At 72.2% G+C, this 55,317-nt stretch carries 42 protein-coding genes; 16 read left to right on the top strand and 26 right to left on the bottom strand.

Going from position 1 to position 55,317, the window contains the following annotated elements:
* Positions 1–95: 95 nt before the first annotated feature.
* Positions 96–743 carry an NAD(P)H-binding protein gene (locus ACFWYW_RS53265; RefSeq protein ID WP_379616997.1) on the bottom strand — a complete coding sequence of 216 codons (648 nt, stop codon included), beginning with the start codon at positions 741–743 and terminating at the stop codon, positions 96–98.
* 79 nt (positions 744–822) lie between these two features.
* Here ACFWYW_RS53265 and gndA point away from each other — a divergent pair, with 79 nt between their 5' ends.
* Both gndA and ACFWYW_RS53255 read left to right on the top strand, forming a co-directional pair.
* On the top strand, positions 823–2,253 hold the full coding sequence (gndA, locus tag ACFWYW_RS53260) for an NADP-dependent phosphogluconate dehydrogenase (protein WP_379639611.1): 1,431 nt from the start codon (positions 823–825) through the stop codon (positions 2,251–2,253).
* Positions 2,254–2,339: 86 nt separating this feature from the next.
* Positions 2,340–4,061 carry an exo-alpha-sialidase gene (locus tag ACFWYW_RS53255; RefSeq protein ID WP_379641362.1) on the top strand — a complete coding sequence of 574 codons (1,722 nt, stop codon included), beginning with the start codon at positions 2,340–2,342 and terminating at the stop codon, positions 4,059–4,061.
* 1 nt (position 4,062) lies between these two features.
* On the opposite strand, the gene ACFWYW_RS53250 is transcribed toward ACFWYW_RS53255, so the two are convergent.
* From ACFWYW_RS53250 to ACFWYW_RS53240, 3 genes are read right to left on the bottom strand one after another with little or no spacing between them, the layout of a single operon-like run.
* Complete coding sequence (locus ACFWYW_RS53250; protein ID WP_379616991.1) at positions 4,063–4,830, bottom strand: acyl-CoA thioesterase domain-containing protein; 768 nt, start codon at positions 4,828–4,830, stop codon at positions 4,063–4,065.
* An 11-nt stretch (positions 4,831–4,841) separates the two neighbouring features.
* Complete coding sequence (locus ACFWYW_RS53245; protein ID WP_379616989.1) at positions 4,842–5,246, bottom strand: SRPBCC family protein; 405 nt, start codon at positions 5,244–5,246, stop codon at positions 4,842–4,844.
* A 3-nt stretch (positions 5,247–5,249) separates the two neighbouring features.
* Positions 5,250–5,597: a VOC family protein gene (locus ACFWYW_RS53240; RefSeq protein WP_379616987.1), complete on the bottom strand. Its 348-nt coding sequence runs from the start codon at positions 5,595–5,597 to the stop codon at positions 5,250–5,252.
* A gap of 83 nt (positions 5,598–5,680) precedes the next feature.
* Here ACFWYW_RS53240 and ACFWYW_RS53235 point away from each other — a divergent pair, with 83 nt between their 5' ends.
* The 3 genes from ACFWYW_RS53235 (at position 5,681) to ACFWYW_RS53225 (ending at position 7,891) form a co-directional block, all read left to right on the top strand.
* Complete coding sequence (locus ACFWYW_RS53235; protein ID WP_379616985.1) at positions 5,681–6,523, top strand: helix-turn-helix domain-containing protein; 843 nt, start codon at positions 5,681–5,683, stop codon at positions 6,521–6,523.
* Positions 6,520–6,927, top strand: a complete 408-nt coding sequence (locus ACFWYW_RS53230; RefSeq protein WP_379616983.1) for an SRPBCC domain-containing protein — start codon at positions 6,520–6,522, stop codon at positions 6,925–6,927. The genes ACFWYW_RS53235 and ACFWYW_RS53230 overlap by 4 nt, the downstream gene beginning before the upstream one ends.
* 532 nt (positions 6,928–7,459) lie before the next feature.
* The gene (locus tag ACFWYW_RS53225) at positions 7,460–7,891 is read left to right on the top strand and encodes a type II toxin-antitoxin system PemK/MazF family toxin (RefSeq protein ID WP_379616981.1); all 432 of its coding nucleotides are present in this window, start codon (positions 7,460–7,462) and stop codon (positions 7,889–7,891) included.
* Here ACFWYW_RS53225 and ACFWYW_RS53220 read toward each other — a convergent pair.
* From ACFWYW_RS53220 to ACFWYW_RS53210, 3 genes are read right to left on the bottom strand one after another with little or no spacing between them, the layout of a single operon-like run.
* Entirely contained in the window at positions 7,888–8,265 is a 378-nt protein-coding gene (locus tag ACFWYW_RS53220) for a cupin domain-containing protein (protein ID WP_379616979.1), read from the bottom strand. The two genes, ACFWYW_RS53225 and ACFWYW_RS53220, sit on opposite strands and share 4 nt — an antisense overlap.
* 29 nt (positions 8,266–8,294) lie before the next feature.
* Positions 8,295–9,116, bottom strand: a complete 822-nt coding sequence (locus ACFWYW_RS53215) for a phosphoenolpyruvate hydrolase family protein (RefSeq protein ID WP_379616977.1) — start codon at positions 9,114–9,116, stop codon at positions 8,295–8,297.
* On the bottom strand, positions 9,113–10,318 hold the full coding sequence (locus tag ACFWYW_RS53210) for a Tm-1-like ATP-binding domain-containing protein (protein ID WP_379616975.1): 1,206 nt from the start codon (positions 10,316–10,318) through the stop codon (positions 9,113–9,115). Before ACFWYW_RS53210 ends, ACFWYW_RS53215 begins: the two co-directional genes overlap by 4 nt.
* Positions 10,319–10,353: 35 nt before the next feature.
* On the opposite strand from ACFWYW_RS53210, the gene ACFWYW_RS53205 reads away from it, so the two are divergent.
* From ACFWYW_RS53205 to ACFWYW_RS53185, 5 genes are all read left to right on the top strand, one after another.
* The gene (locus ACFWYW_RS53205) at positions 10,354–11,427 is read left to right on the top strand and encodes an NAD(P)/FAD-dependent oxidoreductase (protein WP_379616973.1); all 1,074 of its coding nucleotides are present in this window, start codon (positions 10,354–10,356) and stop codon (positions 11,425–11,427) included.
* A gap of 39 nt (positions 11,428–11,466) precedes the next feature.
* A complete protein-coding gene (locus tag ACFWYW_RS53200) occupies positions 11,467–12,357 on the top strand; it encodes a DUF3152 domain-containing protein (RefSeq protein ID WP_379616971.1) in 891 nt (296 codons plus the stop codon).
* 96 nt (positions 12,358–12,453) lie between these two features.
* Complete coding sequence (locus ACFWYW_RS53195; protein WP_379641361.1) at positions 12,454–13,866, top strand: carboxylesterase/lipase family protein; 1,413 nt, start codon at positions 12,454–12,456, stop codon at positions 13,864–13,866.
* A 68-nt stretch (positions 13,867–13,934) separates the two neighbouring features.
* Positions 13,935–15,053, top strand: coding sequence for an MBL fold metallo-hydrolase (locus ACFWYW_RS53190; RefSeq protein WP_379616965.1), 1,119 nt, complete (start codon positions 13,935–13,937; stop codon positions 15,051–15,053).
* 74 nt (positions 15,054–15,127) lie between these two features.
* Positions 15,128–16,276 (top strand): MFS transporter, encoded by a 1,149-nt coding sequence (locus tag ACFWYW_RS53185; RefSeq protein WP_379616963.1) that lies wholly within the window; start codon positions 15,128–15,130, stop codon positions 16,274–16,276.
* Here the strand turns inward: ACFWYW_RS53185 and ACFWYW_RS53180 are convergent.
* On the bottom strand, positions 16,273–17,136 hold the full coding sequence (locus ACFWYW_RS53180; RefSeq protein WP_379641359.1) for an exodeoxyribonuclease III: 864 nt from the start codon (positions 17,134–17,136) through the stop codon (positions 16,273–16,275). The two genes, ACFWYW_RS53185 and ACFWYW_RS53180, sit on opposite strands and share 4 nt — an antisense overlap.
* Positions 17,137–17,224: 88 nt before the next feature.
* Between ACFWYW_RS53180 and ACFWYW_RS53175 the strand changes: the two genes are divergently transcribed.
* Together ACFWYW_RS53175 and ACFWYW_RS53170 are read left to right on the top strand one after the other, a co-directional pair.
* Positions 17,225–20,899, top strand: coding sequence for an ATP-binding protein (locus ACFWYW_RS53175; protein ID WP_379616957.1), 3,675 nt, complete (start codon positions 17,225–17,227; stop codon positions 20,897–20,899).
* Positions 20,900–20,997: 98 nt separating this feature from the next.
* The gene (locus tag ACFWYW_RS53170) at positions 20,998–21,891 is read left to right on the top strand and encodes a CHRD domain-containing protein (RefSeq protein WP_379616955.1); all 894 of its coding nucleotides are present in this window, start codon (positions 20,998–21,000) and stop codon (positions 21,889–21,891) included.
* Between the two features lie 6 nt (positions 21,892–21,897).
* On the opposite strand, the gene ACFWYW_RS53165 is transcribed toward ACFWYW_RS53170, so the two are convergent.
* The 7 genes from ACFWYW_RS53165 to ACFWYW_RS53135 form a co-directional block, all read right to left on the bottom strand.
* Positions 21,898–22,803, bottom strand: coding sequence for a pirin family protein (locus ACFWYW_RS53165; RefSeq protein ID WP_379641358.1), 906 nt, complete (start codon positions 22,801–22,803; stop codon positions 21,898–21,900).
* Positions 22,804–22,829: 26 nt separating this feature from the next.
* Entirely contained in the window at positions 22,830–23,828 is a 999-nt protein-coding gene (locus ACFWYW_RS53160) for a coiled-coil domain-containing protein (protein WP_379616953.1), read from the bottom strand.
* Positions 23,829–23,942: 114 nt separating this feature from the next.
* Complete coding sequence (locus ACFWYW_RS53155; RefSeq protein WP_379616951.1) at positions 23,943–25,574, bottom strand: protein kinase; 1,632 nt, start codon at positions 25,572–25,574, stop codon at positions 23,943–23,945.
* A 39-nt stretch (positions 25,575–25,613) separates the two neighbouring features.
* Positions 25,614–26,795: an MFS transporter gene (locus tag ACFWYW_RS53150; RefSeq protein WP_379616999.1), complete on the bottom strand. Its 1,182-nt coding sequence runs from the start codon at positions 26,793–26,795 to the stop codon at positions 25,614–25,616.
* On the bottom strand, positions 26,795–27,817 hold the full coding sequence (locus tag ACFWYW_RS53145; RefSeq protein ID WP_379616949.1) for a PLP-dependent cysteine synthase family protein: 1,023 nt from the start codon (positions 27,815–27,817) through the stop codon (positions 26,795–26,797). Before ACFWYW_RS53145 ends, ACFWYW_RS53150 begins: the two co-directional genes overlap by 1 nt.
* 65 nt (positions 27,818–27,882) lie before the next feature.
* A complete protein-coding gene (locus ACFWYW_RS53140) occupies positions 27,883–28,188 on the bottom strand; it encodes a hypothetical protein (protein ID WP_379616947.1) in 306 nt (101 codons plus the stop codon).
* 144 nt (positions 28,189–28,332) lie between these two features.
* Positions 28,333–28,488 carry a hypothetical protein gene (locus tag ACFWYW_RS53135; protein ID WP_379616945.1) on the bottom strand — a complete coding sequence of 52 codons (156 nt, stop codon included), beginning with the start codon at positions 28,486–28,488 and terminating at the stop codon, positions 28,333–28,335.
* 18 nt (positions 28,489–28,506) lie between these two features.
* Here ACFWYW_RS53135 and ACFWYW_RS53130 point away from each other — a divergent pair, with 18 nt between their 5' ends.
* On the top strand, positions 28,507–28,926 hold the full coding sequence (locus ACFWYW_RS53130; RefSeq protein WP_379616943.1) for a DUF4396 domain-containing protein: 420 nt from the start codon (positions 28,507–28,509) through the stop codon (positions 28,924–28,926).
* On the opposite strand, the gene ACFWYW_RS53125 is transcribed toward ACFWYW_RS53130, so the two are convergent.
* The 3 genes from ACFWYW_RS53125 to ACFWYW_RS53115 form a co-directional block, all read right to left on the bottom strand.
* Positions 28,923–30,080, bottom strand: a complete 1,158-nt coding sequence (locus tag ACFWYW_RS53125) for an alginate lyase family protein (protein WP_379616941.1) — start codon at positions 30,078–30,080, stop codon at positions 28,923–28,925. The two genes, ACFWYW_RS53130 and ACFWYW_RS53125, sit on opposite strands and share 4 nt — an antisense overlap.
* A 90-nt stretch (positions 30,081–30,170) precedes the next feature.
* Positions 30,171–31,232, bottom strand: coding sequence for an FAD-dependent oxidoreductase (locus ACFWYW_RS53120; RefSeq protein WP_379616939.1), 1,062 nt, complete (start codon positions 31,230–31,232; stop codon positions 30,171–30,173).
* 15 nt (positions 31,233–31,247) lie between these two features.
* Complete coding sequence (locus tag ACFWYW_RS53115) at positions 31,248–33,617, bottom strand: M20/M25/M40 family metallo-hydrolase (RefSeq protein ID WP_379616937.1); 2,370 nt, start codon at positions 33,615–33,617, stop codon at positions 31,248–31,250.
* Positions 33,618–33,732: 115 nt separating this feature from the next.
* Between ACFWYW_RS53115 and ACFWYW_RS53110 the strand changes: the two genes are divergently transcribed.
* Positions 33,733–34,293: an ArsR/SmtB family transcription factor gene (locus ACFWYW_RS53110; protein WP_379616935.1), complete on the top strand. Its 561-nt coding sequence runs from the start codon at positions 33,733–33,735 to the stop codon at positions 34,291–34,293.
* A gap of 153 nt (positions 34,294–34,446) precedes the next feature.
* Positions 34,447–35,730, top strand: coding sequence for an MFS transporter (locus ACFWYW_RS53105; RefSeq protein WP_379641356.1), 1,284 nt, complete (start codon positions 34,447–34,449; stop codon positions 35,728–35,730).
* Here the strand turns inward: ACFWYW_RS53105 and ACFWYW_RS53100 are convergent.
* The 8 genes from ACFWYW_RS53100 to ACFWYW_RS53065 all read right to left on the bottom strand — a co-directional run bounded on the left by ACFWYW_RS53100 (position 35,717) and on the right by ACFWYW_RS53065 (position 53,355).
* A complete protein-coding gene (locus tag ACFWYW_RS53100; RefSeq protein WP_379616931.1) occupies positions 35,717–37,834 on the bottom strand; it encodes a CBM35 domain-containing protein in 2,118 nt (705 codons plus the stop codon). The genes ACFWYW_RS53105 and ACFWYW_RS53100 overlap by 14 nt on opposite strands.
* Positions 37,835–37,845: 11 nt before the next feature.
* Positions 37,846–40,377, bottom strand: a complete 2,532-nt coding sequence (locus tag ACFWYW_RS53095; protein WP_379616929.1) for a carbohydrate-binding protein — start codon at positions 40,375–40,377, stop codon at positions 37,846–37,848.
* 10 nt (positions 40,378–40,387) lie between these two features.
* Positions 40,388–42,727, bottom strand: coding sequence for a glycosyl hydrolase family 28 protein (locus ACFWYW_RS53090; protein ID WP_379641355.1), 2,340 nt, complete (start codon positions 42,725–42,727; stop codon positions 40,388–40,390).
* An 11-nt stretch (positions 42,728–42,738) separates the two neighbouring features.
* Positions 42,739–44,628: a glycosyl hydrolase family 28 protein gene (locus ACFWYW_RS53085; RefSeq protein ID WP_379616925.1), complete on the bottom strand. Its 1,890-nt coding sequence runs from the start codon at positions 44,626–44,628 to the stop codon at positions 42,739–42,741.
* A complete protein-coding gene (locus tag ACFWYW_RS53080) occupies positions 44,625–45,821 on the bottom strand; it encodes a carbohydrate-binding protein (protein WP_379616923.1) in 1,197 nt (398 codons plus the stop codon). The genes ACFWYW_RS53085 and ACFWYW_RS53080 overlap by 4 nt, the downstream gene beginning before the upstream one ends.
* A gap of 6 nt (positions 45,822–45,827) precedes the next feature.
* Complete coding sequence (locus tag ACFWYW_RS53075) at positions 45,828–49,079, bottom strand: carbohydrate-binding protein (RefSeq protein ID WP_379616921.1); 3,252 nt, start codon at positions 49,077–49,079, stop codon at positions 45,828–45,830.
* Entirely contained in the window at positions 49,076–50,875 is a 1,800-nt protein-coding gene (locus ACFWYW_RS53070; RefSeq protein WP_379616919.1) for a glycosyl hydrolase family 28 protein, read from the bottom strand. The genes ACFWYW_RS53075 and ACFWYW_RS53070 overlap by 4 nt, the downstream gene beginning before the upstream one ends.
* 68 nt (positions 50,876–50,943) lie before the next feature.
* The gene (locus tag ACFWYW_RS53065) at positions 50,944–53,355 is read right to left on the bottom strand and encodes a PQQ-dependent sugar dehydrogenase (RefSeq protein ID WP_379616917.1); all 2,412 of its coding nucleotides are present in this window, start codon (positions 53,353–53,355) and stop codon (positions 50,944–50,946) included.
* A gap of 319 nt (positions 53,356–53,674) precedes the next feature.
* Between ACFWYW_RS53065 and ACFWYW_RS53060 the strand changes: the two genes are divergently transcribed.
* Complete coding sequence (locus ACFWYW_RS53060; RefSeq protein ID WP_379616915.1) at positions 53,675–55,201, top strand: glycoside hydrolase family 88 protein; 1,527 nt, start codon at positions 53,675–53,677, stop codon at positions 55,199–55,201.
* Positions 55,202–55,317: the final 116 nt, after the last annotated feature.

The raw sequence follows: 55,317 nt of genomic DNA, 5'->3' as shown, positions 1-55,317 counted from the left end.
AGATCACCCGTTCTACTGGATCTCCGTTCTCACGTCCCGGAGATCAACAAACCCCTGGACATCACCCCAAGATCCTTAACTTCCCGGCATTGGGGTTAGTGGGTGTAGCGGGCGCAGGCTTCCTGGATGGGGGTTGAACCGGAGGTCAATTCCAGCACGTCCCCCACCCCCGCCCCGGTACGCAGCAGTTCCGCCACCACCGCGGCCACGTCGGCACGCGGCACGGACCCGCCCGGTACCGACGGCTCCAGCAGGACCGCGCCCGTCCCGCCGGTGTCGGTCAGGCGGCCGGGGCGCAGGATGGTCCAGTCCAGGTCGCGGCCGCGCAGGTCGTTCTCGGCCGCCGTCTTGGCGGTGATGTAGGCGGCCCACACCTCGCCCCTCGACAGGTCGGGCGGCGAGCCGGCGCCCATCGAGGAGATCTGTACGATCCGCCGCACGCCCGCCCGCTCGCAGGCCTCGGCCAGCAGGACGGCGGCGCCCCGGTCAACGGTGTCCTTGCGGGCCGCTCCGCTGTTCGGCCCGGCGCCGGCGGCGAAGACGGCAGCCTGCGCACCGGCCAAGAGCGCGGTCACCTCCTCCACCGGCGCGTGCTCCAGGTCGCACACGACGGCGGAGCCGCCGGCGGCCTCCACGTCGGCGACATGGCCGGGGCTGCGGACCAGCCCGACCGCGTCCTTGCCCATCAGCGCCGCGAGCCGCAGCGCGATCTGACCGTGTCCACCCGCGATGATGGTTCGCATACGCCTCATGGTTGCATGGGGAATATCCCTCCGAACTCCCGGGCTTGATCGTGCGTATCACCGGCAAAGGAGCCTGAACATGGATTTGGCAGACATCGGCGTCACGGGCCTCGCGGTCATGGGCCGGAACCTGGCCCGCAACCTGGCCAGGAACGGGTACGCGGTGGCGGTGCACAACCGGACGGCCAGCCGTACCGACGACCTCGTGAACGAGTTCGGCGGCGAGGGGACGTTCCTTCCCGCGCACGACGTGGCGGGGTTCGTCGCGTCGCTGAAGCGGCCGCGGCGCGCGATCATCATGGTGAAGGCCGGTGCGGGCACCGACGCGGTGATCGAGGAGCTGGCCGGGCACATGGAGCCGGGCGACATGATCGTCGACGGCGGCAACGCGCACTTCGCCGACACCCGCCGTCGTGAGGCGGCGCTGCGCGAGCGCGGCATCCACTTCGTCGGCACCGGCATCTCCGGCGGCGAGGAGGGCGCGCTGAACGGCCCGTCGATCATGCCGGGCGGCTCCGTGGAGTCGTGGGAGGCGCTCGGGCCGATTCTGCAGGACATCTCGGCCAAGGTGGACGGCGTGCCGTGCGCGGTGCACGTGGGCCCCGACGGCGCCGGGCATTTCGTGAAGATGGTGCACAACGGCATCGAGTACTCGGACATGCAGCTCATCGCCGAGTCCTACGACCTGCTGCGCCAGGCCCTCGGCGCGAGCCCCGCCGAGCTGGCCGAGGTCTTCCGGGAGTGGAACAAGGGCGAGCTGGAGTCGTACCTCATCGAGATCACCGCCGACGTGCTCGACCAGGTGGACGAGGCGACCGGCAAGCCGTTCGTGGACGTGGTGGTGGACCAGGCCGAGCAGAAGGGCACCGGCCGCTGGACCGTGCAGAGCGCCCTGGACCTGGGCGTGCCCGTGACCGGCATCGCCGAGGCGGTCTTCGCCCGCGCGCTGTCCGGCCACCCGGAGCAGCGCGCCGCCGCCCGCTCGCTCGAAGGTCCGTCGCTGTCGGGCGTGGGCGGCCGCGAGCTCATCGAGGACGTACGGCAGGCGCTGCTGGCCTCCAAGATCGTCGCCTACGCGCAGGGCTTCGACCAGATCGCCGCCGCCTCCAAGGAGTACGGCTGGGACGTCGACCCCGGCGCCATGGCCACCATCTGGCGCGGCGGCTGCATCATCAGGGCCCGCTTCCTCAACCGGATCCGCGCCGCCTACGACGCCGACCCGGATCTGGCGACGCTGCTGGCCGCCCCCGAGTTCGCCGCGGTGGTCAACGCCGCGCAGGACGCGTGGCGGCGCGTGGTCACGACCGCGGTGCGCATCGGCGTGCCCACTCCGGGCTTCTCCTCCGCGCTCGCCTACTACGACGGGCTGCGCCGCGACCGGCTGCCGGCCGCGCTCGTCCAGGGCCTGCGCGACTACTTCGGCGCGCACACCTACCACCGGGTGGACCGCGAGGGCGCCTTCCACACCGACTGGTCCGGCGACCGCAAGGAGCGCGCCACCGGCTCCTGACCCGCAGGCGCCGGACGGGCGAAGAACCGCTGAACATCCGCTGACATGGCTTGCCCCCGGCGCCCGCTTCGACTGGGCTTTGCGCCATGGACGTGGACGTGGCGGGTCCGGGGGTCAGCGGCCTCGTCACCGTGTTCGCCGACGTGGGCGTGCCGCCCGGCGGCGAACCGGACCCCGGGGGCGGCCGCGTCCCCGACGTCGCGGTGCTCGACGAGCGGCGGATCGTGGTCGGCTGGCGCGCGGGCGTCACCGGCCCGGGTCCCCATGGCCAGGGCTCCATCGGCTTGGCGCGCTCGCAGGACGGCGGGCGTACGTGGACGGCGGGCGCCCTCGCGGCGGCCACCGGCCACCACAATGTGATCTTCCTCAACGACGGCGCCGCGCTCTACGCCTTCCTGAGCGGGATCGACGGCGGGGTCGACGGCCTTCCCGTCGAGCCGGCCGCCAGGCGCACCGCGGACGGCGGCGCGACCTGGACCGGCTGGCCGATCGAGGTGGACCTTCCCGGCAACGGACAAGGCGTCGAGGTGACGGGCAAGCCGGTCCGTCATCGCGGGGCCTGGCTGCTGCCGTGTTCCGAGCGCGCGGGAGCGGGCGTGCTGCGCTCGTCCGACCTGCGCACGTGGCGGCGCGGAGGGCTGGCCGTGCCGCCACGCGGAATCCTCGTCGGGGAACCGCAGGTGGTGCTCTCCCAGGACGACCCGGACGCGCTGCTCATGGTGGTGCGCACGCGAGCCGGGGACGCCCGCGTGATGCGTTCGGCCACGTGCCTCAGCCGCGACGGCGGGCTCACCTGGACGCCGATGGTGCTGGACGAGAACCTGCCCGGGAACGGGTTCTTCACCAAGGACTCCAAAGGCCGATATGTCACGATCTACAACACCGCAGCCGGGCCGGACCGCGAGGTGCTGCACTACAAGGTCAAGGAGCCGGGGCGGCCGTGGAGCCCGGGGCGGCTGTTCGCCGACGGCCCGGCCGGTACGGCGAGCGGCCGGGACGTCCGCGCCGAAGAGGAGGCTCCCGGCAGGCTGCGCGTCGTCTGGGAGCACGACCGGACCGCCATCCGCACCGCCACGCTCGACCTGGCGGCCTGCTTCACCGGCGTGCGCACGCGGCGCTCGGGCGTCTGGGAACCGGGGCCGCAGGGACCGTACGCGGTGACCGCCTCGGGGGCCGGGTTCGCGGTGGAGGTCGGCGGCATGGTGCTGGAGTGGCACGACGACGGGCTGTACGAGGGCGGCAGGCTGCTCACCCGCTCGCGCCCCGGCCCGTGGCGCGTGCTGGTGGATCGCGAGGGCCGCGCCACCCTGCTGGGCACCGATCTCGCGTGGAGCGCCCGCGTGCCGGCGGGGCGGGTGACCGTACGGGGAAAGCCGGAGTTTCTGGAAGTGACCGACTGCCTGGCGGCGTGGCCACGGCCCCTGGCGCTGCGCGGGACGAGCGTGACGCGGCCGGTGCCGGCCGGTGACTTCACGGTGGAGTTCCTCGGCGAGGCGATCGACGGCAACCTCGACACCAAGGTGGCGAACGGCGCCAAACGGCTCATGCTCTCCATCAGCCGCTCGGAGGTGCGGGCGATGCGCAAGGGCTCGCAGCGGTGGGAACGCGTCCACGCCCACCCCGGCGGCCCCGCGGTCTGGCGGGTGAGCGTGGACAGCGCGGGGGTGGCGCGGCTGTTCCGCGACGGCAAGGACACCGGCGTGTCCTGGGTGACGCAGGACAGCCGCGAGCGCGCCCACGCCGCGCACTCGGCCGACGGCGCCGCCCGCGTCGAGTGGAGCCTGGTGACCGCGACGATCGGCAGCTGACCTAGCCCGCGCCCAGCGGCACCGGGTTGGCCACGGCGGTGACCACGCAGTAGCCGATCGGCCCGTCCGCGTCGTGCAGGACGCAGTCGCCGGTGCCGATCCCGCCGGCGCTGAGGTGCCCGGCGGCCTGCATGCCGATCAGCTCGCCGACCGGCTCGCGGGCGAGGGTGAGCGTGAAGTCGGCGTTGATGAACTGCACGCCGAGCGTCCCCGACCCGCTCAGCGGGCTGGCGAAGTCGGCCGCCAGCGCCGCCCGCGCGAACGGGGTGAGCTCCTCCTGCCCCACCAGCGGCCGGTTCTCGCGCATCCACACGCGCCGCGGCTCGGCGGTGTCCCACGCGGTCAGCCGCCACAGGTCGAAGGGCGGCCGCCAGTCCAGCTCGGCGGGCGGGTGCAGGGGCGGCCGCTCGTCCCACGCCGGTGTGTCGTTGCGCTCGCCGCCGGGCTGCTCACCCTCTCTCAGCAGTACGGCGGAGGCCCGCCCGATCACGCCCTGCCCGGTGCTGAGGGTGGCGTCCGCGACCCGGATCCGGCGCCCGTCCCTGACCCGGACCGTCTCCACCCGCACGGGCAGCAGCGGGCTGTTCTTGAACAGGTCGACCGTGAGCCGGGCGAAGCGCAGCCCGTCCGAGCGGTGCTCCAGCTCCAGGCAGCGGGCGGCCAGCCCGCCGAGCAGGCGGCCGTGGAGCATGTCGGGGGACCAGGGGCTGTGGGCGTGGGGGGCGGGCAGGAACTCCCCGCCCTTCAGCTCGAAGAAGGCTTGGGACACAGAACGGGATTCTAGTCGAGGACCTTCGCGTGGGCCCGCACGAGGGCCGCCAGCCCGCGCTCCATGAACGCCCGCAGGACCGGCTCCCGGTCTGCCGGCAGGAAGTCAGCCTGCCAGTGGAACGTGCACCGCCCCTCGCCCGCCTCGGTGACCTGCGAGATCGCGTGATGGTGCGCGAGCGCGAGCGGGCTGTCCACGATCGCGTAGGCGACCCGGCGGTCCGCCTCGTCGACGTCGACGATCAGCTCCGTGGCCACCGCCCCGTTGTCGAAGGTGATGATCCTGCGCTCGCCGTCGCGCTCGCTCTTCACCACGAAACCGGGCGCGAGCCGCGGCAGGTCGTGCATCTCCCGCAGCGCCGCCCACACCGTCGCGGCGGGCGCGCCGACCACGGCCGACATCCGTATGGAGGCCACGGGTCAGCCCGCCATGACGCAGAACGGGTGCCCCTCGGGGTCGGTGAGCACCGTCCAGTCGCCGCCGCCCGGCTGCTCCTCCGGCAGGCCGGCGCCCAGCGCGACCAGGTCCTCGACCGCCGCGCCGAGGTCGGCGACGGCGAAGTCGAGGTGGACGTGGTGGCCAGGCTGCGGCCAGACCGGCACCTGGTATCCCGCCACGCGCTGGAACGACACCGCCACCGCGCCGCCCTTCAGCGTGGCGAAGTCGGCGTCGTCGGAGGTGAGCTGCCAGCCGGTGGCCTTGGCGTAGAAGGCGGCGAGCGCGACGGGGTCGGCGCTGTTGATGACGATGGAGATCATGTCGTTCATGGCTGCCAGCCTGCCGCCTGGGGCTCCGGGCGGTCTTGAACATCCTTGCGGGATTGTCGTACCCGCCGCGTAACGTTCCCGGCATGCGTTCAAGCGTCCGCCTGGGCTCGGGGCCCGGATTCACCCTCGATGCGGTGACCTGCGTCGACGATCACCGCCGCTGGGGCGCGGCGGAGGTCAGCTCCGACTACCGGGTGGTGCTGGCGCGCCGGGGGCGCTTCCGCCGCATGGCCGACGGGCAGGCCGCCGATGTGGATCCGGCGATGGCGTATGTGGGCAGGCCGGGCGAGGAGGAGCATTTCGCGCATCCGGCCGGGGGTGATGAGTGCACCTCGCTGTGCGTGTCGGCGCGGCTGTGGAGGGAGCTGACGGACGGGCGGGAGGTGCGTTCGGCCGTGTACGTGGACGGCGGGCTCGACCTGGCCCACCGCCGCCTGCTGGCCGCCGCGCGCACGGGCGACGTGCCGTACGCGCTGACCGAGGCCCTGCTCGCCCTGCTCGGCGCCACCCTGCGCACCTCAGCCGCGTCCGGCGTCACCGCGTCTGGCATCGCCGCGCCGGGCGCCGGTGGGGCGGGCGCCGGTGCGGCGGGGGCGATCGTCGAGCGCGCGAGGGAGGCGATCGACGCCGGACATCCCGCCGCCGCCGGGCTGCTCCCGCTGGCCGCGCTGCTGGGCGTGTCGCCGTTCCGGCTCAGCCGGGCCTTCACCGGCGTCGTCGGCGTCTCCCTCACCCACTACCGCAACCGCGTGCGGGTGGGCCGCGCCCTCGACCGGCTGGAGCAGGGCGAGACCAGCCTGGCCACGCTCGCCGCCGACCTGGGCTTCGCCGACCAGGCGCACCTGACCCGCACCGTACGCCGCCACCTCGGCCACACGCCCGCCGCGCTACGCCGCCAGCTCGCCCCGGAGAGGACCTTCGCATGATCGTCGACGAGTCGCTCCTCATCCCGGCCCCGCCCGAGCGCGTGTGGCGCGCCCTGACCGACGCGCTCGACCGCGCCGAGTGGTGGGGCTACATCGACCTCGACGTCACCCCGGGCGGCAAGGTCGAGGAGCACTGGAGCGACGACTCCGGCCACCCGATGCTCACCCAGGGCGTGGTGACGGAGGTGGAGGAGGGCCGGATGTTCCGCTTCACCTGGTCCGACACCGACCGTCCCGTCGCGACCGCGGTCGAGATCACCCTGACTTCGGCCGAGGCGGGGACGGTGGTCCGGGTGCTGGAGGTCGGCTGGGACGACCTCCCCGACGGGCCCGCCACCGCCGCCGACCACCGCGCCGGCTGGCGCATCCACCTCACCAACCTGCGCCGCCATCTCTCTTTATGATGATGTGTTACGGCGGGCCGCCCCCACCGCCACCCGCCGCACCTGGCGGGCGACATTCCAGGAAACGGTCGTCCACCGTGCGTGGCAGCCCGCCGTTACGACCGCACCCTTGGCCCGCGAAGCGGGAACCCCCTGCGCGACACCCCGCTCCTCGCCCCAACCCCCGGCCCTCGCTCCTCGCCCCAGCCCCAGCCCCGGCCCCGTCCCCCGGTCCTGGTCCCGGCGATGGCCCTGGCCCGCCCCAGCCCTGAGCACCCGTCCCCGGTCCCAGCCATGAGCACCCGTCCCCGATCCCGGTCTTGAGCCCCCGGTTCCGGTCCTCAGCCCTGTCCCCGTCCCGTGCCCATCCCCGTGCCCGTGCCCGTGCCCGTGCTCGTCCTCGGTCTCGGCGATGGCTCACTGGTGCCGGTTCTGGTCCTGGGGTCTGGTGCCGGCCTTGGGTTGGACGCTTCATTGCCGCGGTTGGGTGGTAAGGGTGTCCCTTTGTGGGGGTGGTGGCCTTTCGGGGGGTTGGGGTCGTAAGCTCCGTCGCGTGCGTGATCTAGGAGAGGACCCGCGTCCGGCGCGGGGCGCGGTGCGGGAGATCTACACGGTGGACCGGGCCGCGAGCCTGGCCTACTCCCCCGACCTGGACGGCCTGGCCGATCCCGGGGAGGTCGTCTGGGCCTGGGTGCCCTATGAGGAGGACCCGTCGCGGGGCAAGGATCGCCCGCTGCTGATCGTGGGCAGGACCGGGCGCAGGCTGCTCGGGCTGATGGTGTCCAGCCGTGGGGACGACGGGCCCGAGTGGTTCCCGCTCGGCGCCTGGAACCGCGACGGGAAGCCGTCCTTCCTGCGCCTGGACCGGATCTTCGTGCTGGACGAGGACGACATCAGGCGTGAGGGCGCGGTGCTGGACGGCGAGCGGTTCGCCCGCGTCGCCGCCCTGCTCAAGCGCACCCACGGCTGGGCCGCCGACGGTTAGGCCTGGCGCCACTCGGCGATCGTGCCCGCCTCGTGCAGGCAGTAGTCGGGGGCGCCTTCCAGCGCCTTCTCCTCGCCGCCCGGCGTGTAGGTGACGATGAGCCGCAGCGGGCGCCACGTGTTGTTGAACGTCGAGTGGTACGCGCCCGCCGGGATGTGGACGGTGTCACCCTCCTTGATCGGGAACGGCTCGCCGTCGTCGACCATCTGCGTGGCCTCGCCGGAGATCACGTAGATCACTTCCTCGGCGTTCGGGTGATTGTGGCGCGCGTGGCCCTTGCCCGGGTTGACGATCACCTCGCCGAGCGTGGAGCCGGCGCCGGGGATGAGCGACGGTGTGACGAACCACTTGATCGACCCCCAGTCGAAGGTCATCGTCGTCACCCTGTCCGGACTTACCAGCATCAGACCTCCAGGTTCTTGAATGCGGCCACCTGTTCGGTGATGGCGCGCTCGGTCGGCAGGCGTTCCACCGACGAGGCGCCGAAGAAGCCCGCCACGCCCTTGGTGTGGCGCAGGACGTGGGCGGCGTCGGCGGGTTCCGCGATGGGGCCGCCGTGGCACAGCACGATCACGTCCGGCCGCGCGGCCACGGCGGCGTCGCGCATCGCCTGTACGCGGGCCACCGCCTCGTCCAGGGTGAGCGCGGTCCCGGCGCCGATGGAGCCCTTCGTGGTCAGGCCCACGTGCGGGACGAGGACGTCGGCCCCGGCCTGTGCCATGGCCCGCGCCTGGTCCTCGTCGAAGACGTAGGGGGCGGTCACCAGGTCGCGTTCGTGGGCCAGCCGGACCATCTCGACCTCCAGGTCGAAGCCCATGCCGGTCTCTTCGAGGTTCTGCCGGAAGACGCCGTCGTACAGGCCGACGGTCGGGAAGTTCTGTACCCCGGCGAACCCCATGGCCTTCAGCTGGTCGAGGAAGAGCGGCATGATCCGGAACGGGTCGGTGCCGCACACGCCCGCCAGCACCGGCGTGTCACGCACGACCGGCAGGACCTCGGCGGCCATGTCCACGACGATCTGGTTGGCGTCCCCGTACGGCAGCAGCCCCGCCAGCGAGCCGCGCCCGGCCATCCGGTAGCGGCCGGAGTTGTAGATGATGATCAGGTCGACGCCGCCCGCCTCGGCGCACTTGGCCGACAGGCCCGTCCCGGCGCCCGCGCCGATGATCGGTCTTCCTTCCCCGGCGGTACGGCGCAGCCGTTCCAGAACCGTCTGCCTGTTCACTGGTCCCCCTTGATCAGCAGGTGGAGCCGGTCGGCCATGGCGCGGCCGAACTCCGGGTCGTTGATGTGCGCGGCCAGGCGCACGGTCTCCGGGTAGGCGGCCAGGGCGGCGAAGGCCGCCGCGTCCGCCGCCGGGTCGTGGAAGGGCATTCCGGGCGCGTCGAGTGCGGAGACGCCGCCCTCCGGGATGAACAGCACCGCCGGCCCGCCGGCCCGCGCGAGCTTGGCGGCGATCTCGCGGCCCAGCTCGGCCATCTCGGACTCGGTGGTGCGCATGAGCGTGACGGTCGGGTTGTGCACGTAGAGCGTGCGATCGGCGAAGCGCTGCGGCACGGTGTCACGGGGCCCGAAGTTGACCATGTCCAGCGCGCCGGGTGCGACGACCTGCGCGACGCCGTGCCGTCCGGCGGCGGTGAGCCGGTCGGGTCCGGCCGACAGGACGCCGCCGACCAGTTCGTCGGCCAGCTCGGTGGTGGTGAGGTCGAGAACCCCGGCCAGCATGCCGCTCTCGGCCAGGCCTTCCAGGGCGCGCCCGCCGGAGCCGGTGGCGTGGAAGACGAGCACCTCGTAGCCGAGCTCGTCGAGCCTGGCCCTGGCCGCGTCGACGGCCGGGGTGGTGACGCCGAACATGGAGGCCCCGATCAACGGCCGGTCGCCGTCCTGCGCCGGGCCGCGCGCCGCGTACTCCTTGGCCATGCCCGCGACAGCGGCGGCGGCATTGCCCAGGATCGCGCGGGACACGCGGTTGATGCCCGCGATGTCCACGACGGAGTACATGAGCGTGACGTCCTTCGCCCCGACGTACGGCGCGACGTCGCCGGAGGCCATGGTCGAGACGATGAGCTTGGGCAGGCCGATCGGCAGGTCGCGCACGGCCCGCGCGGCGATCGACGAGCCGCCGCTGCCGCCGACGGCCAGCACGCCGTCCACCCGTCCCGCCCGGTGCAGGTCGGCCAGGACCTTGGCCGCCCCCTCCCCCATCGCGGTGACGGCCGCGCCCCGGTCCCCGGCCGCCCGCAGCGCCTCCAGATCGGCCCCCGCCTGGGCGGCCACCTGAGCGGCGGAGAAGTCGGCCGCGAGCCCGGACGGCCCGACGCCCGTGTCGACCACGATCACCTCGCTGCCCAGCCCGGCGAGGCGCTCGCGCAGCCAGGAGTACTCCGGCCCTTTGGTGTCCAGCGTTCCGATCAGTACCACTGCCATGTGACCGACGTTATCCCCGCTGCGATCATCTTGGTATGAGGGTTGTGGTGATCGGCAAGGGAATCGCCGGAGCGAGCGCCGCCTACCACCTGAGCCGCCGCGGGGTGGCGGTGACGGTGGTCGACGCCGGGCTGGCCGGGCAGGCGACGGAGGCGGGGGCGGGGATCGTCTGCCCGTGGGTGGACCACGCGGGCGACCCCGCCTGGTACGAGCTGGCACGGGCCGCCGCCCGTCATTACCCGGAGATCGGCGCCGGGTACGCGCGGGTCGGAGCGCTGCTGGTGGCCGAGGATCGGGCGGAGCTGGAGCCGGTACACCGCCTGCTTGCGGACAGATATCCGGACGCGCCGGAAATGGGAGAGATCACGGAGATCGCGGACCCCGCGGCGCTCTTCCCGCCCCTGGCCCCCGGCCTGAGCGCGCTGCACGTGCCCGGGGCGGCACGCGTGGACGGCCGCGCCGTCAGGGACGCGCTCCTCGCCGACGCCGTGGCCCGCGGCGTCGCCCTCCTCCACGGCCGCGCCGGACTCCTGCCCGACGGCACCGTCATGCTTCACCACGACAACGCGCCCGGCGACGGCGTGCCCCTGCCCGCCGACGCCGTGGTCGTGGCCGCCGGTGCCTGGACGGGCCAGGTCTGCGCGCCGCTCGGGACCGACCTGCCGGTCAGGCCGTGGCGGGGCCAGATCGTGCACGCCGTGCTCGACGGGGTGGACACCTCGGGCTGGCCGATCGTGCTGCCGCGGCGCGGGCCGTACCTGCTGGGCTTCCCCGGCTCGCGGGTGGTCATGGGGGCGACGAGGGAGGACGCCGGCTTCGACGCGCGGGTGACCGTGGCGGGGCTGGCTGACGTGCTGTCTTCCGGGGTACGGCTGGCGCCCGGCCTCGCCCCGGCGAGCGTCGCCGAGACCCGGTCGGGACTGCGACCGGTGATGGACGGCGAGCGCCCGCTCATCGCCCGCCTGAACGGAAAGGTGGTCGCGGTCACCGGCCTCAGCGCTTACGGGCTGACCGCGGGGCCCTATGCCGGGATGCTGGCCACATCGCTGGTTCTGGGCGAAACGCCGGAGATCGACCTGGGGCCTTATGCGGTCGTTCCCGGCGTATGATCGTCTTCTCCCCGCTCGTGATCATGTGGGGAGAGCTGGGTGCGGGTGCCGGTACTGCTGGTGGTGTTGCTCGCGGCGGGCGCGTGCGGCGAGGTCGCCGCTCCCGGGTCACCGGCCGGCGCGCCCGCCTGGGACGTCGAGCAGGCGGACATGTGGCGCTCAGACCTTGAGCGGCCGGGCGTGGGGCCCGGCGTTTCGCCGTCAACGGTGGAGCGACCGGACGTGGTGTGGCCGGACCTCGGGCAGTCGGACCTCGGGCAGTCGGACCTCGGGCAGTCGGACCTCGGGCAGTCGGACAGCGAGCAGCCGGGCGTAGAGCGACCGGAAGGTGAACGGCCGGAAGGTGAACGGCCGGGCGGACGGCCGGAAGGTGAGCGGGCCGCGGCGGGCGGTCCCGAGCCCGGCAGGCGGGTCAAGGTTCCCTTCTCCGCCTCGGGCCGCTACGCCGTGGTCAAAGGCCGGGCACAACCGCGCCCCGGACGCGCCCCGGTGGTGCGGTACATGGTCGAGGTGGAGCGCGGCCTCCCCTTCGACCCCGGGGAGTTCGCCGAAGCCGTCCACCGTACCCTCAACGACCCACGTAGCTGGGGCCGTTTCCAGCGCGTCGCCCACGGCCCGGTCCGCCTGAGCGTGGCCCTGACCAGCCCCCGCCTGACCGACCGCCTCTGCCTCCCCCTGAACACCGGCGGCGACCTGTCCTGCTGGGACGGCCACCGCTCGGTGATCAACGCCGTGCGCTGGGCCAGAGGCGTCCCCCAGTACCACGGCGACCTGGCCCGCTACCGCCGCTACGTGATCAACCACGAGGTCGGCCACGGCCTGGGCCACGGCCACCGCTCCTGCCCGGGCAGAGGCCGCCTGGCCCCGGTGATGCTCCAGCAGTCCATGTCCCTGGACGGCTGCCGCCCCAACGCCTGGCCCCACCCCTGAAGTTCGGCGTAGGAAGGCGATCACGTTCGGCGGCCTCCCGCCGCGGGACGCGAAATGCGGGTGAGCACGGATCCCGGCCAAGCGTAAGTTTGGTACATGACGACGATCTCCGCGGGCAAGCTGACCGGTCGGACCACCGACGACGTCACCTCCTTCCTCGGCATCCCCTACGCCGAAGCCCCCTTCGGGCCGAATCGTTTCGCGGCGCCCGTCCCGGCCGGCCCGTGGGAGGGCACGTTCGAGGCCGTGCGGTTCGGCCCGGCGCCGCCGCAGCCGCCGCTGCTGCCGGGGGTCGCGCCGTGGAGCTCCGCCGACGGCCTGGACTGCCTGTCGGTCAACGTCTGGACGCCCGATCCGGGCGGCTCGGGCCTGCCGGTGATGGTGTGGATCTACGGCGGCGCCTACCTCATCGGCACCGCCGGCCTGCCCGAGTACGACGGGACCCGGCTGGCCCGCGAGGGCGTCGTGGTGGTGACCTTCAACCACCGGGTCGGCATGGAGGGGTACGGCCTCATCGAGGGGGCGCCGGCCAACCGGGCCCTTCTGGATCAGGTGCAGGCGTTGCGCTGGGTGCGGGAGAACATCGCGGCGTTCGGCGGCGATCCCGGCAACGTGACCGTGTTCGGGGAGTCGGCCGGGGCGGGGGCGGCGGCCTGCCTCATGGCGATGCCGTCGGCGGCGGGGCTGTTCCGGCGGGTGATCGCGCAGAGTGTGCCGGCGACGTTCTACACCCCGGAGCTCGCGGCACGGATGACGGCGGGGATCATGGCCAGGGCGGGCGGCTCGCCGTACGAGCGCAGCCCCGAGGAACTGCTCGCGGCCGTGCACGACTTCTCCAGCCTCGACCTGCGCGGGAACACCGCGGAGTGGGGCGCGAGCGGCATCGCCGAGATGCCGTTCGCGCCCGTCGTGGACGGCGAGGTGCTGCCGGAGACGCCGTGGGAGGCGCTGGCCGACGGCGCGGCCTGTGACGTGGACCTGCTCGTGGGCTTCACCCGCGACGAGTATGCGCTGTTCCTGGCGATGGGCGAGGGCGGGGACACCGCGCTGGCGCTGAAGACGCTCGCGCCGCCGCAGGCGGGCGTCGTGTACCGGACCGCCTACCCGGAGGCGGAGCTGCATCTGCGGCTCATGTCCGACTGGCTGTTCAGGATGCCGAGCGCGCTGCTGGCCGACGCGCACACCGGCCCGACCTTCGCCTACGAGCTGACCTGGGCGCCCACCGCCCTCGGCGCCTGTCACGGGCTGGACGTGCCGCTCACGTTCGGCACGCTCGACTCGGAGCTGGCCCGGCTGCTCACCGGCGGCTCGTCGGAGGCGGAGGGGCTGTCGGCGCAGTTCCGCTCGGCCTGGACGCGCTTCGCCGCCACGGGCAGTCCGGGCTGGCCGGAGTACGAGCCGGTCAACGCGATGACCCATCTCTTCGACGTGACGCCGTCGGACGTCGGCGACCCGGAGTCCGCGACCCGGGCCCTCTGGTCGGAGGCCGGCTTCCACGCCATGACCTGACCCTCGCGCTCGCCGCAACCTATCGCGATATATCTTCGAGAGAGAGTTGACTATGCAAGGAGTGTGACATGGCGGGATTGCGGACGGCACGGCGTCTGCTCGTGGGCGGGGCCGCCCTGGCCGCGGCCGGATGGGCGCTGCGGGACGTGCCGGCCGAGCTCGGGGCACGGCCACTGATGTCGGGGCCCGAGCGGTCGGCCAGGATGCGGCGCTCGCCGCAGTTCAAGGACGGCACGTTCTTCAACCCGATGCCCGAGCCGACCCACACGGGCCGGCCCGACCCCAGCATGCTGGCGGAGCTGACGCGCGACCGGACCCAGCGCCGGCCGGCCGGGCTGATCCCGGTGCTGACGCCGCCGTCGGGCGAGCCGGCCGCCGAGGGCCTGCGGGCCATCTGGTACGGCCACGCCTCCACGCTGATCGAGATCGAGGGCAAGCGGGTCCTGTTCGACCCGATCTGGAGCAACCGCCCCTCGCCCTCGCAGCTGGTGGGCCCGCGGCGCCACCACCCGGTGCCGGTCGAGCTTGGCCAGTTGCCGCAGGTGGACGCGATCGTGATCTCGCACGACCACTACGACCATCTGGACATGGCGACGGTGCGGCGGCTGACCAGCTCCCAGAAGGCGCCCTTCCTGGTGCCGCTGGGCATCGGGGCGCACCTGGAGCGCTGGGGCGTGCCGCTGTTCCGGATCATCGAGCTGGACTGGGACGAGGAGGCGGTGGTCGCCGGGCTGCGCTTCGTCTCCACGGCCGCCCGGCACTTCTCCGGCCGCTCGCTGACCCGCAACGACACGCTGTGGGGCTCGTGGGTGGTGGCCGGCCGGAACAAGCGCCTCTTCTACGCCGGCGACTCCGGCTACTTCGAGGGCTACAAGGGCATCGGCGCCGCGCACGGCCCGTTCGACCTGGCGCTCATGCCGATCGGCGCCTACAGCCCGGCCTGGCCGGACATCCACATGAACCCGGAGGAGGCGGTCAACGCCACCATCGACCTCGGCGCGGCGCTGATGCTGCCGGTGCACTGGGCGACGTTCACGCTGGCGCTGCACCCGTGGGGCGAGCCGGTGGACCGGTTGTGGCGCGAGGCCAAGGCGCGCGAGGTCAAGATCGTGGTGCCGCGGCCGGGCGAGCTCGTCGACACCGCCGACGCGCCGGCCCTGGACACCTGGTGGGAGATGCTGGCTTAGACGACCGGGGGCGGTGACGGTCTGGTCCGATTCCTGCCGGTGCCCCGGAGCGAGCGCTGCTTGGCTGGATTCCCATGTCCACCACACCACTGGTCCGCTGGCTCGCCGTCGCCGCCCTCACCCTGGGCATCTTCAGCATCGTCACCAGCGAGATCCTGCCCATCGGCCTGCTGACCGCCATCGGCGCGGACTTCGGCCTCACCGACGGCGTCACCGGGCTCACGATGACGCTGCCCGGCATCGTCGCCGCGTTCGCGGCCCCGGCGCTCACGCTGGCCACGGCCCGCCTGGACCGCCGCGTGATGCTGTGCGCGATGATGGCGCTGCTGGCCGCCGCCGACGTGCTGGCCGCGGTGGCGTGGTCCTATGAGGCGATGCTGGTCTCCCGGATTCTCGTCGGGCTCACGATCGGCGGGTTCTGGTCGGTGGGCGCGGGCCTGGCCGGGCGTCTCGTGCCGCCCGCGGCCGTGGGCACCGCGACGGCGCTGATCTTCTCCGCGGTGCCGCTGGGCTCGGTGCTGGGCGTGCCCGCCGGTACGCTCATCGGCCACGCCGCGGGCTGGCGGGCGGCCTTCGCCGTACTGGCCGGGCTGGCCGTGCTCGTCCTGGCCGCCCTGCTGGTCCTGCTCCCGCCGCTGCCCGCCGACCGGATCACCGCCGCCGGAACGCTGGCGGCACTCCTGCGCCGCCGCGGCACCGCGATCGCCCTGCTGGCCACCTTCCTGGTCGTCCTCGCCCACTTCGGCGCCTACACCTACGTGACGCCGTTCCTGGAGCAGGTCACGCGGCTGCACCCGGCCGCCGTCAGCTCCGTCCTCCTGCTGTACGGCGCCGCCGGCGTGGCCGGGAACTTCGCCGCGGGCAGGACGGTCACCGCCCACCCCCGCGCCACCTTCACCGCGGCCGGCGCCCTCATCGCGGCCGCCACCCTGCTGCTTCCCGTCATCGGCGGCACGGTCTGGGGCGCGGTCGCCCTGCTGGCCCTGTGGGGGCTGGCCTACGGCGCCGTCCCGGTCTGCTCGCAGGCCTGGTTCGCCCGCGCCGCCCCCGACGCGCCGGAGGCGGCCACGGTCGTGTTCACCAGCTCGTTCCAGGCCACCTTCGCGCTCGGCGCGCTGTCCGGCGGCATGGTCGTGGACACGCTGGGCGTCGGCGCCGTGATGCTCTGCGCCGGTGTGGCCGCCCTCGCGATGGCCGCGTCCCTGTGGACGCTCACGCGTTAGGGCGACTGCGGCAGCTTCACCGATCCGCGCTTCGGGGCGGGCGCCGACGGCGGCGGCACGACCGGCCCGATGTCGCCGTCGGGCGCCTCGTCCAGGTCCACGATCACCGGCGCGTGGTCGCTCGGCCCCGTGCCCTTGCGCGCGTGCCGGTCGACCCAGGCCGCCCGCACCCGCCCCGCCACCGGATCGGAGGCCAGCACCAGGTCGATGCGCATCCCGAGGTCCTTGTGGAACATGCCCGCCCGGTAGTCCCAGTAGGTGAACACCCGCTCCTCCGGCCACCGCTCGCGCACCACGTCGTGCAGCCCCAGCTCCCGCAGGTCGGCCAGCGCCGCCCGCTCCGGCGGCGTCACGTGGGTCTGCCCCTCGTAGGCGGCCGGGTCGAAGACGTCGGCGTCGGCGGGCGCGATGTTCACGTCGCCGCACACCATCGCCTCGACCGGACCGAGCCGCACCACCTCGCGCAGCGCGGCCAGCCATTCGAGCTTGTACCGGTAGTGGTCGTCGTCCGGCGTACGCCCGTTCGGCACGTACACCGAGTGCACCCGCACGCCCCCGCAGGTCGCCGCCACCGCCCGCGCCTCCTGGTGCGGGAAGCCGGGCGCTCCGGCCAGCCCGGTGACCACGTCGTCGAGGCCCGCTCTGGACAGGATCGCCACGCCGTTCCAGCGGGGCTCGCCGTGCGCGGCCACCTCGTAGCCGCGCGCGGCCAGCTCCTCGCCGAGCAGTGCGGCGAAGGCCTGGTCGGCCAGCTTGGTCTCCTGCAGGCAGACGACGTCGGGGCGGCGCTGATCCAGCCAGGGAAGCAGGCGGGGCAGCCGCTGTTTGACCGAGTTCACGTTCCAGGTCGCTACTCGCACCCGATCCACGATATCCGGGATTCACGATCAGCTCTCCCCGGGCGAACCCCGGCTCATAGGCTGGTCCTCTTCACCCTGCGGGAGAGCGATGACCTTCGGATGTGCGGGAAACCTGCCTGATGAGGACGCCGGCTTCGTCGGACGGCTCGGCGTGCTCGCCACCCTCAGACGGCACCTGGCGGAGGCGCGGCTGGTCACGGTGACGGGCATCGGCGGCGTCGGCAAGACCCGCACGGCGCTGCGCCTGGCCCACGAGACGCGCGGCCGCCATCCGGACGGCGCCTGGTTCGCCGGCGTGTCGGCGGTGAGCGACCCGGACCAGGTCAGGCCCGCGATCGCCGCGGCGCTCGGCGCCGGTTCGCTGCCCGGATGGGCCGAGGGGCGCCGCGGGCTGCTCGTGCTCGACGGCTGCGAGCGGGTGGCGCCGCTCTGCGCGCAGGTGGCCGGGGAACTGCTGCGGGCGGCTCCCGGGCTGCGCGTCCTGGTCACCAGCCGGGTGCCGCTGGGCGTACCGGATGAACGGGTGGTCGCGCTGGCGCCGATGGAGACGGCGGGCACGGACAACGAGGCCGTGCGGCTGTTCGCGGCCAGGGCCCGCGCCGTGCAGCCCGGCTTCGAGCTCGACGAGCTGAGCGTCGCCTCGGTGGCCGAGCTGTGCGCCCGTCTCGACGGCATCCCGCTGGCGATCGAGCTCGCCGCGCTGCGGCTGACGAGCATGTCGGTGAACGGCATCGCCGCCGGGCTGACGGACCGCTTCGCCCTGCTGACCGGGCCCGCCGGTCAGCGGAGCCTGCACGACGCCCTGACCCGCAGCTACGACCTGTGCGAGCCCGCCGAGCGCCTGCTGTGGGCCCAGTTGTCGGTCTTCGCGGGCGACTTCGACCTCGAGGCCGCCCGCTTCGTGTGCGGGGAGGAGATCGGCGGCCTGGTCGAGTCCCTGGTGGACAAGTCGGTCCTCCTCGTCAGGACCGACTACCCGGGCACCCGCTACAAGCTGCTCGGCACGCTCGCGGAGTACGGCGCGACGCGGCTGGAGGACAGCCGCGAGATCCGCCACCGCCACCTGGTGTACTACCTCGTGCTCGCCACCCGCAGCGAGCAGGACTGGTCGGGCCCGCGCCAGATGTACTGGTTCGAGCGCATGCGCCAGGAGCACGACAACGTCCGGGTGGCGCTGGAGCACGCCCTGGACACCCCCGACGAGGCCGCGCTGGCGCTGAGACTGCTGTCGTCGCTCTGGTTCATGTGGGTGTGCTGTGGTTTCGCGGGCGAAGGCCGGAAATATCTGGAACTCGCCCTGCGTGCCAACCCCGAGCCGAGCCCGGAGCGCTGCAAGGCCATGTGGGTGCTGTCGTACGTGCGCAGCGCCCAGGGCGACAGCATGGGCGCCATGTCGATGGCCGAGCTGTGCGGCGCGGAGGCGAAGCGGATCGGCGACTCGAAGGCGCTCATCCTGTCCTCCAAGATGCGGGGCACCGCCGCCCTGCTCCAGGGGGACCTGCAGAAGGCCAGCACGCTGCTGCGCGTGGCGATCGAGTTCACCTCCGACAGCCCGGCGCTGAACCCCGGCCTGCTGCCGGCCGTCGTCGAACTGGCGATCGTGCTGACCAAGCAGGGGGCGCTCCAGGAAGCGGAGTCGATGCTGCTGGAGTGCCTGCGCATCTGCGAGGACCGCCAGGAGCTGTCCGTGCGGTCGTACGCGTACTGGACGCTGGCGATGACCCGGCTGGAGATGGGCCAGGCAGGAGAGGCGCTGCACGACGTCAGGAAGACCCTGCGGCTCAAGCGGCCGTTCCACGACATCCTGGGCATCCTGCTCGCGCTGGAGACCGCCGCCGGCGTCTACGCGGCGCTGGAGCGGTCCGCGCTCTCGGTCCGCCTGCTGGGCGCCCTCCGGGTGAACTGGAAGGCCGCTGGGCTGCCGATGCTGGGCGCGCCGTGGCTCACCGACGACCACGACCTGCTGGTCCAGAAGTGCCACAAGGTGCTGGGCGAGATCGCCTACAAGGAGGCCTTCGACTCCGGCATGCGGCTGGATCTGGCGCAGGCGACCGCGCTGGCGCTGGGGGCCCCTCCTGCGGGCGGGCCGGCCGAGCTGAAGATCAGGGTCGCCGGCCCGGCGGGCACCGCGCTCACGGAGGACGCCGTCGAGCGGGTCACGCGCGCCTTCGGCTTCACCATGCGGGCCGGGGACGACGGCGACGGCGGGACCGCCTGCGGCCTGGTGTTCCGCGACGACGGCGAGGGGGTGCCGGCCGAGCAGCGCCTGGAGGAAATGGACCGCTCCCTGCGGGAGGATCCGCCCCGGGACCCCTCGGTCGCCAGGCTGTTCACCGTGCTGCGGAACGCCGGTCCCGCCGTGGTGCTGATCAAGCGGACCCTCATCGTCCACGCCCAGGGAAAGATCACGACCCGCCGCCTGTCAACGGCGGAACAGGCGTTCCTGCACAGCCGCCCGCAGCTGTTCGACGACCCGGACGGGCTGGTCGCCGAGTTCCGGCAGCTCGCGACGGAATCGGCGGTGGACGGCTCCGTGCAGGCGGGGCGCGACTACGACGAGGGGATCGCCGGGCAGCTCGGTGTCCCCGTCGCCGTCGCCATCAAGGCATGGGGCGATCCGGAGGGTTATGAGATCTCGCCGAACACCCCGGCATGGACCAAGCGGGGCTACACCGACTGCAGTCTCGCCGCGCTGGTCATCAAGCCGCCGCCGGGCGCCCGCATGCCTGCGCGCAAGGTGATCGCGAAGGTCTGCCCGCCGGGCCCGCTGGCTCGCGAGTACGCCCGGCACCGGCTCGCCCTCGACGTGAGCGCGGTGCTGTTCCGGCAGAAGCACCTGGCCGGTCTGCTGCCTCATCCACCGCGCGTCGCCGGCACCGGCGAGCGCGTGTTCTTCCAGGAGGTCGCCGGCGGCAGCCTGACCGACATGGTGCAGATGTCCGAGCTGACCTCACCCCAGGAGCTCGTCCCCGTGTTCCAGCGCGTCGTCAAGGGCGTGCTGTCGGAGTGGAACCCGTACCCGGCCGAGGTCCGCGCGGACGTGGACTCGGGAGAGTACCTGCGCGCCGAGCTGGGCGCCCGGTTCGGCGACGACGCGAAGCTGACCACCTGGGCGCGGGAGTGCGGGCTGCTGGAGCCGGAGCGGAGCTGGATCTGGTTCTCCGGCGACCGGTCCGCGACGGTGCTGCCCAACCCGCTGGCCATGGTCGCAGGCGACATCGCCGGAGCCCACCACGTCCAGCACCTGCGCGGCTTCTCCCACGGCGACCTGCACCACGGAAACGTGCTGATCCCGCGCACCGCCGCGGGCAGGCTGGAGCCGAAGCAGTTCCGGCTCATCGACCTGACCACGTTCGAGAAGTGCGCCTCGCAGGCGTCGGACCCGGTGACGCTGCTGCTGTCGGTCATCGCCAGGCAGGTTCCGCGGCCGGGCGAGGAGCTGTTCGACCTGATCGTGAACGGCGAGGGCGACGACGAGCTCATCGGACCCCTGGTCCGCTTCCTGTACGACTACAAGCTCCTGACCCCGGGCTTCCACGACGACTGGCGCCACCAGCTCCTGCTGTCCCTGCTGGCCGCGGCGCTGACCCAGTGCACCTTCGCCGACGTGGACGAGCACCTGAAGTGGTGGTTCTTCCGGCTGGCGGCCCGGTGCGGCGCGGCGTACCTGCACGGCACCCGGTCGTGGGACCCGCCCGAGACGGCCGTGCCCCAGCAGCTCCGGCCGGAGCACATGCGGGGCTTCGAGATGGGCGAACGCTGAACGCGTCCTTTTACCCATTCCCTGGGCTGAACCCGGGCGTGTGCCCGCCCCGTACAACCGGGCGCCACCACGCAGAACCCTCAGCCAAAGGATCGATCATGAAGAAGCTCGTCGTCTCCGGCCTGGCCGTGGCCGCCGCCCTGACCGCCTCCTCCCTGGCCGCCGCCCCCGCGCAGGCCACCACCCCGGTCTACCTCGCCGCCACGCTCACCGGCGCCAACGAGGTTCCCACGCCCGGCCAGAAGGTCGGCGACCGGGACGGCCGCGCCGTCGCCGTCTTCCGCGTCCACGGCAACCGGGTCGACTACGCCATCCGCTGGAACCGGGTGGCCGCCCCGACCGCGTTCCACATCCACCAGGGCCGGGCCGGCAGGAACGGCGAGGTGAAGATCCCGTTCTTCGGCGCCGCGCTGCCCGCCAACCTCAGCGCCGTCAAGGGCGCCGTGACCGTCGACGACCGCGGCCTGCTGCGCCGCATCACCGCAAATCCCGGGAACTGGTACGCCAACCTGCACACCGCCGAGTTCGGCGGCGGCGCCGTGCGCGCCCAGCTCCACCGCGTCCGCCCGGTCTCCCTGGACTCCGTGCTCGCCTACGGCTCCGGCCGTACGCTGACCTCGGTGGCGACCGGCGCGCAGGAAGTGCCCGCCCCCGGCCAGAAGGTCGGCGACCGGGACGGCCGCGCCGCGTGGCTGGTGTGGGCCCGGGGCACCCGGGTCGCGTTCGCCACCGCGTGGGCCAGGATCGGCGCGCCCACGAACGGCCACATCCACCGCGGCGCCAGGGGCGAGAACGGCCCGGTCGTGGCCGACTTCTTCGGTGACCCCAAGGGCCTGCCCGCCTCGATCACCGGTGTGGCCGGCAGCACGAGGGCCAAGGCCGGTGTGGTGCGGGGCATCAACAGGAACCCGAAGAACTGGTACACGAACCTGCACACCAAGGAGTTCCCCGGCGGCGCCGTGCGCGGCCAGCTCCACCGCGGCGGCTGGTAGACCCCGTCAGCGCACCCGTCCCCGCGGCTTCAGCCGGGTGCCCGGCAGCTCGGGGGCGGGCAGCGGCTCCCCGTCGAACCCGCGCACCTCACCGAACCCTTTACCCTGCGTCCATTCCTTGCGGTAGGCGGCGATGTCGTCATGGGAACGGCCGACGAAGTTCCACCACATGACGATCTCCTCCGCGAACGGCTCGCCGCCGATCAGCAGCACCCGCCCGCGCCCCTCCAGCACGATCCGCTCGCGGCCCGGCGGCAGGTACAGCAGCGGGCCGGCGGGCACCGGCTCGACCGCGCCGTCGAGCAGCAGCAGCCCGTGCTCGAACCCCGGCTCGACCGCCAGCTCGGCCCGGCCGTCCACCGAGACCTCCGCGCCGATCAGCGGCGTGTAGGCCGTGGCCGGGGACGGCCCGCCCATGAGCACGCGGGAGCGGTACCCCGGCCCGTCCAGTACCGGCAGCTCCGCGTGATGCTCGAACGCCGGTTCCACGCCCCGGTGCTCCTCCGGCAGCGCCACCCACAGCTGCACCCCGTGCAGCGTGCCGCCCTCGGCGGACTCCTCCGAGTGCGAGATGCCGCGCCCGGCGGTCATCAGGTTGAGCTGGCCCGGCCGGACCGCCCGCAGGCTGCCGAGGCTGTCGCGGTGCAGCACCTTGCCCTCGACCAGCCAGCTCACGGTCTGCAGCCCGGTGTGCGGGTGGGGCGGCACCCGCATCGCCACCGTCTCGGGGCCGTAGGCGTCGACGAAGCACCAGGCGCCGATCATGCGGCGCCGTACGTGAGGGAGGGTGCGGGTGACGCTCATCGCGCGCGGCCCGCCCAGCGGGACCGCGCGCCCGGTGAGCAGCTCCGTCCCTGTCGCGCCGTCCGCCGCGCAGACGACCTCCTGAGGGTCGCGTTCCAGGTTGCTCACACCCTGAAGGTACACGCGCCCGGTTCTCAGTAGACCGAGATGTGGGGGTGGTCGTAGTGGTTGGCGGTGGTGCCGCCCCGGTCGGTCATGGTGCGCCACTGGCCGGTGCGCACGTGCCAGATGCGCTGGCGGTAGATCACGTACATGATGCCGAGGCGCTTGGCGTTCTTGACGACCCACGCGCAGATCTCGTTGCCGCGGGCGATCTCGGCGGCCGAGGGCATGGCGCCGCCGCGGCTGAGCATGAAGTCGCAGGCCCGGCCGAGGGGGTGTTCGCCGCCGTCGCGGATCGAGCGGTAGCAGCCGATGCCGAACGGCACCTCGAAGCGCTCCTGGACGAGCTGCTTGACCAGGCGCATGCGCGGGGTGATGTTGTCCTCGCCGGCGGGCAGCTGCGGGACGAAGGTGCCGTCGCGGCGGGCGCCGGGCACGTCGTGAAGCTGGTCGATCTTGTCGCGCATCTTCTCGATCAGCTTCTCGGCCTTCTTCTTGCGCGACTCCAGGTCCTCGACGGTCGCGCGCAGTTCCTCCTCCTGGGCCGCCGACTCCTCCTGGGCGCGCTGGAGCTCATCGCGTACCTGGGCGAAGCCCCGCAGCCTGGCGTTCTGGACGTCGACCATGTGGCGGTTGAGCGCGAGCCTGTTGAGCAGGGACGCCGGGTCGCCGCCGCCGCTGAACATGTTGGCCAGGTTGGGCTCGCCGGTGATGTACTGGGTGGTGCCCATGAGGCGGAGGTTGGTGGCCTCGCGGTCGTAGACGGCCTGGGCGCCCTTGAAGCGTTCGCGGGCGGCCTTCTCGGTCTTGTCGACCTTCTGCAGCTCGACGCGGCTGCTGTAGTAGTCGGTGATGAGCTTGTCCGACTCCTTCTGGAGGGCGGCCAGCTCCTTCTTCAGCTGCTTCACCGTCGGCTTGGGCTTGGCCGAGGCCGGTATCGGGGCCACGGCGAGCGCCACCACCGCCGCCAGCGCCGCGAGTTTTCTCCACAGCGGCCCGCGCCGCACGCCAGCGGGTGACGCAGCCGCCACGCTTCTCCTTCGACCGAGCCCACGGGCGGTTCGCCGTTCCTTAACCGCAGGCCGGGGGCGCCCTCTGTCCGATCGAAGATAGTAGGGGATAGCGGCCGTTGAGGTGCAATCAGGTCATTCGGTATCGCGCCGGTGGCGGCTCCTGCCGGCCTGCCGCGCGGCGAGGTGGCGGCCCAGCAGGACCGAACCGGGCAGCACCGCCATACCCAGCAGGCTGCTGCCCAGGCCGAGGTCGAGGTCGGCGTCGAGCAACTGCTTGCCGCCCTTGAGCACGGGCAGGTCCAGGGAGACCTTCAGCGACACCGACAGCAGCGGCTCGGGCTTCTTCTCCGGGGGCTTGCCGCCCGAGGAGGGCTGGGGCTGCGTCGCGGGTGGTGGGGTCGCCTTCGTGGGCTCGCCCTTGGTGGGCGCGTCCTTGGTGGGCGCGTCCTTGGTGGGCTCGGGGCCGTGGGTCGGGCCGGTGTCGCGGGCGGGGCTGCGGGTGGGCTCGGCGGTCTTGCCGGGGGTGCGGCTCGGCGTGGCCGTGGGGCTGGGCTCGTGGGTCGGCCGCAGCGTCCGCGTCGGCTCCCCCGCCGCGGTGACCTCGTCCGGCGGTACGGCGGTGCCCGCGCGGTCGCCCGCGTCGGTGATCGGCGGCGAGAAGGGTAGGCCGGTGGAGGGGCCCGGCGTGCGCGAGGGCGTGGTGGCCGGCGGCGATAACAACGGCGCCGAGCTCACCGGGGGTAACGCGCGCGCGGTCTCGATCGGCGGGTCCTCGGTCCACATGACGAAGACCGAGACCACGGCCGCCGCCGTGGCCGCGATCAGCCCGCTGGCGATGGCGAACTTGGCCACCGGCGTCAGCGCGCTGCGCGCGAACCCGGTCGCCACCTCGGCTCCCGCCGACGGCACCAGCGGCAGCAGCGCGATGTGCGGGACGGTCAGCAGCCCGAGCCCGGCGCGGCCGCGCCGCTCCCACCCGTTCCCGTACGCCCTGCCCGCCACCTCCTCCAGCTCGGCCAGGAAGGCCTGCGCGGACGGGGGCCGCTCGGCCGGGTCCTTGGCCATGCCGAGCTCGACCAGCCCTCTGACCCGCTCGTCCACGTTGGCCAGCGGCGGCGGTACGTTCTGGTGCTGGTAGGCGAGGACGGCGGCGTCCTCGCCGGGGAACGGGCGGTGCCCGGTGAGGCACTCGAAGAAGACCACGGTGGCGGCGTAGACGTCGGTGGCGGGCCCGGCGGGGGCGTCCTCCCACTGCTCTGGCGCCATGTACGACGGCGTGCCCACGTAGGTGCCGGCCTCGCCGAAGGGGGTGGCGAGGCCGAAGTCGACGAGCTTGCTGACGCCGTCGGCGGCGACGATGACGTTCTCCGGCTTGAAGTCGCGGTGGGCGACGCCGAGTCCGTGGGCCGCGGCCAGGCCGGTGAGGGCGCCCTTGAGGACGGCCAGCGCCGCCTCGGCGCCGGTGGCGCCCTCGTGGGTGAGCAGGCGGCGCAGGGTGATGCCGTCGACCAGTTCCATGACGATCGCGGCGTCGTCCTCGCCCTCCACGTACTCGTAGAGCCGGGCGGTGTGCGGGCTGTCCAGCGCGCCGATCACCCTGGCCTCATCGCGGAACCTGGCGACGAACTCCTTGTCCTCACGGAGTCCGGGCGACAGGTGCTTGATCGCCACGGGTAAGCCGTCCGACGCCCGCACGGCCAGCATGACCTGGCCCGTGCCGCCGTGTCCGAGCTCGCGGATCTCCGTGTAGCCCGGAACCTGCATCGCGGAACCCCCTGGGCAAAAGATCCAGTCTCCCGGACACTAGCCCGTATTGGCGGGCGGTACAACACGCTCCGTCGAGAAGCCGTGACGGGATCGGCAGAGCAGGTGGACGCCCGCCGCGCACGCCAGCCCTACCGCCACCAGCCCCCACCAGGCCAGGCCCGCTTCCAGCGCGGCGCCGGTCAGCACGTTGCCGGCCGCCACGCCGATGCCGGAGGCCGTGCTGTAGAGGCCGTAGCAGGTGCCGATCCGCTCGCCGCCGAAGCGCGCCACGGTGGCCATCTCGAAGGGGTAGACGATCATGCTGCCGAGCGTGAGCAGGACGGTGGCGGCCATCACCGCCACCCCGCCGGGGAGCCCGGCCGCCATCAGCCCGGGTGGCGCGAAGGACAGGCCCATCAGCGCCAGCCCGCGGGTGATCGCCTGTCCGGGCGTCCAGCGCGCCGCCGCCCACGCGGTCACCTTCACCTGGCCGAGCATGGCCATCGCGCCGGACACCACGAAGATCCACACCGCCTGCTCCGGTACGGCCAGCGGCAAGCTGAGATAGACCTGGAACCCGAGCACGTACGAGCCCGTCATGGCCAGCGCGAACAGGCAGAACGCCCGGTCGCCGAGCGCGCCGCGCCAGTCGGCCAGTATCGAGACGTCGGCGTCCGCCCGGCTGCCCCGCCGCGCCGGAAGCGCCCTGGCCTGGGCGAGCGCGAGCACCGCGAACAGCGCCGCCGCGCTCAGGCAGGTCAGGCGGAAGGCGACGGCGTTGAGCAGCAGCCCGACGAGCGGCCCGGCCAGGATGCCGGTCTGGTAGAAGACGTTGAACAGCGCGAACGCCTCCACCTTCCGCTCCCCCGCCTCCTGGGCCAGGTAGGCGCGGGCGGCGGGGTTGAAGAACGCCCCGGCCAGGCCCGTCAGCGCGGAGGCGGCCAGCAGCGCGGGCACCGCCTCGACCAGGCCGAGCATCGCGAACCCGGCCGTGCGCAGGAGCAGGCCGGTGAGGATCATCGGCTTGTAGCCGAGCCGGTCGGCCAGGCTGCCGCCGAGCAGGAACAGTCCCTGCTGGCACAGGTTGCGCACGCCGAGCACCAGCGCCGCCGCCCACACCGCCAGGCCCAGGTCGCCGGTGAGGTGGGCGGCCAGGTACGGCATGAGCATGTAGAAGCCGACGTTGATGGCCAGCTGGTTGATCATGAGCAGCCGGATCGGCCTGCTGTAGCCGGACATCACGACGTCGCTCCTGCCGGGCGGGTGACGGTGGCGCAGCGGGTCCAGCGCCCGGCTTCCGCGGCAGCCGGGTGGGGCAGCTCGTCCGGTTCCGGCTCGGGTTTGGTGTCGAGCAGGCCGTGCTCGGCGCAGTAGGCGTCGCCGTACACGGTGTCGAAATAGCGCTCGGGGCCGTCGGGGAAGACGGCGGCGATGCGGGTGCCCGGCGGCTCGCGCCGGGCCAGCCACGAGGCGACCAGCGCGACCGCGCCGACGCTCCACCCGCCGGTGGCGTAGCGGGCGGCGGCCAGGCGGCGGCAGGCCCACACGGCCTCGGCGGGCGCCACCCAGTGGACCTCGCGGAAGGCGTCGTAGGCGACGTTGGCGGGATGGATGCTGCTGCCGAGGCCGCGCATCAGGCGCGGCCCGGCGGGCTGGCCGAAGATGGCCGAGCCGACGGTGTCCACGCCGACCAGCCGCACGTCCGGGCTGTGCGCGCGCAGCACGCGGTGGATCCCGGCGCTGTGCCCGCCGGTGCCGACGCTGCAGACGAGCACGTCGACGCGGCCGAGCTGGGCGGTCAGCTCGGCGGCGAGCCCGGCGTAGGCGGCCGCGTTGTCGGGGTTGGCGTACTGGTCGGGGCAGTAGGCGCCGGGCTCGCCCGCCATGAGCTCGCGCACGCGGGCGCGCCGCGCGGCCTGCCAGCCCCCTTCCCGGTACGGCTCGGCCACGATCTCCAGCCGCGCCCCGTAGGCGAGCAGCAGGCGGCGCATCAGCGGCTCCATGCCCGGGTCGGCCACGAGCGTGACGGGATGGCCGTGCACCACTCCGGCCAGCGCCAGCCCGAGGCCGAGCGTCCCGCTGGTCGACTCGATGATCGGGGCGCCGGGCCGCAGGTCGCCGCGCCTGCGGGCCTCGGCCACCATGTGCAGGGCGGGGCGGTCCTTGATGCCGCCGGGGTTGTAGCCCTCGAGCTTGGCCCAGAAGCCGCGCTCGCCGCCCGACCAGAGCTCGGGCACCCACAACACCGGGGTGTTGCCCACAAGTCCTGATATATCCACTTGTTCTCTCCTGTGCTGAGGTACGGATGGACGCGCCGGGGGCGCTTCTACATCCGGCTCACGCACAGGAGGGCGAGCAGGGCGGCGGGCCGTACGGACGGCTGGGCCGGGGACGGCGGGACGGCCGGGACCGGCGCGGCGGCGCAACGGCCCTGCTGACCGGGCGCGGGCGCGTCGACGGCGGGTTGCTGCGCGGCGGGCGCGTCGCAGGAGGCCTCGTGCTCGTGCGGATGCGTGCCGGTGTCGCAGCCGGACACCCCGGCGGGCTGCGGGGTGTCGGCGTGCGCGTGCGGTCCGGCCATGCACAGAAGGGTGAGCACGACCATGAGCGCCACGAACGGCCTCCAGGTCATGGCGTGCACGCTACATCACGCTGCGTGACCACACCCCGCCGACGCGGCACTTTTTACTACTTCCTATAGTAGCCAGCGCGGCCACATTTGCTCCGTTACCCCACAGGGGTATACCGTGACCCGCGCAGATTGACGAACGGAGCTTCAAGCATGTCCACGCACCAGGAACACCAGGGCCACCACGAACACGGTGACCACGCAGCGCACGGAGAGCACGGCGGCCACAGCGCGCACGGTGCCCATGACGCGGACGGCGCACACGGCGCTCACCCCGAGCACGGACACGGCGCACACGGGCATGGCGCGACGACCTGGAAGATGGCGGCGCTTGCCACGCTGCACTGCCTCACCGGGTGCGCCATCGGCGAGGTGCTGGGCATGGTGATCGGCACCGCGCTCGGCTGGGGCAACGTGGCCACCATCGCCCTGGCCGTCGGCCTGGCGTTCGTGTTCGGCTACGCCCTGACCATGGTCGGCGTGCTCAAGGCGGGCCTGACCTTCAAGCAGGCGCTGAAGGTGGCGCTGGCCGCCGACACGGTGTCGATCCTCGTGATGGAGATCGTGGACAACGGCGTCATGGTGATCGTGCCCGGCGCCATGGACGCCGGGCTGGCCTCATGGTTGTTCTGGGGCGCGCTGGCCTTCGCCTTCGTCGTCGCCTTCCTGGTGACCACACCGGTCAACAAGTGGCTGATCGGCAAGGGCAAGGGCCACGCCGTCGTCCACGCCTACCACTAGGCCGGGTTGTTCGCGTGGGTGAGCGTCTCCCAGCCGAGGAAGTGGCTCACCCCCGCCGGGCGGCTCTGCTCGACCAGCCGCTGCGTACGGGCCATGCCGATGCCCATGCGGTTGCGCAGGGCGTTGAAGCCCACCTCGAACGTCGGGCCGAGCCCCAGCTTCACCGAGCCGCCGCAGAGCCAGGACGGCACCGGCTCGCCCAGTTGCAGGCCGGCGTGGAAGCCCATCGCGTGGCGTAGCCGGTCCTTGCCTTCCGCGTACAGGTCGAGGCCCTGGTGGCGGGCGGTCTCCGCCACGTGTACGGCGGCGGCGATGCCCCAGCCGGTGTGGCCGAAGTCGCGGCAGGTCTCCTGGGCCAGGCCGTTGACGAAAGTGGTCTGGCCGTACCAGTAGCCGATGAGCTCGTCGCGGGTGTCGTACCTGCTGCCGGGCGCCTGCTTGGGCAGGGAGCCGTCGGTGGTCAGGTAGACGTAGGCGGCCAGGCGGCCGCGCCAGGTGGTGACCGCGCGGTCGAAGGCGGCGCGGTCGTCGAGGTGGACGGCGATGCCGATCGCCGCGTCCGTCATGATCAGTTCCCAGTTGCCGTTGGTGTTGGGGCTGCCCGCGATGACGATCGGCAGGTAGACGGTGCGCAGCTTGGTGGCGAAGCGGCCGGCGTTGGCCCAGCCGGTGTAGGTGTGCTTGACGAGCTCGGCGGCCCGGGAGAACGACGCCCCGGCCCAGCCGGTCTGCAGGCGGGCGTTGTGGCCGGTGTGCTGGGTGATCACGGCCGACCAGGCGTCCATGATCTGGACGGCCTTCTTGGCGTGGCGGTCGTCGCCGGTCAGGTACCACTGCAGGGCGTGCGTGTAGGCGGCCATCGCGTCGTTGCGCTCGTCGGAGCAGCCGTTGTTGGGGTTGGAGGACGGGCCGCACTCGACGTTGGCGCGCGGCTTCGGCGTGTAGGACAGCGAGGCGAACGAGCTGGCGCGCAACGCCGCCCACGCCGACTTCCAGGGCTCGGCGCCGAGGTTGGCCTTGACGTGGTCGAGCTGGGCCCGGCTGACCAGGACACCGGGATGGTTGAAGGCAGCTCCGACCTTTTCCGCCGAAGCCGGCTGGACCGGTACGGCCAGCGCGACGGCTAACAGAAGGACAGCGAGGATGGGGCGCACGACAGGCTCCTTACCGCAGCGGGCAGACATCGGGTGTCTGACCCTCATCCAAGCCAGCCGTCGGAGCCCCGGTCAACGACCAAGGGGAAACTAGGCGGAAAGAAGCGTGCGCGCCGCCAGGAGGCGCCGGATGTTGCCCGCGGCGGTTCTCCCGGCCCGGTTGGCGCCGATGGTGCTGGCCGAGGGCCCGTAGCCGACGAACTGCAGGCGCGGCTCCCTGACCACCTGGGTGCCCTCGACCTTGATGCCGCCGCCGGGCTCGCGCAGCCGCAGCGGGGCCAGGTGGTCGAGGGCGGAGCGGAAACCGGTGGCCCACACGATGGCGTCCACCCGCTCGTGCCGCCCGTCCGCCCAGGTGAGCCCGCCGGGGGTGATGCGGGCGAACATCGGCAGCCGGTTCAGCACGCCCTTCTCGCGCGCCGCCCTGATCACCGGGGTGGAGCTGAGCCCGGTGACGCTGACCACGCTCTGCGGCGGCAGCCCGGCGCGCACCCGCTCCTCGACCAGGGCGACCGCGTCGCGCCTGGCGACCTCGCCGAACGGGTCGTCGCGCCAGACCGGCTCGCGCCTGGTCACCCAGAGCGTGCCCGCGGCGACGTCGGCCAGTTCCGCCAGCACGTGCATGGCCGAGGCGCCGCCGCCGACGACGGCCACCCGCTGCCCGGCGAACTCCCCCGGACCCCGGTAGCCGGCGTAGTGGATCTGGCGGCCCCGGAAGCCGCCGCCGCCCGGGTAGTAGGGCCAGTAGGGGCGGGTCCAGGTGCCGGTGGCGTTCACCACGGCCCGCGCGGCCCAGTCGCCGCGGGAGGTGGCGACCACGAGACGGTCGTCGCCGCCGCGGCCGACCGCGGTGACGCGGACCGGGCGGAGCACGTCCAGGCCGATCTCCGCCTCGTAGGCGCCGTAGTAGGCGGGCACCACCTCGCGGGCGGGGGCGGCGCCGTCCTGGTGCTCCTCCTGCGGGACGCCCGGCAGGTCGAAGATGCTGTGGATCTTGTCCATGGTCAGCGACGGTGATCGGTGCCGCCACGCGCCGCCCGGCCCCTCCTCCGCGTCGAGCACCACGGTGTCCAGGCCGAAGCGGCGCAGGAAATAGGCGCCGGACAGGCCCGCCTGCCCGGCGCCGATGACCACGACGTCAGTGATGTCCACGATCTCTGGCAACCGTCACGGCGTCTGGATCCTTCCCACGACGGTGACGGAGTCGGTGGGCAGGCCGCCGGTCGAGGAGCTGAGGTCCACGCCGGCGGGCCTGGGCCGGTAGCCGGTCAGGCTGTCGAGGCCGATGGTGACGTCGCTGGCCACGAGCCGGGGCAGGCCCCTGGTTCGCAGCTCGAACTCCACCCCGTCGCCGGGCGGCGCGAAGAACTGCGCCTCGAACGGCCAGGCCGCCCCCGGACGCGGCGCGCTCTCCGGCTCGGGGAACGGCACGCCGGGCCGCCCGGCCACCCGGATGACGCCCGCGGTGGCGGGCCGGTCGGCGTGCAGGTTGACCTGGTAGGCCGAGCGCTGGGAGCGTACGCGGACCCGGGTGATGGTGTCGGCGCCCTCCTGCCGCCGGCTCAGCACGCTCACCTCGGGCGCGGGCAGTTTCGCCGCCTCGGCCGTGCCCGCGTGGGCGGGGCGCATGCCGTACGGCAGGGGCACCTTCCACTCCCCGGGCGCCTGGGGGGTGAGGGCGGCGGCCCAGGGGTGCGGACGGTCGTCGGCGGTGATCCAGCTCGCGGCGCCGGTGGCGGTGTCGAGCACGTAGGCCAGATGAGCGGCCTGCGGGTAGCGCTCGTCGAAGCGGTCGTGGATCAGCCCGCCCCCGATCAGCACGAACACCAGCGCCGTGGCGGTCAGCGGGCCCAGCGCCACACGCAGCCGCCCCCGCGGACCACGTGTGGCGGGCGTGACCTCAGCCAGCAGCGGAAGCGCGGAGTAGGCGGCCAGCACGAGCAGGACCACCGCCACCGCGGCCAGCGCCAGGCCGAAGGCCGCGAACGTGCGCGCCCCGACGGTCAGCAGCACGACGCCCGCGGCGGCGGCCACGGCCCGCACGGCCAGGGCGGCGTGCGGCCGGGCCGGCTCCAGCAGGAGCGCGGCGATCCCGGCGAGCCCGCCGGCCAGCGCGGGGATGGCGCCGTAGTAGGACATGCCGGGCATCACGCCGGCGAGCGCGGCGCCCGCGACCGCCAGCCAGGCCAGCGAGCCCACGGTGAGCGCCGCCGTGCCGAGCCATCGCCGCAGCAGCGCGTACCAGCCCCAGACCAGGGCCACGGCCATCGCGATGAGCGCCAACCGGTACAGATCCGGCCGGTACGGCTCGCCGAACACCATCCCCGCGTACCCGGGCTGGATCATGGTCAGCAGTTGCCACACGCGGTCGCCCAGGAGGTAGGCCAGGGCGACGGGCGCCACTCCGGCCAGCGTGGCCAGGCCCATCTTGGGCAGGGTGGCGGCCCGCCGTACCCGGGCCAGGACGGCGAGGCCGAGCACGGCCAGGACGCCCAGCGCCGCGAGCGGCGCGACGAACCCGCCGGGGTAGGCGAAGACGACGCCGAAGGCGGAGAAGAAGGCGGCGTCACTGGGCACGCGCTGGGCGGGCAGGTCGGCGGCGAGCGCGGCGCGGGTCAGGGCGAGGCCGTTGTCGCCGTGCATCTGCAGCACGGCGGGGTCGAAGTTCTCGACCGTGTCGCGCGGGTGGTGGTAGTAGGCGCGGCCGCCGGCGGTGCCGAGGTCGACGCCGATGAAGCCGTGTTCCTCCAGCGTGGTCAGGTCGGAGTGGAAGCCGGTCTGCCGGTAGATGCCGATGAGGGCGGACTCCCCCACCGGGTGCGGCATCGAGGACAGGGCGCGCACGAGGCCGGTGCCGCCGGGGGTGACGTTGTAGACGGCGGAGGGCGCGCCGTTGCCGGGTCCCTCCAGGTTGACGACCACGCCGCCGTCCTTGGCGAGCGGGTGGTGGGCGGCGAAGGCCTCGGCGCCGATGAGGCCGGGCTCCTCGCCGTCGCTGAGCAGGATGACCAGGTCGTTGCGCGGCTGCTGCCCGGAGGACGTGAGCGCGCGGACGATCTCCAGGATGGCGGCGACGGAGGCTTTGTCGTCGCTGGTGCCGGGGGTCGTGGTGGTGGAGTCGTAGTGGGCGGCGAGCACGACCCTGCCGGTGGAGGCGCTGCCGGGGATGACGGCCACGACGTTCTCGGCCAGGCCGGAGGTGATCTCCGAACCGAACGAGCGGGCCCCCACCCCGGTCTGGACCTCGGGCTTCAGGCCGAGCGCGGTCAGCTGGGCGAGCAGGTAGTCGCGGATGCGGTCGCCGCCGGGCGAGCCGATCGGCGTGGGACCGCCGGTGGCGATCTTCTCCAGGTGCGGCCAGGCGCGGGCGGCGCTGAACTCCCCGGCCGGAGCGCCGGTGCCCGCCACCGCGGGCGGGCGTTCGAACAGCCAGGCGGCGCAGGCCACGGCCACGACGGCCACTAAGGCGACGGCTCCGGCGAGCGTGCGCCGGGATGCGCGCACCGGCGCGACGCCGGTTCTCTCAAGCGTGTGCATGGGTACACAATGACTTGTGCACAACAGATTGTGCAAGCTGGACTGTGCACAGGGCAGCGCGAAAACGCAGATGAGGACGGGAAACAATGCACAGAAATCAGGTAGGTTGACGCCCATGGCCGATCATGAGGTACGCACGCTGACCGACCTCGAAGCGCTGCGGACGCTCGCCCACCCCCGCCGCCAGCGCATCCTGGATCACCTCAGCGCCCACGGCCCCGCCACCTCCGCCGACCTGGCCCGCGATCTCGACCTCAACACCGGCGCCACCAGCTACCACCTGCGCGAGCTGGCCAAGCACGGCTTCGTCGAGGAGGTGCCGGAGAAGGCGCGCGGACGCGAGCGCTGGTGGCGCCACGTCCGCGCCGACCTTCGTTTCCCCCGCCGCAGCGAACAGGACGAGCAGACCCGCGCGGTCATGGACGAGCTCCAGGCCCGCGCCTATAGTGAGGACATCGCCGCGTTCCGCCACGCTCTGGCCACGTCGGAGCCGGGCGGCTGGGGTGACGCCTTCCCCTTCTCCCGCGGCACGATCACGGTCACGTTGACGCAGCTCGCGGAGTTCTTCGAGGAGTACGTGGCGCTGGTCATGCGCTACGGCGACAGCGCCGAACACTCCCCCGAGGCCCGCCGCGTCCACACCCGTTTCCTTGCGTTCCCGGACATCGCCGACTAGGGTCACCTGTCTATGTCCAGCCCCGAGTCCGACAGACGCTGACCACCGGCGCTCCGGTGGTCGGCCTCCGCATGCCCGCGCGGCGTGCGCGGATGGCGTGACCGGGACCGCCGTTATGGTCCTGTCCGTCTCTCACTCGGGAGTCTCACTGCCATGCCTGTGGCGGTCTTCATCCTCGGCCTCGCCGTCTTCGCCCAGGGCACCTCGGAGTTCATGCTCTCCGGGCTGCTGCCCGACATCTCCGCCGACCTCGGCGTGTCCCTGTCCCAGGCCGGTCTGCTGACCTCGGCCTTCGCCATCGGAATGGTGGTCGGCGCACCCGTCCTGGCCGCCGCCACCCTGCACTGGCCGCGGCGGCGCTCGCTGGTGCTGTTCCTGTCCGTCTTCGCCGCCGCCCACGTGGTGTCGGCCCTCACCCCCGACTACGCCGTACTCCTCGCGGCCCGCGTCGTCTCGGCGCTGGCCAACGCCGGGTTCTGGGCCGTGGCCGCCGCCGCGGCGGTCGCCATGGTGCCGGTCCGGGCCAGGGCGCGGGCCCTGGCCATCGTCGTGGGCGGTGTGACCGTCGCCTGCGTCGCGGGGGTCCCGGCGGGCGCGGTGCTCGGTCAGCTGTGGGGGTGGCGCTCGGCCTTCTGGGCCGTCGCCGTCCTGTCGGCCCTGTCCGCGGTGGCCATCCTGCGCGCCCTGCCCTCCGGTACGGCCCGCCGTACCGCGTCCACGGGCCCTTCCCCGACGGAAGGCTCTTCCGCGGCAGCGGGCACCTCCCCGGCGGGAGGTGCGTCCCCTGCGGGAGGTGCCGCTGTCGCGGACGGTGGTGAGGTGCGGACCGGGGTGCGCACCGAGCTGCGGGCGCTGGCCGATCGGCGGGTCGTGGTCACCTACCTCCTGAACGCGCTCGTCCAGGGCGCCACCTTCTGTGCCTTCACCTTCCTCGCGCCCATGGTCACCGAGGTGGCCGGGCTCGGCGAGGGATGGGTGCCGGGCATGCTGGTGCTGTTCGGCGCGGGGGCGTTCCTGGGCATCACGATCGGCGGACGGCTGGGTGACGCGCAGCCCATGCGTGTCCTCGGCTTCGGCATGACCGCGCTGACCGCCGGATGGCCGGTGCTCGCCCTGGCCGGGGGCAACCCGGTGGTGCTGGTCACGCTGGTGTTCGCGCAGGGGCTGCTGGCCTTCGGGCTGGCACCGGCCCTGACCTCGCGCGCCTACCAGCTCGCGGCCGGGGCGCCCACCCTGGCGGGGGCGTTCGCCACCGCCGCGTTCAACGTGGGGGCCGCCGCCGGTCCCGGGCTCGGCGGGCTGGCCCTCGACGCCGGGTTCGGCTTCCGCGCCCCGATGTGGGTGAGCGCGGGCCTGATGGTGCCCACGCTGGCCGTGCTGGCGTGGGCGGTCCTGCTGGATCGGCGGACCGCCCACGCGCCGGTCAGCCGAGTGTGATCCGGTCCAGGTTCGGCCCTCCGGTGGCGGTGGTGGACAGCAGGCGGACGGTGTTGGCCCCCGCCTGAAGGTCGGCGGTCACCGTCGTCTCCACCCAGGTGGTCCACGCGCCGGTGGGGTCGAAGGGCTTCTCGTCGGCGGCGAGCACGCCGTTGACGAGGACGTCCATCGGCCTGCCCGCGGTGGTCCCGTTGGCGAAGCGGATCGTGAGCGCCCGCGGCCCGGCGGCCGCGGCGCTCACGGTGAACTCCACGTAGGAGCCGGCGAGGTTGTCGAGGTTGACGAAGCCGGTGCCGGTGAAGCCGGCGTGGTTGGACTCGACCACCCCTTGGGAGATGGCCGCGCTCTCCGCCTGGTACTCCGAGCTCGGCGCCGTCGGGGCCGGCACGTCCAGGTAGTCGATGTTCGGGCCGCCGTTCGCGGTGGTGGCGACCAGCTTGATCGTGTTGGCCCCGGCGTTGAGCTCGGCGGTGATCGGCGCGTTGACCCACGTGGACCAGGCGCCGGTGCCGGGGAAGTCGCGGGTGACGGGGGCGCCGCCGTTCACGGAGATGCTCATCGGGCGGTTGACGGCGGTGCCGTTGGCGAAGCGCAGGGTGAGCGTCGCGGTGCCGGCACGGGCGGCGTTGGCGGTGAACTCGATGCCGCTGCCGGTGACGTTGTCGAAGTTGACGAAGCCGGTGCCGGAGTATCCGGCGTGGTTGGACTCCACGAGACCCTGGGTGATCACGGCCTGCTCCGCCTCCAGGCGGGTGACGGTGCCGGAGGTGGGCCTGGCCCTGATCAGGCGGGTCTCGCCGGGGCGCAGGGTGGCGCTGTAGGAGGAGGAGACGGTGCCCTCCGCGGCGCCGGACCACAGGTTCGTCACCTCGGCGGCGCCGGAGAAGCCGACCTGCGACCAGTTCACGCTGACCGTTGAGTTGCCCGAGGTTCCGGTGTTGAACAGGGCCACGATGTAGTCGCCGTTCGACTCCCGTTTACGCCAGACCTGGTTGACGCCGCTGTTCACAATGCGATCGGCGGCGACGCCGTCCTGGTTGACCGCGATGAGCCGCTCGTTGGCGAGCATGGCCAGGTCGGTCGAGGTGAGCGCGGTCAGGTCGCTGCCCAGCAGCAGCGGCGAGGCGGCCATCGCCCACAACGTCAGGTGGGAACGCCGCTGGTCGGCGTTGATGCCCATCTGGTCGCCGTTGCCGATCTGCAGGGAGTCGAGGTCGTTCCAGCCGCCGGGCGCGGCGTACTGCTGCCACGCGGCGGCGGAGGCGAAGCGGCTGGTGATCTTGGCCCAGGTGGTGAGCGGGTAGCCGGAGCCGTTCGGGCCGGGGCCGCAGTAGCACTCGACGTCGCCCTGCGTACGCCAGCTGTTGGCCAGCCGCTTCCAGGTGGTGGCCTGGGCGATGGGCAGGTTGTTGGACAGGGCGAAGTTGATCGGCCTGCCGGTCTGCCGCAGCGCCTTGTCCCAGCCCTCGACGTCGGCGATCGTCGTGGCGTCCACGCCGTCGATCTTGAGGTAGTCCACGCCCCACGAGGCCATCTGGTTGGCCCAGGAGTTGATGAACGCCTGCGCGCCCGGATGCGACCACTTCAGCCGGTACATGTTCTTGCAGTTGTAGTTCTTGTGCATGCTCGCGCCGGTGTCGGCGATGTCGGCGGCGCGGTAGCTCGTACCCTCGACCGGGGTGTTGCGGGTGACGGCGTTCTTGGCGATGCCCGGCGTGACGTAGAAGCCGAACTTCAGCCCCTTGGAGTGCACGTAGTCGGCCAGCGCCTTGATCCCGGAGGGGAACTTGGCGGCGTCCACCTGCCAGCGGCCGAAGCCGTCGACCAGGAAGCCGTTGGCGTCGCACTTCTGGTAGAAGTCGTCGAGGTTGATGTAGACGTAGCCCTTGGCCGGCAGGCCGCTGCTGACCATGGCGTCGGTCTGGGCCTTCATCTTGGCCTCGTCCGGCCAGCGGCGTACGAAGCTCCAGCTGCTCCAGCCCATCGCGGGCCGGATCGACAGCCCGTTGTCGGAGGCGCTCGCGGGCGGCGAGGAGGAGATCGCCAGGCCGGTGGCGGCCAGCAGCACGGCCACGGCGGCCGCGCGCAGTCTTGTCGGATTCAACGCGTTCTCCTTCAGCCGAGGCTGATCCGGTCGAGGTTCGGCCCGCCGCCCGCGGTGGTGGCGGTGGCCCTGATCGTGTTGGCGCCCGCGTTCAGCTGGACGGTGAGCGTCCGCGTCGTCCAGGTGGTCCAGGCGCCGGTCGGGTCGAAGGTCAGCTCGTCGGCGGCCTGCGCGCCGTTGACCGTGATGTCCATCGGGCGGCCCGCCGTGGTGCCGTTGGCGTAGCGCAGCGTGAGCGTCGCCGGGCCCGCGCTCGCCGCGTTCGCGGTGAACTCCACGTAGGAGCCCACCAGGTTGTCGTAGTTGACGAACCCGGTTCCGGTGAAGCCCGCGTGGTTGGACTCCACCGCGCCCTGCGAGATCGTCGCGTCCTCCGCCTGGTGGTCGGTCGGTGAGGGTCCGCTGGCCGCCTCGACGTCGAGGTAGTCCAGGTTCGGCCCGCCGCCCGCGGTGGTGGCGGTGGCCCTGATCGTGTTGGACCCGGCGTTCAGCGGCACCGTGAGCGTGCGGGCCGTCCAGTTCGTCCAGGCGCCGGTCGGGTCGAAGGCGAACTCGTCGGCGGCCTGCGTCCCGTTGACCGTGATGTCCATCGGGCGGCCGGAGGTGGTGCCGTTGGCGAAGCCGAACGTCAGCGTGGCGTTCCCGGCCCGCGCGGCGTTGACCGTCCACTCCACGTAGGGCCCGGCGAGGTTGTCGCCGTTGACGAAGCCGGTGCCGGAGTATCCGGCGTGGTTGTTCTCCACCGCGCCCTGCGAGATCGTCGCGTTCTCCGCCTCGTAGCGGTTCTCCGGCGGCTCGGCGCCGCCGCCGGGGTAGGCGCCGCCGATCCACGCCTCGTCCACGCGCAGCCGGGCGATGCCGTGGCTGCCGGTCTTCTCCAGGCGTACGTGCCGGGCGGTCGTGGGCGGGATGTCGATGAACTGGACGCCGCGATGGTTGGGCAGGTTGCCGGTCTTGACCGGGCTGCCCCAGTTGGTGCCGTCGTTGCTGACGTAGACGCGGTAGCCGTTGATCCGCGCGGAGTTCGCGGCCGGGTACGTCGTGGAGTCCTCGCGCTGGTTGATCCCGATGTAGCGGACCGGACGCTGCGAACCCAGGTCGAAGCGGAGCGACACCGTGCCCGCCGAGGTGGCGTCCCAGTACGTCAGGTAGTCGCCGTCACCGGCGTCGGCGGCCGGATGGCCACCGGCCGAGGCGGAGGCCGACAGGGTGACGCCGGTGTGAATGCCCTCCCGGCCGGCGGAGACGACCTTGAAGACCGTGTCGTACGGGTCCCAGCCGGACACGCCGCTCAGCGTGAGCGTCCCGTTGGCCTGCGTGAAGCTCACCGGCGCGCCGGTGCGCAGGTTCACCACCGAGCTGATCTTGTATCCGTTGTCGCGCAAGGACAGCGTGCTGCCCGACGGCCGGTTGATCACGTGGATGTAGTGCAGGTTCGGGTTGGTCTTGCTGATCGTGCTCACGCCGTGCGCGCCGTTGTTCCAGAAGCCCGGGTCGAGCCCGCCGTACATGTAGCCGCCGCCCTCGGTCCCGGACAGCGATTCCCAGATCGCCGCCAGGTAGGTATGGGCGAAGTTGTTGAAGCTCTCCTGGGCCGGTGGCATGCGCCCGGCCTTCATCGGCGTCTCGGCCATGAGCGCCTTGACCGAGGATCCGGCGTTGGTGATCAGGCGGCCGAGCGTCAGCTTGTAGTCGACGGCCTGGTCGGAGCCGCCGTACCACCACGGGCCGCTGGTCGGCAGCTTGAAGTCGGCCTCGATGAGGCGCGGCGCCGCCGTGTAGACCGCCTGCGGATAGTCGTAGTTCGGCGTCATGCCGGTCTTCTGCTCGTTGCTGATCATGTCCATGATCGGCGTGTCTTCGTTGTTGTTCGACAGCGTCATGTCGGGCCGCTCGCGCCGGATGCGCTCGTAGAGGCCGTTGCGCTCCCAGTAGGCGTTGTCGTTGTCGATCCAGAACCCGGCCAGCTTCGGGTAACGGGTGAGCTGCTCGACGAACTGGTCGTAGCTGAACTCGCCGAAGCCGTCGCGTGTGTGCAGGTCCACGTTGCGGCCCTTGTAGCTGGAGTAGGCCGCGGAGTTCAGCCACGACTGGCCGGAGCCGAGCCCCTCGTTCCACCACTGCGGGTCGTCGGTCATGTAGTGGATGACCTTCACGCCCTGCGCGTCGGCGGCGTCGATGAGCTCGCCGAGCAGGTCTCTGCTGGTACGGCAGGAGCCGGGCACGGCACTCGGGTACGGCCGCGCGTACCCCAGCCGCGAGTGGAAGGTCGCCAGCACGATGTACTGCGTGTGCAGCTTCTTGGCCTCCTGGACCCAATAGTCCGGGTTCCAGCCGCCGCCGGTGACGGCCGCCTCCCAGGCGCCGCAGCTCGTGTGCTGGGGCGAGGTGCGCATGCCCCAGTGCAGGAACAGCCCGCCGACGGACGAGCGCAGGAACGCCTGGCGCGGGTGCTGAAGCTCGGCCCGCGCCGGTACGGCGACCAGCATGCCGAGGATGAGCGTGAGGACGGCCAGTAAGGCCGCACGCGGGGCTCGGGACATTCGCGCTCCTCTACGGGCCGGTCACGGCGAGGTGGTCGAGGTTGGGTCCGCCGTTGGCGGTGGTGGAGGTGGCTCTGACGGTGTTCGCACCGGCGTTGAGCTGCGCGCTCAGCGTGGCGTTGGTCCAGGTGGTCCAGGCGCCGGTCCCGGGGAAGTTCACGGTGACGGGCGCGCCGCCGTTCACCGAGACGGCCATCGGCCGGTTGACGGTGGTGCCGTTGGCGTGCCGGAAGGCCAGCGTCGCGGCGCCCGCCTGGGCGGCGGTGACCGTCCACTCCACGTAGGGCCCGGCGGCGTTGTCGCCGTTGACGAAGCCGGTGCCGGTGAACCCGGCGTGGTTGGACTCCACGACGCCCTGCACGATCGTCGCCTCCTCCGCCTCATACCGTGAGCCGGTCGGGGGCGGGCCGTCGGACGGGGTGAAGGACGGGTCGCTGGAGATCGCCACCCGGTCCAGGCGGGCGCCGTCCTCACGGTAGGCGAAGGTGACGGTGTGGGTGCCGGCGTTCAGGTCGTAGGTGACCGGAAGCTGGGCCCAGTGCCAGGAGGCGCCGAGCGGGACGGTGTTCCAGTTGGTCCACGCGCCGCCGTCCGCGCGCACCCAGAACGAGTCGTCGCCGGTCGTGGGGGCGATGACACGGGCCCAGACCTTGAAGGACCCGGGATCGGGTACGGCGAAGCCGAGCGTGGCGTGACCGGTCGGCGGCGCCGCCGACTGGCTGTTGTTGCCCGGCGCGACGGTGACGTAGGAGCCGCCGGAGGCGGCCGGGTCCTGCTGGATCTGCATGGGGGCGGTGATGGTGGCCGCCTCGGCCTCGCCGTACAGGCTGACGGGGTTGCCGGGGACGGGGGTGGAGTTCGTCGCGCGCACCCGCAGCGCGCCGCCCGCGGTGTTGGCGCCGGTGACGGAGTAGCCGTTGATGCCGCTGACGCCGACGTCGTAGGCGCTGCCGGTGCCGCGCTGGGCGATGACGTCGAGGCGGATGCCGGAGCCGTCGTCGATGATGAAGGCGGGGCGGTTGTCGTTCTGGTCGAGGCGCATCTCGCCCTTGACCGTCAGGCCCTGGACGTGACGGGCCCAGATGCCGAACGCGGGGCGGGTGCCGTAGTCGCGGGGCGGGTAGCTGGTCAGAAACTCGCCGGGCACACGATTGGCGTCGGAGGCGGGGTGGCCGCCGGGGACGGTCAGCTTGACGCCGTCGAGCATGATGCCGGGGCCGATGTCGACGGCGGGCGTGCCGGTGATGGTGCTGGTCAGCTCGGGTCCGCCGGTGGTGCCCGAGGGCTCGGGGGCGGTGAGCTCGTGGCCGGTCACGTTGGTCAGGTGGATGTTCCTGATCCGGCCGGCGGGCGGCGAGCCCGGACAGCGCTTGCGCTCGCCGATCTTCATGAAGATCGGGGTGGTGGTCTTGGTCAGCGAGATGTTGGTGTAGTGGACGTCCTCGATGATCGCGCCGTCCATCGAGACCATGCCGATGCCGGCCTTGCCCGCGCCGAGCACGGTGATGTTGTCGAAGCGGATGTCGCGGAAGTTGCCGCAGGTCTCCGAGCCGAACTGCATCGCGTTGTTCTCGTGGGAGTAGATCGTGGTGTCGCGCACGCGGACGTTCTGGCTGGTGTAGGTGTGGCCTAGGGCGAAGTCGCTCTTCAGTGCCACCGCGTCGTCACTGGCCTCGATCCGGCTGTTCTGCAGGACGACGTTCCAGCTGTTGATCAGGTTGATGCCGTCGCGCACGCCGTTCTCGGCGTAGACGGTCTTGAGGTTGTCGATGAGGACGTCGTGGCAGCCGTTGAGCAGCGCCATGAAGTGGCCGCCGCGGCGGATGGTGATGCCGGTGATGCTGACGTTCGCGCACTCGGTCAGCGCGATGGCCTTGTTGCCCGCGCCGGAGGGCGGCGAGTTGCTGGTGGACAGGTTGCCGTCGCCGTCGATCGAGCCGGCGCCGGCGAAGTGCACGTTGCTGACGCCCCGGCCGACGAACAGGGAGTTGTTGAAGTGGCTGTGGCCGAAGTCCTGGTAGTCGTCGAAGGCGTTGGGCTCGGGGGCGTCCATGCCGCTGCTCGCCGCGCGTACGGTCGCGCCGGAGTCGAGGCGGATCGTCACGTTGCTCTTCAGGTGGATGGTGCGGGCGCGGTAGTTGCCCGAGGGGAAGACGACGATGCCGCCGGGGGCGGCACTGGCGGCGTTGATGGCGCGGTCGATGGCGTCGTCGTCGTTGGTGCTGCCGTTGCCGGTGGCGCCGTAGTCGCGCACGTTGAACTCGGCGGCGGCGGTGGTGGCGCTCGCGGGGGCGGCGGTGAGGGGGAAGGCCAGGAGGGCGAGGACCAGCGGCCAGGCGGCGCGTCTCATTGCTGCACCTCTCATTGCTGCACCTCGATGTAGTCCAGGTTGGGGTTGCCGTTGGCGGTGTTGGCGGTGATCCGGACCGTGTTGGCCCCGGCGTTCAGCGTGATCGGCAGGATGGTCGTGGCCCAGGTGGTCCAGGCGCCCGTGCCGTTGAACGACTGACCGGCCACCACCGCGGCGCCGTTGACCGCGATGGCCGCGGCCCGGTTGGCCGTTGTGCCGTTCGCGTAACGCACCCGCAACGTCGCCGGGCCCGCGTTCCCGGTGACCGTCCACTCGGTGTAGCTGCCCGCCACGTTGTCACCGTTGACGAACCCCGTACCCGAATGGCCCGCGTGGTTCGACTCCACCACGCCCTGCGAGATCGCCGCGTTCTCCGCCTCGTAGCGGGTGCCGGTGGGCGGGTTGGTGGTGGAGATGTCGCGGCCGTTGTGGAAGACGTTGATCAGCTGGAGGTTGTCGACATTGTTTGCGACATTTCCGGAATTGGTCATGTTGGTGAAGGTGCTGTTGGAGATCGTCACGTTCTGGATGTGCCTGGCGGAGCGGCCGTCGATGTTGAAGGCCGCCCGGCCGCCGGTGACGGTCATCGCGTCGATGGTGAAGTTGCGCACCGTGGGCGGGATGCTGCCGGACGTCTCGTAGTTCATCGTGATGTAGACGGCGTCGCGTTCGAGGTTGCGGCCGGTGATGCGGCGCAGGTGGACGTCCTCGACGAAGCCGCCCCGGTTGAAGCTGGTCTTCACGTACAGCGCGTACTTGACCGGGTAGCGGCCGGGGAAGTCGGCGGCGTTGCACTGGCAGTCCTCGGCGAAAACCTTGCGCACCCCGCCGGACATCTCGCTGCCGACGGTGATGCCGCCCCAGCGGCCGGAGAACTTGCAGTCGCGCACCACGATGTTCTGCGAGGGCCGGTTGACCCGGCGGCCGTCGCGGTCGCGGCCCGACTTGACCGGGATGCAGTCGTCGTTGGTGTTGAACCGGCAGTCGTGGATGAAGACGTCGGTGCAGGAGTCGGGGTTGCAGCCGTCACCCTGGGAGTTGGTGCTGTAGAAGGTGACGTTCCTGACGGTGACGTTCGTGCAGTAGACCGGGTGCAGCGTCCACATCGCGGGGTTGCGCAGGCTGAGGTTCTCCACCAGGACGTTCGTGCAGTTGTAGAGGCCGATCATGTTCGGGCGCAGCTTCGTGCCGGAACCGAACACCCGCTGCTCCACCGGGTGGTCGCCGGCGCCCCAGCCCCACAGCCGGTCGCGGTCGGCGCCGCCGCCGCCCCACGAGGACCACTCGCCCGCCGGGGCGTTGCCGTCGATGGTGCCGGTGCCGGTGAGCGCGATGTTGGTCCTGCCGTTGGCGTAGATGAAGGGCGAGTAGTTGTGGCACTCGATGCTCTCCCACCTGGTGAAGACCGGCGGCAGGTAGGAGCCCGGGTCGGTACGGAACCGGATCGTGCCCTGGACGTGCAGGTTCACGTTCGACAGCAGGTGGATCTTGCCGGTGCGGAACGTGCCCGCCGGAACCAGCACCCGGCCGCCGCCCGCGGCGTTGCAGGCGGCGATGGCGTTGCGGAAGGCGGCGGTGCAGTCGGTGCTGTTGTCGCCGACGGCCCCGTAGTCGGTGATGGGGAAGCTCCGGTCGGGGAAGGCGGGTGGCACGATCCTGGCCAGGATCGCGGGCACCTCGTCCCAGGGCGAGACCGCGGCCGTGCCCTCCACGACCGCGGCCTCGCCCCTCACTCCGGCGCCCGTGTCACGTGCGCGCGCCGCCGCCGCACGCTCGCTCAGGATTGCCGGGAGCGTGCCCCCGAGTACCAGGGCCCCGGCGCCGAGCGCCGCGGTGCGCAGGGCCTCGCGCCGGGACAGCGCGGCGGCGCGCAGCGCCCCGCCGGGTAACGGGCTGCTCATTGGGTCACCTCGATGTAGTCCAGGTTGGGGTTGCCGTTGGCGGTGTTGGCGGTGATCCGGACCGTGTTGGCCCCGGCGTTCAGCGTGATCGGCAGGGTGGTCGTGGCCCAGGTGGTCCAGGCGCCCGTGCCGTTGAACGACTGACCGGCCACGACCGCGGCGCCGTTGACCGCGATGGCCGCGGCCCGGTTGGCCGTTGTGCCGTTGGCGTAACGCACCCGCAACGTCGCCGGGCCCGCGTTCCCGGTGACCGTCCACTCCGTGTAACTGCCCGCCACGTTGTCACCGTTGACGAACCCCGTACCCGAATGGCCCGCGTGGTTCGACTCCACCACGCCCTGCGAGATCGCCGCGTTCTCCGCCTCGTAGCGGGTGGTGTTGCCACCGCCGCCCGGCACGGCCTTGTACGACTTCAGGTTCGTCAGCAGCAGATGGCAGTTCTGCAGCGAGCCCGAGGTGTCGCCCAGCGAGCGGTAGATGCCCCACTTGGGCCGCACCCGGTCGCCGAGGAAGGTGTCCACGCCGGTCCTGGTGGCGTCGACGACGGTCGTGCCGCCGCTGCTCAGCACCCAGCGCACCGCGCCGGACGACCCGTCACCGATCTTGATCTCGTAGTCGATGTCGATCCACTTGTCGTGCAGGGGCGCGAGGTCGGTCCGGCCGACCAGGATGTTCGGCTCGAAGACCTTGTGCTCGATGGTCTGCCTGCCTTCCACCCGGCGCAGCGAGGTGACGGTGATGGGCGCGGTGCCGCTGCCCGGCATCTTGGTCTGGAAGATGTGGGTGAAGGACGTGGTGGCCTTGAGCGTGGCCGGGATGAACATCGAGTACGTGACCCGCCACAACTCCCCCGACCTCCACTGCAGGTGGCCGCTCGGGGTGCGGTTGCCCGTGACCTCGTGGCGCTGGCGGTCGGTGCTGGTGTCGCGGTCGACCGTGTGCATGTTGAAGCGGAAGTTGTCGCCTTCGGGGAAGATGTGCGGCGCGGCCGACGTGTGGGAGTCGGCCCGGTCGTCCTCGATCGACTCCCAGGCGCGCATGCCGTCGCCGCGCGCGGTGGGCGACCACATCTGCTGCCAGGTCTGGCCGGGCGGAAGGAGGGTCGGCGCGGCGAAGGCGGGGCGGGCGGTCAGGAGCGGCGCCGTGGCGGCGGCGCCGAAGAGGATTGCGAGCTGGCGGCGTGACAGTTCCATGATTGCCTATCCGATAGTGATCTTGTCGAGGTTGGGACCGCCGTTGGCGGACGTGGACACGAGTTTGATCTTGGTGCCGAGCTGCGCCTGGAGAGAGAGCGTGTGCCAGGTCGTCCACGCGCCGGTCGGCGGGAAGGTGAGCGCTCCGGCCCGCACGCCGTCGACGAGCACGTCCATGGGGCGCGCGACGGCGGTGCCGTTGGCGAACCTGACGGTGATCGTCCGCGTCCCGCCGCCCGTGACGGTGAACTCGGCCGCCGAGCCCACGACGTTGTCCAGGTTGACGAAGCCGGAGCCGGTGAAGCCCGCGTGGTTCGACTCCACCGCGCCCTGCGTGATGACCGCGTCCTCGGCCTGGTAGTCGGTGCCGGAGGCGGCCACGTCGAGGTAGTCGAGATTGGGCCCGCCGCTCGCGGTGGCCGAGGTGAGCCGGACCTTCGTGCCGAGCCGGGCCGGGAGCGACACCGTCCGCCAGGTCGTCCACGCCCCGGTGGGCGGGAAGTCCAGCGACCCGGCGGCGGCGCCGTCCACGGTGACGGTCATCGGCCTGCCGCTCGTGGTGCCGTTGGCGAAGCCGATCGTGAGCGTGCTCGCGCCCGCCGCGGCGACGGTGAACTCCACGTACGAGCCCACGACGTTGTCGAGGTTGACGAAGCCCGAGCCGGAGAACCCGGCGTGGTTCGACTCCACCACGCCCTGCGAGATCAGCGCGTTCTCGGCCTCGTGGCGGCCCGGCGGCGACGGCGTCCCCGGCAGGCCCCAGCGCGGGCCCGGCCTGGAGATCGGCGCCCGGTCGACGACCAGCGGCGGCCGCGGCCCCGTGTGCAGGAGCACCTCGCGGTCCTTGGCCAGCACGATCTGCACGGTTCCGCCGCCCAGGTCGGTGACCTGGGCCGGGGTGCCGTCGTCCAGGGTCGCGGTGGGCGGGCCGGGCAGGCCGTGGCGCAGCTTGAGCGGCTCACCGGCCAGGCTGCGTACGCGGATGAACCGGGTCGTCCCCGCCTGCCGTACCGCCGAGACCAGGAAGGCGCCCTGGGTGCGGAAGTCGTGCAGGGTCACGTCGGGCCACGCGGACGGCACGGCGGGGAAGACCCGGATCACGCCGCCCCAGCTCTGGCAGAGCATGTCGTGGATGCTCTGCGAGGCCGACAGCGGGGTCTCGATGACCGGGCCCGCCTCGGTGTAGTGGGTGTTGGCGCGGCACGGGTAGGACGTGGCCGGGTCGAAGAAGCGCGTCAGGTAGCCGAGCGCGGTGTCGCCGCGGCCCATGCTCGCGTACATCGAGGCCGCGCCGGTGTAGCTGTAGCCGCGGTGCGCGCCGGTGACCGCGTGCCAGCGCGCGATCGATCGTTCGATGAGGGTACGGCTCGCCGGCTGATCCCACGTGACCAGGTACAGCGGGTAGATCATCATCAGGTGCGAGTAGTGCCGGTGCGACTGGCTGTACGGCGTGCTCGCGCCGATCATGTACCCGTTGCCGTCCGTCGGATACGGCGTCAGGTTCGCCAGCGTGCTCTGCCACCTGGGCTTGAGCGGGTCGTCGACGCCGAGCCTGGCCGCCGCGTCGAGCAGCGTCTGGCAGCCCCACCTGATGAGCGCGAGGTCGTAGTTGGTGTCCTTGGGCGGCACCACCGGGTACTCGGGAGACAGCGTGCTGGGCAGGTGCAGCCTGCCGTCGCCCTCGGTCCGCAGGAAGTGCAGGTAGTAGTTGATCGCCCGCCTGAGCAGCGGGAACAGCGTGTCGCGCAGCAGCGTGTCGTCCATGGTGTGCCGGTAGGACAGCCACACGTTGTGCAGCGCCCAGGTCAGGTCGCCGACCTCGGCGCCGCTGCCGGGCGTCCCGACGCTCCTGGTGGCGAACATGTCCGAGCTGCGCCCCACGCCGCTGGAGTCGGCGCGGTAGGCGCTCGGCACGTTGTCGACGAGCCGCTGCCGGTTCCGGTCGAGGGTGGTGGTGACCGAGTCGAGCTCCAGGTGGTTGGACCCGTGGATCAGCCAGTACTCGAGCTGCACGTTGAGGTTCCACCACACGCCCGGCCACGGCGTGGGCTCCAGCCACGGCCCGGTGGTCGCCATCACCGGCCCGCCGGCCCGCGTCGCGCTCGCCGTCTTGTACAGCTGGATCCAGTAGAAGGACTGCAGCCGCTCGTCGGGGAGGCTGAGGAAACTCTTGGGGTAGAAGGCGTGCCACCAGGCCTGATGCTCGCTTCTCAGGCTCTGGTACGGCCCCGCGTCCCGCACCTTGGCGAGGCAGGCGGCTTCGGCGGCGGTGTTCGACGGGAAGCTGTGGGCGACGCTGAGCAGCAGGAGGCCGCCGCTCTGCCGGTAGGCGGTGGCCGTCTGCCCGCCGCCGGCCAGCGCCTGGAGCACCTGCCTGACCTCGCCGGTGGTCCTGGTGGTCCAGGCGGGGTTGCGTACGTACCCGGAGGGCGGGGCCTCGGAGGCCTCACGCGGGCTGTCGGCCGCCTCCGGATGGAACGTCCACCGGACCTGCTCGCCCCCGGTCGCGGTGGCGTCGGCGACGAAGAGCTCGTCGTGGACGAAGGCGGTGAACGTGATCCTTCCGGCCGTCGTGGTGATGGAGCCGGTGAGCTCGGCGTCCCACAGGCTCAGGCGCCAGTCGACGGCGGTGATGGTGCCGGCCGGGTCGAGGGTGAGGTGGCCGACGGGCAGGCGGCAGGTGCCGAACCCGCTGCCGAACTGCGGCCGGTGATCCTGCACGCGGCCGTGCTGGGTGGTGAAGCGGACCTTGTTGGCGCCGGGCTCCTTGTAGACCATGCTGCCGAGCAGGCCGTCGCCCAGGAACGGGCCTTCGTGCCAGACGGTGGGCAGGCGGGCCCAGAGCAGGTCCTGCCTTTCCAGGAAGTCCCGCCACTGTTCCGGCGTGCTCACGCGTTTGTCCAGCTCCCATGCCGCCCCGGCCCAGGCCGCATCCAGCCCGCCCGGGAACGCCGCGACCGCCATGGACCCGAACGCCCCGCCGAGCACCACCCGCCGCGACACCCCCTGCCCGTGCCACGTCCCGGCCCCACCCCTCGGGCCCACCGGATCCTCGGGCAGGACGCCACCCGGCCCCGCCACCCCGCCACGCGGCTCCGGCACACCGGACACGCGGACCGGGTCTCCAGGAAGCGCGGGGGGCCGGCCTTCCGGTGGCTGGCCGGATGCCGGTGACGGGCCGGGTGCCGGTGGCGTGCCCGGGGTGGCCGGGTCCGGGGTGGCCGGGTCCGGTGTGCCGGCCGCCTCCTCGGGGGTCATGCGGTGACCTCCAGGTGGTCGAGGTTGGGGCCGCCGTTCGCGGTGGTGGCGGTGGCCCGGACCGTGTTGGCGCCCGCGTTGAGCTGGGCCGAGACCGTGGCGGTCTGCCAGGTGGTCCAGGCGCCGGTGCCGTTGAAGGGCTTGGCCGCGGCGATCACCGTGCCGTTGACCGCCACGTCCATGGGCCGGTTCGTGGTGGTGCCGTTGGCGAAGCGGAAGGCCAGCGTCGCCGTGCCCGCGCCCGCGGCGGTGATCGTGAACTCGACGTACGAACCCGCCACGTTGTCGTAGTTGACGAAGCCGGTGCCGGTGTGACCCGCGTGGTTGGACTCCACCACACCCCTGAAGATGGTGGCGTTCTCGGCCTCGTAGCGGGTGCCCGCGGGCGGCGTGCCGTACAGGGTGCCGTTGATTCTGACGTTGTGCAGTTGCACGTTGTCGGCGTTGCTGATCTGCGGCGCGGGCGTGTCGATGGCGGTGAACGTGGAGTTGGAGACGGTCACGTTCTTGACGCGGCTGGCCGAGGAGCCGGAGAGTTTGATCGCGAACGGGGAGTCGTCGATGTCGAGGTGCTCGACGGTGATGTTCTGGATGACCGGGTGGACGATGGGGCCGTGGCCGGGGCCGGTCAGGCTGTAGTTCATGTCGATGTAGAAGCCGCCGCGGTCGCACGGGCCGCCGGTCAGGCCGCGTACGTGCACGCCGTCGACCACGCCGCCGCGGCGGTTGTTGGTCTTGAGGTAGAGCGCGTAGAACGACTTGTAGCTGGAGCCGGGGAAGATCTGGTTGTTCTCGGCGAAGATGTTGCGCACGCCGCCGGACATCTCGCTGCCGACGGTGATCGCGCCCCAGCGGCCGTAGTACTTGTTGCCGCGGATGACGATGTTCTCCGACGGCACCCCGACACGGCGGCCGTCGATGTCGCGGCCCGACTTGATCACGGTGCCGTCGTCGCCGGTGTCGAAGGAGCAGTTCTCGATGAGCACGTCGGCGCAGCTCTCCGGGTCGACGCCGTCGACCATGGCGCCCCGGCTGTAGATCTTGACGCGCCGGACGGTGACGTTGCGCGACAGGACCGGGTGCACCGCCCACATCGCGGGGTTCCTGATGTCGAGGTCCTCGATGAGGATGTTGGCGCAGCCGTACAACTGGATCATGTTGGGCTTGAGAAAGTGGCCGTCGCCGAACTGGCGCTGGTCGATCGGGACGCCGTCCACGGCCATCGCCTGCAGGCGCTGCCAGTCGGGGTCGCGCCGGCCGTCGAAGCCGAACCACGGGCCCGCCGCGGCGTTGCCGTCGATCGTGCCGGTGCCGGTCAGCGCGATGTTGGTCTGGTTGCGGGCGTAGATGAAGGGCGAGTAGTTGTAGCACTCGATGCCCTGCCAGCGCGTGAACACCGTCGGCAGGAAGGACGCGGCGTCGGAGCGGAAGCGGATCGTGCCGCCGGACTCCACGTGCAGGCGCACGTTCGACAGCAGGTGGATCTTGCCGGTGCGGAAGCGTCCCGTGCCGGGGACGAGCACCGTGCCGCCGCCGGCGGCGTTGCAGGCGGCGATCGCCTCGCGGAAGGCGGGGGTGCAGTCGGTGGTGTTGTCCGGCCTGGCGCCGTAGTCGGTGATGGGGAAGGTCCGGTCCGGGAAGGCCGGCGGCACGATTCTGGCCAGGATCGCGGGGACCTGGTCCCAGGGCGAGGCGAGGGCCGTACCTGATGCGGCCACCGCCGTGCGGGGCAGCAGGACCGCGCCGCCGCCCGCGATGCCCGCGGCCTTCAGAAGGTCACGTCGAGAGGGTGTCATCGAGGCTCCGCTCGGGGGTGACTCGCCGGCCGCGGGTGCGGCCGCCGGGCGAGGGCTGGGCGGTGGGATCACTGGATGTTGGAGCGGCGGATCACGTCCGGGTTGCCGTTGCCGTTGTTGTCGGAGTTGCTGGAGCCGAACCAGATCGCGCTGGCTCCCGGCACCTTCTCCACCGCGCGCAGGCGGCCGTAGGTGCCGTTGAAGTAGCTGTTGACCGTGCCGACGTTCTCGCCGTTCAGGACGATGCGCCACAGGCGCTGGCCGCGCAGGGCGGCCATGAAGACCGTGTTGTTGACGATGGCGATGCCGGACGGCGAAGCCTCGCCGACGCCCCAGGTCCGCTTGGGGTTGGTCATGCCGGAGACGGAGCAGGTGCCCTCGCACTGCGGCCAGCCGTAGTTCCTGCCCGACTGGATCAGGTTGAGCTCGTCACGCGAGGAGTTGCCCAGCTCGGAGGACCACAGGCGGCCCGCGGAGTCCCAGGCGATGCCCTGCGGGTTGCGGTGGCCGTAGCTGTAGACGCGGCTGTTGAACGGGTTGCCGGGGGCCGCGGCGCCGGTCTTGGTGATGCGCAGGATCTTGCCGTTGAGCGAGCTGAGGTTCTGCGCGTGGCTGGTCTGCTGGGCGTCGCCGGTGGTGGCGTACAGGTAGCCGTCGGGGCCGAACTTGAGCCGGCCGCCGTTGTGGTAGCGGTTCTTGGCGATGCCCTGCAGCAGCGAGGTGTAGCCGGACAGGGCGGTGCCGTTGAAGTTCATCTTGGCGATGCGGTTGCCCTCGGAGGAGGTGTGGAAGAAGAACACTTCCTGGTCGGAGGTGCCGTTCCAGGTCTTCGACATCGCCAGGCCCATCAGGCCGCCCTCGCCGCCGGTGGTCTGGCTGTTGGGTACGGTGCCCACCTGCGTCTTGGTGCCGGACGGGGTCAGCTTGAACACCCGGAAGGTGTCGCGCTCGGTCACCAGGGCGAACGAGCCGTCGGGCGCCCAGGAGATGTCCCACGGGATGTCCCAGCTCCCGGCGACCGTGGCCGGAGTCTGCGGCACGGTGCCGCAACTGCCCGTGGTGAAGGAGTCCGACGCCGCGCTCGGGGTGGACAACTGATTGGCGGTGTCCCGCGCGACCACGTGCAGCTGATACGTCTTGTTGCACTCCAGCGCCACCTGCGCGGTGCCGGCCGGCGGCGTGCCGGTCACGGTGTGCAGCACGGTGTTGCTCGCGTCGCGGATCAGGTACGCGCGCACGCCGTTGTCGTCGGAGGAGGCGGTCCAGGTCAGCGTGGCCTGGGTCGGCTGGACGCCGGTGACGGCCGGCTTGCCGGGCTGGGTCGGCGGGTCGTCCGGCGGCGCCGGCTGCGTCCGGCAGGTGACCTCCGGGCTGCTGTCGGAGACGTTGCCGGAGCCGTCACGGGCGAAGACGGAGATCGTGTAGGTGAAGTCCGCCTGCAGGCCGGTCAGCGTGTGCGGGGGCGTCGCCGCGGTGCCGATCTGGGTGCCCAGCTGGAAGATGTCGTAGCCGGCCACGCCGATGTTGTCGGTCGAGGGCGCCCAGTCCAGCCGGAGGCTGTTGTGGGTGATCTGGGTGCAGGACGGCTGGCCGGGCGCGGTCGGCTTCTCGGTGTCGCCGGGTCCGGTGACGTCCAGCTTGTCGAGGTTGGGGCCGCCGTTGGCGGTGCTCGACGTGGCCCTGATCGTGTTGGCGCCGGCGGTGAGCGCGGCGTTGAGGCTGACGGTCTGCCAGGTGGGCCAGGCTCCCGTGGAGGGGAAGTTCAGGCTCACGGGGGCGCCGCCGTTGATCGAGATGTCCATGGGCCTGGCGTCGGCGGTGCCGTTGGCGAAGCGGAAGGACAGGCCCTGGGTGCCGGCGGTGGCCGAGCTCACGGTCCACTGGACGTAGCTGCCGACGAGGTTGTCGAGGTTGACGAAGCCGGAGCCGGTGTAGCCGGGGTGGTTGGACTCCACGGCGCCCTGGGAGATCGTCGCGCTCTCGGCCTGGTACTCGGTGGTCGGCGCGGACATCTCGACGTCGAGGAAGTCCCAGTTGGGGTTGCCGCCGGTCGCGGAGGCGGTGGCCCGGATCTTGTTGGGCCCGGCCTGGAGTGTCGCGGTCAGCGTGCTGGTGGTCCAGGTGGACCAGGCACCGGTGGGGGCGAACGCGCGGTCGTCGGCCACGAGGGTGCCGTTGACGCTGATGTCGCTGGGCCGGTTGGCGGTGGTGCCGTTGGCGTAGCGGAGGGCGAGGGTGGCGGTTCCGGCGGCGGGCGCGTTGACGGTCCACTCCACGTACGGCCCGGCGACGTTCTCTCCGTTGACGAATCCGGTGCCGGAGAAGCCCGCGTGGTTGGACTCGACGGCGCCCTGGACGATCGTGGCGTTCTCGGCTTCGTAGCGGGTTGGCGCGGCCTGGGCGGCCGTGGCGGGCAAGGCGGTCAGCATCCCGGCGGCGAGCAGGAGGGCACAGGCTCCCCGGGACCTACGTAACTTCATGGTGCTCCTTGTGACAGGCGGCGAAAGATTGGAGCTTTTCATCGTGTTCCCACAAAGAGTCACATCCGTCAACAGATTTCAGATCTTGGAACGCTCCATTCTTTAAGAAGGTTTCCTAACTTCGAGGAGTTAAAGATCCGATGTTCTGACCGGGCCCTGGACGCAGCAACCGTTTGGTGATAGCTCTGGAGCAGATCTCTTCCGGCGAAAGATTGGATCTGTCTCCCGGGCCGTTCCAGCCTCCAGCTAGCCGGGAGACCTCACTCTGCCGTCAGGGGCGGGTGATACATGGGATGTCTCACAGTGAGGAGTCTTCGCCGTGATTCTGAAGATCACCACGGCGCTCATGCTGGCCGCCCAGCTGCTCCACGCCCAGCCCGCCGGTGCGGCAGCGCTCCTCGAAGCCGAGAACGCCACGATCTCCCAGGGAGTCGTCGAGTCCAACCATGCCGGCTACACCGGGACCGGTTTCGTCAACTACGACAACCTGCTCGGCTCCTACGTCGAATGGGCCGTCGAGTCGTCCGAGGCCCGCACCGTCACCCTGACCCTGCGCTACGCCAACGGCACCGCCGCCAACCGGCAGATGAACGTGGCCGGCACCGTCGTCGACTTCCCCGGCACCGGCGCGTGGACCAACTGGCGCACCGCCCGCCTCACCGTCTCCCTGGCCTCCGGGACCACCCCGATCAGAGCCACCGCCACCACCGCGAACGGCGGGCCCAACGTCGACTCGCTGTCGGTAGACGAACCGGGCGGCGTCGACTGGTCCACCGCGGTGGTCGAGTCGACCATGGCCCGCCACTCCCCCGGCGCGCTCGGCGGCTGGGGCTACACCCGCGGCCTGTACCTCTGGGGCCAGTACCTGGTCTGGCAGCGCACCGGCGACCCCCGCCACCTGCGGTACATCAAGGACTGGGCCGACCGCTTCGTCGACTCCTCCGGCAACATCTCCCACAGCTTCAGCAACCTCGACAGCATGCAGTCCGGCAACGTCCTGCTCGCGCTGTACAAGGAGACCGGCCAGAGCCGCTACCGCATCGCGGCCGCCAAGATCCGCAACCGGCTGAACACCTACCCGCGCACCTCCGACGGCGGCTGGTGGCACTCCACCTCCGATTCGCGCCAGGGCCAGCTCTGGGCCGACGGCGTGTTCATGGTCAACCCGTTCCTGGCCCGCTACGGCGCGTGGGTCGCCGAGGACGCCTTCACCCGCACCGAGCCGGCCAAGCAGATGGAGATCTACTACAGCCGACTCAACCGCACGTCGGGCAGCGCCGCGGGCCTGCTCTACCACGCCTACGACCAGCCCGGCGGGCTCACCGCCTCCTGGGTCAAGCCCTCGCTCGGCAACACCAACGGCATCTCCTGGTGCCGGGCCATCGGCTGGTTCGGCATGGCCGCGATCGACATCCTCGAGATCATCCCCGCCGACCACCCGCGCCGCGCCGCCCTGATCACCATGCTGCGCAACCTCGTCCCCGCCTACGCCACCTGGCAGGACCCGGCGACCGGGCGCTGGTTCCAGGTCGTGACCGAGCGCGGCAACTCCGGCAACTGGACCGAGACCTCGTGCTCGGCCATGTACACCTACACGATCTCCCGCTCGGTCGAGCGCGGCTACGTCGACCCCTCCTACCAGGTGTACGCCGAGCGCGGCTACCAGGGCGTCATGGCCAAGGTGTCGACCGGGTCCGACGGGCGTACCACCATCGTGGACATCAGCGAGGGCACCAACGTGGACGACGTGTTCGGCTACTACTTCAACCGGGCGCGGCCGGTCAACGACTTCCACGGACTGGGCGCGTTCCTGATCATGAATGAGCAGATGACGCGCACCCGCTGACCCGGCGTGGGGGGGGCGGGCCGGCCGCGGGGGGCCGCCGGCGGGGCCGCCCCGGCGGGCCGGCGCCCCCCCGGCGGGGCGCGGGGCGGCGGGGGGGGGGGGGGTTGGAAAAAAAA

The organism is Nonomuraea sp. NPDC059023 (assembly GCF_042740095.1).
Lineage (GTDB): Bacteria > Actinomycetota > Actinomycetes > Streptosporangiales > Streptosporangiaceae > Nonomuraea.
The sequence above is the reverse complement of the archived record's forward strand: the minus strand, read 5'-3'. Positions and strand labels throughout refer to the sequence as shown.

Coding starts and splice junctions, on each gene's coding strand:
- ACFWYW_RS53175 (WP_379616957.1), top strand. CDS start 17,225: ATGACCTTCGGATGTGCGGGAAACCTGCCTGATGAGGACGCCGGCTTC.
- ACFWYW_RS53135 (WP_379616945.1), bottom strand. CDS start 28,488: ATGCCCGTGTGCGCCGTGTCCGTGCTCGGGGTGAGCGCCGTGTGCGCC.
- ACFWYW_RS53190 (WP_379616965.1), top strand. CDS start 13,935: ATGGCGGGATTGCGGACGGCACGGCGTCTGCTCGTGGGCGGGGCCGCC.
- ACFWYW_RS53130 (WP_379616943.1), top strand. CDS start 28,507: ATGGCGGCGCTTGCCACGCTGCACTGCCTCACCGGGTGCGCCATCGGC.
- ACFWYW_RS53065 (WP_379616917.1), bottom strand. CDS start 53,355: ATGAAGTTACGTAGGTCCCGGGGAGCCTGTGCCCTCCTGCTCGCCGCC.
- ACFWYW_RS53150 (WP_379616999.1), bottom strand. CDS start 26,795: ATGTCCGGCTACAGCAGGCCGATCCGGCTGCTCATGATCAACCAGCTG.
- ACFWYW_RS53140 (WP_379616947.1), bottom strand. CDS start 28,188: ATGACCTGGAGGCCGTTCGTGGCGCTCATGGTCGTGCTCACCCTTCTG.
- gndA (WP_379639611.1), top strand. CDS start 823: ATGGATTTGGCAGACATCGGCGTCACGGGCCTCGCGGTCATGGGCCGG.
- ACFWYW_RS53210 (WP_379616975.1), bottom strand. CDS start 10,318: ATGGCAGTGGTACTGATCGGAACGCTGGACACCAAAGGGCCGGAGTAC.
- ACFWYW_RS53240 (WP_379616987.1), bottom strand. CDS start 5,597: ATGAACGACATGATCTCCATCGTCATCAACAGCGCCGACCCCGTCGCG.
- ACFWYW_RS53155 (WP_379616951.1), bottom strand. CDS start 25,574: ATGCAGGTTCCGGGCTACACGGAGATCCGCGAGCTCGGACACGGCGGC.
- ACFWYW_RS53070 (WP_379616919.1), bottom strand. CDS start 50,875: ATGACACCCTCTCGACGTGACCTTCTGAAGGCCGCGGGCATCGCGGGC.
- ACFWYW_RS53185 (WP_379616963.1), top strand. CDS start 15,128: ATGTCCACCACACCACTGGTCCGCTGGCTCGCCGTCGCCGCCCTCACC.
- ACFWYW_RS53110 (WP_379616935.1), top strand. CDS start 33,733: ATGGCCGATCATGAGGTACGCACGCTGACCGACCTCGAAGCGCTGCGG.
- ACFWYW_RS53195 (WP_379641361.1), top strand. CDS start 12,454: ATGACGACGATCTCCGCGGGCAAGCTGACCGGTCGGACCACCGACGAC.
- ACFWYW_RS53265 (WP_379616997.1), bottom strand. CDS start 743: ATGCGAACCATCATCGCGGGTGGACACGGTCAGATCGCGCTGCGGCTC.
- ACFWYW_RS53075 (WP_379616921.1), bottom strand. CDS start 49,079: ATGACCCCCGAGGAGGCGGCCGGCACACCGGACCCGGCCACCCCGGAC.
- ACFWYW_RS53115 (WP_379616937.1), bottom strand. CDS start 33,617: ATGCACACGCTTGAGAGAACCGGCGTCGCGCCGGTGCGCGCATCCCGG.
- ACFWYW_RS53230 (WP_379616983.1), top strand. CDS start 6,520: ATGATCGTCGACGAGTCGCTCCTCATCCCGGCCCCGCCCGAGCGCGTG.
- ACFWYW_RS53080 (WP_379616923.1), bottom strand. CDS start 45,821: ATGGAACTGTCACGCCGCCAGCTCGCAATCCTCTTCGGCGCCGCCGCC.
- ACFWYW_RS53085 (WP_379616925.1), bottom strand. CDS start 44,628: ATGAGCAGCCCGTTACCCGGCGGGGCGCTGCGCGCCGCCGCGCTGTCC.
- ACFWYW_RS53090 (WP_379641355.1), bottom strand. CDS start 42,727: ATGAGACGCGCCGCCTGGCCGCTGGTCCTCGCCCTCCTGGCCTTCCCC.
- ACFWYW_RS53170 (WP_379616955.1), top strand. CDS start 20,998: ATGAAGAAGCTCGTCGTCTCCGGCCTGGCCGTGGCCGCCGCCCTGACC.
- ACFWYW_RS53105 (WP_379641356.1), top strand. CDS start 34,447: ATGCCTGTGGCGGTCTTCATCCTCGGCCTCGCCGTCTTCGCCCAGGGC.
- ACFWYW_RS53220 (WP_379616979.1), bottom strand. CDS start 8,265: ATGACCTTCGACTGGGGGTCGATCAAGTGGTTCGTCACACCGTCGCTC.
- ACFWYW_RS53095 (WP_379616929.1), bottom strand. CDS start 40,377: ATGTCCCGAGCCCCGCGTGCGGCCTTACTGGCCGTCCTCACGCTCATC.
- ACFWYW_RS53235 (WP_379616985.1), top strand. CDS start 5,681: ATGCGTTCAAGCGTCCGCCTGGGCTCGGGGCCCGGATTCACCCTCGAT.
- ACFWYW_RS53255 (WP_379641362.1), top strand. CDS start 2,340: ATGGACGTGGACGTGGCGGGTCCGGGGGTCAGCGGCCTCGTCACCGTG.
- ACFWYW_RS53205 (WP_379616973.1), top strand. CDS start 10,354: ATGAGGGTTGTGGTGATCGGCAAGGGAATCGCCGGAGCGAGCGCCGCC.